The sequence below is a fragment of the Streptomyces sp. NPDC004732 genome (assembly GCF_040609235.1).
Taxonomy (GTDB): domain Bacteria; phylum Actinomycetota; class Actinomycetes; order Streptomycetales; family Streptomycetaceae; genus Streptomyces.
On record NZ_JBEXJR010000007.1, the window covers coordinates 1 to 56,070 of the forward strand.

Below are 56,070 nucleotides of genomic sequence, written 5' to 3' on the forward strand. Positions count from 1 at the left end.
CGGGCCGCTCCCCGGCCGAGCCCGCGGGCGGCGGCCCCGCGCTCCTCGACGCCGCCGGCGGGTACTGGGCCCGGCGCGGCCTGCCCGTGGAGCGCGGCCGGATCGTCGCCGCCCCCGGCGCCCCGCCCCTCCTGCTCGCCCTCACCGCGGCCCTCGGCGGCGACGTCCTGCTGCCCCGCCCCTGCCCCGCCTGGTGGGCGCCCCAGGCACGGCTGCTCGGCCGTGGTGTCTACCACGTGCCGACACCCGCCGAGTGCGGCGGCGTCCCCGACCCGTACGCCCTCCTGGAGACCGCCCGCCGGGTCCGCGCCGAGGGCGGCAGGCCCCGCCTCCTCGTGCTCTCCGTCGCCGACGATCCGACCGCCACCGTGCCGCCGCCCGACGTGCTCCACGAGACGGTGGAGGCCGCCGCGGACGTAGGCCTGCACATCGTCAGCGACGAGACCTGGCGCGACACCCTGCACCACCCCCGCGACACCGTCCTGATCGGCCCCGCCGAGATGGACCACGAGCGGGTGACCGTCCTCTGCGACCTCGCCGGGCCCTTCCTGCCCCCGGCGCTGCCCGCCGCCGTCGCCCGCTTCCCCGCCACCACCGCGGGCGCCGCCCTGCGCGCCCGCACCCTCGACGTCCTCACCGCGCTCGGCGCGACCCTCGCGGCCCCCGCCGCGGCGGCGGCGTCGTACGCGCTCGGCGAACCGGACCCGGTGACCGAGCGGCTCGCCGCCGCGGTCCGGCTGCACGCGCGGGTGGCCGGTGCCGCGCAGCGCGCCCTGGTGGCCGCGGGCGCCCTCGTCAGGCCCCCGCAGGCGGGCCGCCACCTCTACGCCGACCTGGGCCCCCTGCGCTCCGTGCTCGCCGCCAGGGGCGTCGGCGACGCGCAGGACCTGGAGGACTTCCTCGGTGCACGCCTCGGCATGCCCGCGCCGGGCGGGCACCGCTTCGGCGACGACATCGACGCCCTGCGTGTACGGCTGTCCACCGGGCCGCTCCTCGGCTCGACCCCGGCGGAACGCCAGGTGACGCTCACCGCCGCGGACCCCCTGGAATTGCCGCACGTGGAGCGGGCGTTGAGCATGTTCGGCACGGCCTTCGAAGACCTCCGCGCAGCCGCGCAGCGAATGGAGCCGCCTCGATGACCCAGCAGGCGCAAGAACAGGCACAGGAGCAGACAGGGGAGCAGACCCGAGGGCGGGCGCGGGAGCAGGCGCCGCCCGACGCCCTCGCGCCGCCCCGGCCGCCCGGCGGCACCCGCCTGTGGCCGAAATCGTTCGCCGACCGGCTGACCGCCCCGCTGCCCGGCCTGCGCGGCATCGCCAGGCTGGCCCGCGAGAGCGCGCTGCGGCCGCGCGCCGACGGGCTCGCCGACATCCAGCGGCTGCCCTTCGAACCCGGCCCCCTGCCGCGCGTCGACGACCGTACCCTCGCCGTCACCTGGGTGGGCCACGCCAGCTGGGTCGTCCGCATCGGCGGCCTCACCGTCCTCACCGACCCCGTCTGGTCCCGCAAGATCCTCGGCACCCCGGCCCGCGTCACCCCCGCCGGGGTCGCCTGGAGCGCGCTGCCGCGCGTCGACGCGGTCGTCATCAGCCACAACCACTACGACCACCTGGACGCGCCCACCCTCGCGCGGCTGCCCAGGGACACCCCCGTCTTCGTGCCCGCGGGCCTCGGCCGCTGGTTCACCCGCCGGCGCTTCCGCAACGTCACCGAACTCGACTGGTGGGAGGCGTCGGAGCTGGGCGGGGTACGCCTCGACTTCGTACCGGCCCACCACTGGTCCAAACGGAGCCTCGTCGACACCTGCCGGACGCTGTGGGGCGGCTGGGTCCTCACCGACGCCCAGGGACAGCGCGTCTACTTCGCGGGCGACACCGGGTACGGCCACTGGTTCGAGCGGATCGGCGCCCGCTACCCCGGTATCGACCTCGCGCTCCTGCCGATCGGCGCCTACGAGCCGCGGTGGTGGCTGAGCGACGTCCACTGCGACCCGGAGGAGGCGGTCCGCGCGGCGACCGACCTGGGCGCGCGCCGCATGGCCCCCATGCACTGGGGCACGTTCCTGCTCTCCGCCGAGCCCGTCCTCGAACCGCTCACCCGGGTGCGTACGGCCTGGGAACGGGCGGGGCTGGCGCGCGAGGACCTCTGGGACCTGCCGGTGGGCGGGTCGCGGGTGCTCGGGGGTGACAGGGGGATGAGGCCGGGGCAGACAGGCCCTAGGCCAGGGCGTGCCTGACCTTGCGCCACACCGTCGGCGCCACACTGATCACCACCGTCAGCGCGACCGCCACCGCCACGCCCTCCCACGGCTCCTTGAAGAGCGACCCGCCGAGGATGCCGATGAGCTGGTACGTCACCGCCCACGCGAGACACGCGGGCACGTCCCCGCGGGCGAACTGGCGCAGCGGCATCTTCGCCATCAGACACGCCAGCATCACCGGAATCCTGCCCGCGGGCACGAGCCGCGACAGCACGAGGACCAGCACGCCGTGGTCCGCCAGCTTGGCCTGCGCCTGCGCGAGCCGCTCCTCCGGCGCCCGGTCCCTGATCGCCTCCAGCCAGCGCGACCCGTTCTTCGACTTCATGCCGCGCCGCCCCAGCCAGTACAGGGCCACGTCCCCGAGGAACGCGGCGAACGCCGCGACACCGAAGACGATGAGCAGCGCGAAGGGCGCCGTCTGGTGGAAGGCGACCACCGCCGCCGAACTGACCAGCGCACCCGTCGGCACCACCGGCACCAGCGCGCCGATCGCCACGAGCAGGAACAGCGACGGATAGCCGACGGCCTGCTGCGTACTCTCCGGCGTCACCTGAGCCACCGAGGCAAGCATCACCTGGACACCTCCGGCAGCACGCTCTCCCCGTGGGCGAGCCGGTGCACCGACACCTCGGGGGCGATCCTGGCCGCATGCCGGACGAACTCGTGGCCCGGCGCGTGGAACTCGTGCGGGCGCACGGCGTCCATGCCGATCGGCCAGTACGTTCCGTAGTGCACCGGGACCGCGCTGCGCGGCATGATCCTGGCGAGCGCCTGTGCGGCCCGGCCCGCGTCCAGATGGCCGTGGCCCAGGTACGGACCCCAGCCGCCGACCGGCAGCAGCGCCACGTCGACCTCTCCGACCTCGTCGGCCATTCCCTCGAACAGCCCGGTGTCCCCGGCGAAGTACGTGCGCGCCTCGCCGTCCACGACATAGCCGAGCGCGGGCGAGCGGTGCGGGCCGACGGGCAGCCGCCGCCCGTCGTGCAGCGCGGGCACCACTCGTATGACGAGATCGCCGACCGGCACCTCGTCACCCGGCACGACCTCGGTGAACCGCAGGTGCGGAAGCCTGCGGGCAAGACCCGGCAGCGACCGCGCCGTGCCGCGCGGCACCAGGGCACGGGTGCCCGGCGCGAGCCGGGCGAGCGAGGGCACGTGCAGATGGTCGGCGTGCAGATGCGACAGGAGCACGACGTCGGCGACCGCCGCCCGCGGCGGCGGCAGGACGCCCCTGCGGCGCCGCAGATGCGCGAGGCGGCGGGCGAAGAGGGGGTCGGTCAGTACGCGGACGCCCGAGTCCTCGACCGTGCAAGTGGCGTGACCCCACCATGTGACCTCGACGGGCACCCGTTCCTCCTTCGTGCGACTGTCTCCGAGCCTACGGCCAGGAGTAGGGTCAGCGGCTGAGACCGAAGGCCAAGGGGGACGCCGTGGGAGATGCCGTGGGCACCGCCGTCGTGCGCGTCGCGGCGATCGCCAGCCTGACGCCCCTGGAGGAGCTGGACGCCGACCCCTTCCTGGTGGACTCGCGCAGCCAGCACGCGATGTGCGCGCGCTGGGCGGCCGCGCGGGGGTACGTGATCACTCGCGAGTTCGTCGTACGAGGGTTGCGCGCCGACCACGTGATGCTGTGGGGCGACGTCGACGCGGGCCTCGTGGACCTCTTCGTCGTGCCCAGCCGCAGGGTCCTGGAACGCGCGCTGCGGTCCGCGGACGAGTTCACCGCGGAGTGTGTGCGGCGGGGGGTGCGGGTCGAGACGGCGGGGCTCGCGGAGCCTGCGTACGACTCCCGGATGAAGGCGAGCGTGCATCGGCGGCTTTCCATGCCTACTGCGGGGTACGACGGCTGCTGAGGTTGCGGCTGCGCTTGGGCGGGGTTCTCTCCGCCGCTCCGCGGCGTGGTTCTCCGGAGCTCCGCTCCGTGTTGCTCCGGCGCTCCGCGCCGTACCTCTCCGCCGCTCCGCGGCGGGCCTTCCCACCCGCCCGCCCGTGCCCCGCACCCCAGCGTCCGGTAACGCTCCGGCGCTCCGCGCCGTGCCCCGCACCTCAGCGCCCGGTAACGCTCCGGCGCTCCGCGTCGGGGTTGTGACACGCTGGTGTCCAGTTCGGGTGGGTACGTGAAAGGGCAGGTCGTGGGGCGAGGGCGATGGCGGAGGGTTGGGAGCGCGCTGTGGCGTGTGGTCGCGGTGTGGGCCGTCAGCACGCTGACGATGCTCGTGCTCGCCGGGATCCTGCCGGACTTCAAGCTCCAGTCCGCCGACGGTGACAGCGCCACCCGCATCGCCGTCACCGCCGCCCTCGGCGCAGGCGCCTTCGGTCTGCTCTCGGCGCTCGTGTGGCCCCTGCTGGTGCGCGCCCTGCTGCTCGTGCCCGCGCTCGTGCTCGGGCTGCTCGCGTTCTTCCTCAACGGGTCCTTGCTGCTGCTCGCCCTGAACCTCATTCCCGAGGGGCGCGGCGAGGCGGGGGCGGAGACCGCCGTCGTCGTGGCCGCGGTGATGTCCGCCGTCGCCTCGGCCACCGGCGGTGCGCTCGCCGTGCGGGACGACGACGCGTACCGCCGCAGGCTGTACCGGCTCGCCGACCGGCGCAGGCGCCGTCGCCCCGACGGGACTCCCGGGCCCGCCGCACCCGGCACCGTCTTCATCCAGCTCGACGGCGTCGGCCACGACGTGCTCACCGGCGCCGTCGGCGCGGGCCTCATGCCCACCCTCGGGCGCTGGCTGGGCGACGACGGCGCCGCCACCCACCGGCTCACCCCCTGGCGCACCGACTGGTCCAGCCAGACGGGCGCCAGCCAGCTCGGCATCCTGCACGGCTCCAACCACGACGTGCCCGCGTTCCGGTGGTACGAGAAGGACACGGGCGAGGTCATGGTCAGCAACCGGCCCGCCTCCGCCGTGGAGCTGCAGCGACGGGCCGTCGAGCGCACCGGCGACGGCGGACTCCTCACCGTCGACGGCGCCAGCCGCGGCAACCTCTTCAGCGGCGGCGCCGAGCAGCTCGCCCTCGTGCTCTCCGTGGCGGCGCGGCGCGGGAAGGAGAACCGGTCACGTGCCGGGTACTTCGCGTACTTCTCCGATCCCGCCAACGCCGTCCGAACCGCTCTCTCCTTCGTCGCCGAGGTCTTCCGCGAGATCGGCGAGTCCACCGCGGCCCGGTTCCGGCGGCGCCGCCCGCGGGTGGGCCGCGGTGGCCTCTATCCGTTCATCCGCGCCTTCGCGACCGTCGTGGAACGCGACGTCGTGGTCGCCGCCGTCATCGGGGACATGCTCGCCGGACGCAGCGCGGTCTACGCGGACCTCGTCGCGTACGACGAAGTGGCGCACCACTCGGGACCTTCCGGCAAGGACGTCGAGAAGGTCCTGCGGCGCCTGGACCGGTCGCTCGCGCTGCTCGACCAGGTCGCCGAGCACGCGCCGCGCGCCTACCGGATCGTGGTGCTCTCCGACCACGGGCAGAGCCCCGGCGAGACGTTCCGCGCCCGCTACGGCCTGACCCTCGGCGATCTGGTCCGGGCCGGTTGCGGGCTGCCCGTGCCGCGCAAGGCACAGCGCACCCACAGCGGCGCTGAGGCCCGGGCGGCCGTGCGGGCCGCGCTGCGCAGGCCCGTCGAGGAGGGCGCCGAGCAGCGCAGGCCGGTGCGCCGCGCCGAGCCGATCGTGCTCGCTTCCGGCAACCTCGGGCTCGTGTCGTTCCCCGACGTGCGGCACCGCATGACGCGCGAGGAGATCGACCACCGTCATCCGGCGCTGCTGCCCACGCTCGCCAACCATCCGGGCATCGGCTTCCTCCTCGTGCGCAGCGCGGAGCGGGGTCCTGTGGTGCTCGGGGCGCGCGGTGCCGAGGTGTACCTGGACGAGGAACCGGCCGATCTCGGGCCGCTCGCCGACTTCGGGCCGGGCGCCCTGGAGGCCGTCCGGCGCACCGACGGCTTCCCGCACACCGCGGACATCATGGTCAACTCCTGGTACGACCCGGCCGAGGGCGAGGTGCTCGCCTTCGAGGAGCAGATCGGCTCGCACGGCGGGCTCGGCGGAGCGCAGTCCCGGCCCTTCCTGCTGTCGCCGCTCGCGCTCTCCGACCCGGTGGCGGACGGCGGGGAGCTGGTCGGTGCGGAGCAGGTCCACCAGGTCCTGCGGGGCTGGCTGGGGGAGGACCTGGGGCCGGAGGTGCCGGTCCTGCCGGTCGCCCCCGACGTGCACGATTCGTCGTCAGGCAACCCGGACAGCACAGCTTTTGCGGTTCCCGACCGCGCGGCGCAGGACAAAACACACTGATTTGGAGCAGGCTCCGCCGTGTCCGACCATGTTTTCCGCCCGGCGATCCCGGGCGCCGGGCACGACGAGAGGCGCACCACCCCATGCACGACACCGGAACCGTGGAACCGTCGGATCCGGCCCCCGACCAGGTGGATGCGCAGAGCAAGCACGCCCGGCGCTTCGGGCTTCCGATCGCCACGTGTCTCGTCATGGGGAACATCATCGGCGGCGGCATCTTCCTGCTCCCGGCCTCCGTCGCCCCGTTCGGCACCATCAGCCTCGTCGCCTTCGCCGTCCTGACCGCGGGCGCCATCGCCCTCGCGCTCGTCTTCGGCAGGCTCGCGGAGCGCGATCCGCGGACCGGCGGCCCGTATGTCTACGCCCGTGCCGCCTTCGGTGACTTCGCGGGGTTCCTGGCCGCCTGGTCGTACTGGATCACCACCTGGGTGTCCAACGCCGCCCTGGCCGTCGCCGCCGTCGGCTACCTCGACGTCCTGATCCCGGTCAACGAACACAAGTGGTCCGCCTGTCTGGCCGCGCTGGTCCTGCAACTCCTGCCCGCGCTCGCGAACTTCGCGGGCACGCGGTACGTGGGCGCCGTCCAACTCGTCGCCACCGTACTGAAGTTCCTGCCGCTGCTGCTCGTCGCGGTCGGCGGTCTCTTCTTCTTCGACAGCGCCAACCTCGGGCCGTTCCGGGCGAGCGACGACAGCCCGGTCGGTGCCGTCTCGGCCGCCGCCGCGATCCTGCTCTTCTCCTACCTGGGCGTCGAGTCCGCCGCCGTCAGCGCCGGTGAGGTGCGCGACCCGCGCCGCAACGTCGGGCGCGCCACGATCTTCGGTACCCTCGGCGCCGCCGTCGTCTATCTGCTGGGCACGCTCGCCGTCTTCGGGACGGTCGCGCACGACAAGCTGGTGGCCTCCACCGCGCCGTTCTCGGACGCCGTCGACGTGATGTTCGGCGGCTCCTGGGGCGGCACCGCGGTCGCCTGCGCCGCGCTGGTCTCGATGGTCGGCGCGCTGAACGGCTGGACGCTGCTGAGCGCGCAGACGCCGTACGCGGCCGCCCAGGACGGGTTGTTCCCGAGTGCGTTCGGGAAGAAGAAGCGCGGCGTGCCGACCGTCGGCGTCCTCGTCACGGTCGTCCTCGCCTCGCTCCTCACCGTCTACAACTACACGGCGGGCTCCGGCGGCGTCTTCGAGTCCCTCGTCCTGATCACCACGTTCACGGCGACCGTGCCCTATCTCCTCGCCACCGTCGCGCAGATCTACTTCCTGGTGTCCGGGCAGCGCGAGCGCGTGCACCGCGGGCGTCTGGTGCGGGACGGGATCCTCGCGGGCGTCGCGTTCGCGTTCTCCATGTGGCTGGTCGCCGGGTCCGGGTACGCGGCCGTCTACCAGGGCGTGCTGTTCCTCTTCGTGGGCGTGCTGGTCTACGCGTGGATGGCGGCCCGCAAGCAGCGGACCGCCACCGAACATCACTGATCCGAGTCCCGCAACGGGATCGTGGAGCGGGCCGCTCCTGCCGCCCCCAACGGCGGGAGCGGCCCGCGGTCGCGCCTACCTCGCCAGCGGCGCGACGACCCAGCGGCGTGTCTTGAACATGCTGTCCTGCGCGCCGATCTCGATCAGCTTGCGGGCCGCCGGATAGGCCTCGTCGCCCTCCATCTCATAGCCGACCTCGAACGTGCCGGGCACGTCCCTGACCTCGGGCCTGCGCTCCGCCGTCGCCCGCTGGCCGGGCTCGTCGGCGGTGACCGCCGCGATCTCGGCGAGCAGCTTCTTCTGCGCCGCGTCGAGCGCCTTGCGCGGGTCGCGCTCCAGCGGCGCCGCCGCGGCCTTGCCGCCCTTGGGCGGCGGAGGCGAGACCTCGGTGCTCGGCTCGCGCATGACGCCGGTGGCCTGGCGGGTGGCGATCTGCGCCTGGACGGCCGTGCCGTCGTTGTCGAGACCGACACGGATCAGGCCGTGTCCCGGCGTGATGACGGGCACGCCGTCGAAGACCTGCCGGAACGTCACGTGCGTCTGCAGCGACACGGGACGCCCGACCTCGGAGCCGTCCTTGGTGCCGGAGTTCTGCATCAGGTCGTGCACGCTGTCGACGACGAGCTCGGCGCCCTCTGCGTACCGCTCGGCGAACGCGCGCGCCGCCTCGATCGCACGCTCGGTGGGCAGTTGCTGGGTGTTGCGGTGGTTGGGCTCGGCGAGCCTGACCCAGCGGCTGCCCTCCAGGCCGCTGGAGATCACGCGGTCGCCGGAGGACGCGCTGAGCACGCCGAGCCGGTCGACCTGCACCTCTTGCAGCGCCGCCGACGGGAAGTCGGCCAGCTGCCCGAGCGCGCTGAGCTCCGCGCCCGGCTCGCGGGGCGCCAGCTGGACGATCTGCTGCTGCCCGGGGAGCTGGGAGAGCGGCTCCCTGATGCCTTCGCGGGCGTAGTACCAGCGCCACGCGTACCAGTTGTCCGGCACGTGGTCGCGGTAGAAGTTCCGCTCGGTGTTGAGGCGGTTGGTGGCCTCGGCCTGGGTGGAGCCGACGGCGCACACCGAGGGCGCCTGGCCGTGGTAGATGTCCCAGCTGGCGTTGAGCCAGGCGTCGCAGTACGTCTGCCCGGACCGCCACTTCTCCCAGAACTTCTTGCCGTAGTCCGGGCTGTCGATGCTGACCGTCTCGAACCCGAAGATCATCCGGAAGCCGATGTTGGGTCCGGCCCAGGTGCGGATGGGGGAGTGCCCGCCGAGGACGCGCAGCGAGGTGCACGTCGACCAGAAGACGTAGTTGACCTTCTCGTTGCCGAGCGCCATCCGGTTGGAGATGGCGTCGCTGCGGCCGTCCCAGACGGCGCCGAGCGGCGCGAAGAAGACGCCGTTGTTGTCCATGCCGCCGTGGCCCGAGTGGTAGACGGCGACGACCGCGTCCATGCCGTAGCGGTCCTGCCAGTTGTCGTACGTCTCCTCGTACGCCCACACCTGCGCGCCGCCGTCGGCGAACCAGAAGTTCCGGTCGTAGAACTGCTGGAGGTACGCCAGCCAGCCGGTGGCGTCGCCGTGGGTGTGCGAGAGCGACGACTGGTTGACGAACTTCTGGATGCTGAAGGCACCCCACCAGCCGAAGGTCGAGTCCCGGTCACCCGCTGCTCCGGGCTTCTCGGGTTCGAGCGGGGACGGACCGTGGTCCGAGTAGTTGATGCGCATGGCCATACCCCCTGAGAGGATCCCTCGTTCCGTCGCGAGGCGGCCTCAAAGTGTCACCGCGGACGCCCCTTGCCCAGTTGCCTTTCCGGCCATAGGCCCCCTGCCACGCACCTGTTCCCGCACCTCAGAGGCCCCTTTGGTCCGGCATCCCACACGGTGTGTTCGTATCGGCCGACGCGTACCTGCGCACCCCGCTCGAACACCTCCGCCGACGCACCGGACCCCGCCCGGCCCGATTTCACCCGGAGGCTCCCGGTGCCGGGAACGCGGGAGGTGGGAGAGGGCGCTGAGGGGGCAGGTATGCCGGTGTAGCGTCGGGATCCCTTTGTCAGTTGTCAGTTGTTCAGTTGTTCAGTGGTGAAGAGTGGAGCGGCCATGCACGGTGCGGGTGATCGGATCGATACGTCGACGGCACATTCGGCGCGGGTGTACGACTACATCCTCGGCGGCAAGGATCACTACCTTGTCGATGCCGCCGCCGGTGATGCCATGTGTCAGCACTGGCCTGCGCTGCCCGTGCACATGCTGGAGAACAGGCGGTTCATGCACCGTGCGGGGCGGTACCTCGCCGAGGAGCAGGGGATCCGTCAGTTCCTCGACATCGGCACCGGCCTGCCCACCGCGCCCAATCTGCACGAGGTGGCGCAGGAGGTGACGCCGGAGTCGCGTGTGGTCTATGTCGACAACGACCCGATCGTGCTGGCCCACGCCCGTGCGCTCCTGCAGAGCTCGCCGGAGGGTGCGACCGCGTACATCGATGCGGACATGCACGATCCGGACGCCATCCTGGACAGCCCTCAGTTCCGTGCCCTGATAGACCTGGGCGAGCCGGTCGGGCTGATGATCATCGGGATCCTCCACTTCATCCTGCCGCCGGACGACCGGCGCCTGGTGCAGCGTCTGCTGGAACCGCTGCCGTCGGGCAGCTTCGTGGCGCTGACCATCGGCACCGGTGATTTCGCGCCAGAAGAGGTGGGCCGGGTGGCCGAAGAGTACGGGCGGCAGGGGATGCCGATGGCGCTCCGCGACCTGGCGACCGCCTCGTCCTTCTTCGAGGGCCTGGAGCTGGTGGAGCCCGGGGTGACGCAGGTGCACAGGTGGCGGCCAGGGCCCGAGCAGCAGGGCGTGGACGACAGCGCCATCGCGATGTACGGGGCGGTGGCCCGCAAGCCCTGAGGGGCACGTGGGTCGACAGATCCCCGCGGGGCGGCTGTTGCGCCCCGCGCGCCCCGTTTTCGTCCGGAGTGTGATCGGATGGGGCAACGGAACTTCCGATCACGGATCCGCACTGAAGGGAACTGCATCGTGGCAACCACGCGCTCCGCGCACACGGTCTGGGAAGGCTCTCTGGCAGAGGGCTCGGGCACCGTCACCTTCGATTCCTCCGGAATCGGGGCGCAGGCGGTGTCCTGGCCGTCGCGCGCCGAGGAGGCGAACGGCAAGACCAGCCCGGAGGAGCTGATCGCCGCCGCGCACTCCAGCTGCTTCTCCATGGCGCTGTCGCACACCCTCACCGGCAAGGGCAACCCGCCCACCCGGCTCACCGCCTCCGCCGACGTGACCCTGACGCCCGGCACGGGCATCACCGGCATCCACCTCACCGTCGAGGGCGTCGTGCCCGGCATCGACGAGGCCGCCTTCGTCGAGGCGGCCGAGGCCGCCAAGGCGGGCTGCCCGGTGAGCCAGGCCCTGTCCGGCACGGACATCACCCTCTCGGCCAAGCTGGCCTGAACCAGCGCCTGTTGACAGTGCCGTCACCCCTGTCGGGGTGGCGGCATTGTCATGTGCGGCATTGACAACAGCCCGCTCAAGTTTTGTGATGGAGAACGGAGTAGACCGGGAAACGGGGGACGTGAGCTCGCGGCGGAAGGGACTGGACCATGGCACGTGCGGTCGGGATCGATCTCGGGACGACGAACTCAGTGGTGGCCGTGCTGGAGGGCGGTGAACCCACCGTCGTCGCCAACTCGGAGGGCGCGCGCACCACACCCTCCGTCGTCGCCTTCGCGAAGAGCGGCGACGTCCTGGTGGGCGAGGTCGCCAAGCGGCAGGCGGTCACCAACGTGGAGCGCACCGCGCGCTCCGTCAAACGCCATATGGGCGACGGGGTGTGGCGCTTCCCGGAGAGCGGCTCGGTGGACGGCACCCGCTACACCGCGCAGGAGCTCTCCGCGCGCGTCCTGCAGAAGCTCAAGCGCGACGCCGAGTCCTATCTGGGCGAGGACGTCACCGACGCGGTGGTCACCGTGCCCGCGTACTTCGACGACACCCAGCGCCAGGCCACCAAGGAGGCCGGTGAGATCGCGGGGCTCAACGTCCTGCGCATCGTCAACGAGCCGACGGCGGCGGCCCTGGCGTACGGCCTGGACAAGGGCGACGACCAGACCGTCCTCGTCTTCGACCTCGGCGGCGGCACCTTCGACGTCTCGCTCCTGGAGATGGGCGAGGGCGTCATCGAGGTGAAGGCCACCAACGGCGATACGCAACTGGGCGGCGACGACTGGGACCAGCGGATCGTCGAGCACCTGGTGCGGCAGTTCAAGAACGGGCACGGCGTGGACCTCGGCAAGGACAAGATGGCGCTCCAGCGCCTGCGCGAGGGCGCCGAGAAGGCGAAGATCGAGCTGTCCTCGTCGAGCGAGACGGACGTCAACCTGCCCTACATCACGGCGTCGGCGGAGGGCCCCCTGCACCTCGCAGAGAAGCTGACGCGCGCCCAGTTCCAGGAGCTGACCGCGGACCTGCTCGACCGCTGCAAGGAGCCCTTCCACCAGGCAGTGAAGGACGCGGGAGTCAAACTCTCCGCCGTGGACCACGTGATCCTCGTGGGCGGCTCCACCCGGATGCCCGCGGTGACGGAGCTGGTCAGGGAGCTCACCGGCAAGGACCCGCACAAGGGCGTCAACCCCGACGAAGTGGTGGCGCTCGGCGCGGCGCTGCAGGCCGGGGTGATCCGCGGCGACGTGAAGGACGTGCTCCTGCTCGACGTGACACCGCTCTCCCTCGGCATCGAGACCAAGGGCGGCATCATGACCAAGCTCATCGAGCGCAACACCACGATTCCCACCCGGCGTTCGGAGACCTTCTCCACCGCCGAGGACAACCAGCCCTCGGTCGGCATCCAGGTCTTCCAGGGCGAGCGGGAGATCGCCGCGTACAACAAGAAGCTCGGCGTCTTCGACCTGACGGGGCTGCCGCCCGCCCCGCGCGGCGTGCCCAAGATCGAGGTCACCTTCGACATCGACGCCAACGGGATCATGCACGTCTCGGCGAAGGACGAGGCCACAGGACGCGAGCAGCGGATGACGGTGACCGGCGGCTCCGCGCTGCCCAAGGACGACATCAACCGCATGGTGCGGGAGGCCGAGGAGCACGCGGAGGAGGACCGCAGGCGACGCGAGGCGGCGGAGACTCGCAACCAGGCCGAGCAACTCGTCTACCAGACGGAGCGGTTCCTCCAGGAGAACGCCGGGAACGGCGAGAACGCCGCGCGGATCCCGGCGGACAAGAGGGCCGAAGTGGAGTCGGCCGCGGCCGAGTTGAAGGACGTCCTCAAGAACCGGGCCGACGACGCGGCCGCTGTGCGCGCCGCCGCGGAGAAGCTGTCCGCGGTGAGCCAGAAGATGGGCCAGGCGATGTACGCGAACTCCGACGGGGGTGCCTCGGACGGCCAGCAGCCCCAGGAGGGCGCCGCCGAGGAGGGAGTGGTGGACGCGGAGATCGTGGACGAGGACGACAAGCGCGCCGGAGAGAAGGGCGAAGGCGGCAAGGGCGGTCCCCAGTAGGAGTCACGGGAGCGGGCGGGGTCACGAGCCCGTCCGCTCCCAGCCCCGCCGGTCCGGCCGCGCACCCACGCGCTTCGGGTCCCGGCTGCGGTAGACCACGTACGGCCGGAACAGGTACTGCACCGGCGCGCTGAACATGTGGATCAGCCGGGTGAAGGGCAGCAGCGCGAAGAGCAGCAGGCCGATCACCGCGTGGATCTGGAAGGTGAGCGGGACACCCACCATCCGGTCCACGTCCGGCTGGAGCGTGAACAGGCTGCGGGCCCAAGGGGCGATCGACTCGCGGTAGTTGTAGCCCTCCTCCAGGCCGGAGTTGGTGAGCTTGGCCCACATGCCCATCACGATCGCCCCGAGCAGCACGACGTACATCACCTTGTCGTTGACGGTGGTTGCCCGGAACACCGGCGCGTTGGTGCGGCGGCGGTAGAGCAGCATCAGGATGCCGAGCACCGCGAGCGCGCCCGCCGCCGTGCCGCCCCACAGCGACAGCTTGTGGTACGCACTTTCGGTGAGGCCGACCTTGTCCGTCCACGACTCCGGCACGAACAGGCCCATCAGATGGCCGACGAGCACGAAGAGGATGCCGTAGTGGAACATCGGCGACGCGATGTTGAGGAGCTTGGACTCGTAGACCTGCGAGGAGCGGGTCGTCCAGCCGAACTTGTCGTAGCGGTAGCGCCAGACGATGCCCGCGACGAGCAGGACGAACGCGAGGTAGGGGAGCACGCCCCACAGCAGTGTCTTCATGAGGAGCGCTCCCCGATGAGTGCGAAGGGCTGGAGTCCGACGTCCTCGCGCGGCGGCCCGGACCGGGCGAGGGCCTGCGCCTCGGCGCGGTCCTTGGGCGAGGGTCCTGGCAGCGTCGCGCACACCGCCTCCATGACCGCCGCGTACGGCGTGCCGAAGTCGGCCAGCGCGATCCGCAGCAGCTCAAGGCCGCTGCGGTGCTCCTTCAGGAGCACCGGGCCCGCCTGGGCGGAGAACTCCAGGACCGCGGGCAGGAAGTCCGGCAGTTCCTCGCCGGTGAACTCCAGGCCGTGCTCCCGGTAGGTCTCCTTGAAGCGGACCAGGGCCATGCCGCGGCGCCGGGTGTCGCCCTCCCGCCACCAGCTCAGATACAGGCTGTGGCGGTTCTTGAAGTCGAAGACCCGGACGTAGTGCGCGGCGAGCTCGCGCGGGTCGGTCGTCTCCGCGTGGGTGAGGAAGCCGTCGAGACCGGCGGGGGCGGCCGCCCGCAGCAGCGGCAGCCGCTCGTGGAACTCGTCGTCCGGATAGGCCAGGCAGAGCGCCGCCGCCTGGTACAGCACCGCGTGCCGCGTCACTTGTCGTCCTCCTTGGCCGCGTGGGCCTTGTCGACCGCGCTCGGCTCTTCGTCGGCGGTCTGCCGGGCCCGCAGCGCGTGGAAGTTCTCGATGGTGACCAGCGGCAGCTGTTTGCGGCCGGAGTCCTGCCCGAAGGGGCCGTCGTCGCCCATCCCCGGGCCGCCCTCGTAGTCGAGGCTGCACGAGTCGGGGAGCGCCGACTCCTCCAGGCGCTGGGCGTCGGCGACGGCGGCGGTCGGGATGACGTAGCGGTCCTCGTACTTCGCGATGGCGAGCAGCCGGTACATCTCCTCGATCTCCTGCCCCGACATGCCCACCGAGTCGGCGGTCGAACTGTCGGGCGTGTCACCGAGGTTGATGGCCCGCATGTGGGCCCGCATCGCCGCCAGCTTCTCCAGCGAGGACCGCACGGGACCGACGTCCCCGGCGGTGAAGATCTCCGCGAGGTATTCGAGGGGGATGCGCAGTGTGTCGATGGCGCCGAAGAGGTTGTCGAGGTCCTCGCCGTCGTGGCCGGTCTCCGTCAGCGCGTCCACCACGGGCGAGAGCGGCGGGATGTACCAGACCATCGGCATGGTGCGGTATTCCGGGTGCAGCGGAAGCGCCACCTTGTACTTGCTGATCAGCGCATGCACGGGGGAGCGGCGTGCCGCCTCGATCCAGTCGTACGAGATCCCGTCCCGCTCGGCGGCGCGCCGCACGTCAGGGTCCTCGGGGTCGAGGAAGACGCCCAACTGGGCCTCGTACAGCTTGTGTTCGTCGGGCTCGGAGGCCGCGGCCGTCACCTTGTCGGCGTCGTACAGGATCACGCCGAGGTAGCGCAGGCGTCCCACGCACGTCTCCGAGCAGACGGTCGGCAGGCCCACCTCGACGCGTGGGTAGCACATCGTGCACTTCTCGGCCTTGCCGGTGCGGTGGTTGAAGTACACCTTCTTGTACGGGCAGCCCGTCACGCACTTGCGCCAGCCCCGGCACTGGTCCTGGTCGACGAGGACGATGCCGTCCTCCGACCGCTTGTACATCGCGCCGGACGGGCAGGACGCCACGCACGCCGGGTTGAGGCAGTGCTCACAGATCCGCGGCAGATAGAACATGAAGGTCTGCTCGAAGGCGAACTTGACCTTGTCCGCGGCCTGTTGCCGGGTCTTGGCGACCATCGGGTCGAGGTCGCCGTGCTCCGTGGCGCCGCCCAGGTTGTCGTCCCAGTTCGACGACCACTCGATCTTCATGGGCTTGCCGCTGATCAGCGAGCGGGGCTCGGCGACCGGGAAGTCGTCGCCGAGCGGGGCGTCGGTGAGGTTCTTGTACTCGTACGTCCAGGGCTCGTAGTAGTCCTTGATCTCCGGCAGCTTGGGGTTGGAGAAGATCTCCAGGAGCGACTTGATGCGGCCGCCGTTCTTCAGCTTCAGGGCGCCCCGCTTGTTCAGCTCCCAGCCGCCGCGCCACTTCTCCTGGTCCTCGTAACGACGCGGATAGCCCTGCCCTGGGCGGGTCTCCACGTTGTTGAACCAGACGTACTCCATGCCGTCGCGGTTGGTCCACGCCTGCTTGCAGGTGACCGAGCAGGTGTGGCACCCGATGCACTTGTCGAGGTTCATCACCATCGCGATCTGCGCCATGACCCTCATCAGTACGTGACCTCCTGGCTGCGGCGGCGGATGACCGTGACCTCGTCGCGCTGATTGCCCGTCGGGCCGAGGTAGTTGAACGCCCACGACAACTGGGCGTAGCCGCCGATGAGATGGGACGGCTTGAGGATGAGGCGGGTCAGCGAGTTGTGAATGCCGCCGCGCTTGCCGGTGGTCTCCGTCTTGGGGACGTTCACCGTGCGTTCCTGCGCGTGGTGCATGAAGACCGTCCCGGCAGGCATCCGGTGCGAGACGATCGCCCGCGCCACGACCACGCCGTTCCGGTTGACCGCCTCGATCCAGTCGTTGTCCTTCACGCCGATCGCGTCCGCGTCCTGCGGCGCCATCCAGATGCACTGGCCGCCGCGCGAGAGGGACAGCATGAAGAGGTTGTCCTGGTACTCGGAGTGGATCGACCACTTGTTGTGCGGCGTGAGGTAGCGGACCGTCACCTCACGCTCGCCGTCGGGGCCGAGCCGTGGCTCTCCGAAGAGGCGGTTCATGTCCAGCGGCGGCCGGTAGACGGGCATCGCCTCGCCCAGCTCGTGCATCCAGTCGTGGTCGATGAAGAAGTGCTGGCGCCCGGTGAGCGTGTGCCACGGCTTGAGGTGCTCGGTGTTGAGCGTGAACGCCGTGTACCTGCGCCCGCCGGACTCGCTGCCGCTCCACTCCGGCGAGGTGATCACCGGGACGGGCGCGGCCTGGGTGTCGGCGTACGTGATGCGCTTGCCCTCGTGCTCGGCGGCCAGGTGCGCCATCTCCTGGCCGGTGCGCGCCTCCAGGGTGTGGAAGCCCTGGGTGGCCAGGCGGCCGTTCGTCGTGCCGGACAGCGCGAGGATGGTGTTGGCGGCCTTCACCGCCGTGTCCAGGGCGGGGCGCCCGTCCGCGGGCCCGCCGCGCACGACGCCGTTGCGTTCGCGCAGCTCGTCGACCTCCTGGTCGGGGTGGAGGGCGATGCCCTTCGCCGGGAGCCCCAGTTGTTCCACGAGCGGGCCGAGCGCGGCGAACTTCGCGCCGATCGCGGTGTAGTCGCGCTCCACGACCGTCAGGTTCGGCATCGTCCTGCCCGGTACCGCCTCGCACTCGCCCTTGCGCCAGTCGAGGACGACGCCGCCGGGCTGCGCGATCTCGCCGGGGGTGTCGTGCTGGAGCGCGGTGGCGACGACGTCCTTGCGCACGCCGAGGTGGTCCACGGCCAGCTCGCTGAGCCGGTCGGCGATGGCGCGGAAGGTGTCGAAGTCGGTGCGGGCCTGCCAGGGCGGGTCGACGGCCGGGGTGAAGGAGTGCACGTAGGGGTGCATGTCGGTGGTCGACAGGTCGTGCTTCTCGTACCAGGTGGCAGCGGGCAGCACCACGTCGGACAGCAGCGTCGACGACGTCTGCCGGAAGTCGAGGGAGACGAGCAGGTCGAGCTTGCCCTCGGGGGCCTCGTCGCGCCAGGTGACGGTGGACGGCCGCTCGTCCGGCGCCGCCTCCTCCGCCCGCAGCGACGAGTGCGTGCCGAGCAGGTGCTTGGTGAAGTACTCGGCGCCCTTCGCGGACGAGCCGAGGAGGTTGGCTCGCCACAGGGTGAGGACGCGCGGCCAGTTCTCCGGTGCGTCGGGGTCCTCGCACGCGAACTTGAGGGTGCCCGCCTTGAGTTCGTCGACGACGTTGGCCACCGGGTCGCCCGCTGCCTCCCCCAGGGCGAGGGAGCTGCGGTCGAAGGTCGGATACGAAGGCATCCAGCCGGTGCGGGCCGACAGCGCAAGACAGTCCGCGCCCGTCATCCCCGCGAAGCGGCCCTCGCCCAACGGTGAGGAGAGCACGTCCGCCGCGAACTTGTCGTAGCGCCACTGGTCGGTGTTGAGGAACCAGTAGGCGGCCCCGATCATCTGCCGCGGCGGCCTGCTCCAGTCGTTGGCGCTCGCGAGCGTCGCCCAGCCGGTGGCCGGGCGGCACTTCTCCTGGCCGACGTAGTGCGCCCAGCCGCCGCCGTTGCGGCCCTGGCAGCCGGTGAGCTGGAGCAGTGCGAGGAAGGAGCGGTAGATCGTCTCGGAGTGGAACCAGTGATTGGTCCCCGCCCCCATGAGGATCATGCAGCGGCCCTGCGACTTCTCCGCCGTCCGCGCGAACTCCCGGGCGATCTTCACGCACTTGGCAGCGGGGACGGAGGTGTGCGCCTCCTGCCAGGCCGGGGTCCCGGGCGCGTCCGCGTCGTCGTACGAAGCGGGCCACGCCCCCGGCAGTCCCTCGCGCCCGACGCCGTACTGCGCGAGCAGCAGATCGAAGACCGTCGTGACCAGCGGCCCGTCCTGCCCGCCCAGCCGGGTGGCGGGCACCCCGCTCCGCACGACCTCGCCACGGCCCTGGCCGTGCGTGCCGCCCTCGGTGTCGAACCGGGGCAGCAGCACCTCCACGCCCGCCGCGACCTCGGCGCCCTGCAGCGTCAGGAGCGGCTTGATGTCGCCGAGCTCAAGATTCCACTTGCCCTTGCCGGACTCGGTCCAGCGGAAGCCCAGCGAGCCGTTCGGGACGGCGGGCCGCCCGGTGTTCTCGTCGAGCACCGCCGTCTTCCAGTCACCGCCCTCGCCGTCCTCGCCGAGGTCCGAGGCGCGCAGGAACTTCGAGGGCACGTACGCGCCGTCCCGCTCGGTGAGCGTCACCAGGAAGGGCAGATCGGTGAACTTGCGTACGTAATCGCTGAAGAACTCCGTCTGCCGGTCGACGAAGAACTCCTTCAGAATCACATGCCCCATGGCGATGGCCAGCGCGCCGTCCGTGCCCGGATGCGGGTGCAGCCATTCGTCGGCGAACTTGGCGTTGTCGGCGTAGTCGGGCGCCACGACCACGACCTTCTGGCCGCGGTAGCGGGCCTCCGCCATCCAGTGCGCGTCCGGGGTCCGGGTCACCGGCACGTTGGAGCCCCACATCATCAGATACGCGGCGTCCCACCAGTCACCCGACTCCGGGACGTCGGTCTGGTCACCGAACACCTGCGGGGAGGCCACCGGGAGGTCCGCGTACCAGTCGTAGAAGGAGAGCATCGGCGCGCCGATGAGGCTCATGAAGCGGGCGCCCGCGGCGTGCGACACCATCGACATCGCGGGGATCGGGGAGAAGCCCGCGACCCGGTCGGGGCCGACGGTCTTGATGGTGTGGACGTGCGCGGCCGCGATGATCTCGACGGCCTCGTCCCAGCTCGCCCGCACCAACCCACCCTTGCCGCGGGCCTGTTGGTACGTCCGACGGCGTTCCGGATCCCCCTGGATGTCGGCCCAGGCGAGCACCGGGTCCTTCAGCCGCGCCTTCGCCTCCCGGTACATCTCCAGGAGGACGCCGCGCAGGTACGGGTAGCGGACGCGCGTGGGGGAGTACGTGTACCAGGAGAACGCGGCGCCGCGGGGGCAGCCGCGCGGCTCGTACTCGGGACGGTCGGGGCCGACGCTCGGATAGTCCGTCGCCTGCGTCTCCCACGTGATGATGCCGTCCTTGACGTACACCTTCCAGCGGCACGATCCCGTGCAGTTCACGCCGTGTGTGGAGTGCACGACCTTGTCGTGGCTCCACCGGTCCCGGTAGAACGCGTCGGCGTCCCGCCCGCCGGTCAGCCGGACGCTGTGCAGGTCCGGGGCGGCGGCGCCGCGCCGGAAGAACTTCCCCGCCCGCAGCAGGGCCGCGGCGGGCTCGGTCGTCTCTGTCACGGTGGAGCTCCCTAGGTCTGCCTCCTTTCGAACCTAGGGGCGTAAACGCCCGCGCACCCGCCGAAATCGGCCGTACGGGTGCGCGATGGCTGGCGGACGCCCTTCGCACAGGCCGTCCGCCGTGATCACACCGCCCTGAGCCAGAGGGAGTCGGCACGGTCGTAGAAGGGGTAAAGACCGTTGGCGCCCGCCAGGGTGTCCCACGTCGGTGGCTCGAATGTCTTCTGCGCTCCGTCATAGGACGGGTTCTCGAAGAGCTGGACGCTGTTGCAGGTGCCGAAGGTACGGAACGAGGACACCCGGTTGTTGAAGGCGCCCATGTCGGGAACGCCGTATCCAGCGGCGTCGCACCCGCCGTCGCGGCCGCGGATCTCGTCGCTGTCCCCGTCGAAGTAATGGCCGTCCCAGTACTTCACCAGCAGCTCGCGGGGGGCCATCCGGCCCCGCAGCTGCGCCATGGACTCGCCTTCACGGGTGCACTGGCGCTCCACGACGCGCGAGGTGCGTTCCCCGGGCCCGAGCTTGTCCAGCACGGTGATGCAGTGCCGGGCACCCGCGGAGGCCCCTCCTTGTGACGCGGAGGTGGCACCGGCGGCTCCCGGTGGCACGGCCGCAAACACCGCGAGGCAGGCCAGCCCCGCCGACAGCAGGTTCTTGTTCTTGCGCAGGGTGGTTCGTACGGACATGACGTACTCCTTCGTGGGATGCCGGACAGCTGCCGCGCTGCCGCGCTGCCGGTTCCCAGCGTGGGGCGCGGGTGGCCCGTTGCCCAGCAGGTGCCTGTTGCCCATTCCTCCGGGAATCGGGAAACACCCGCTAAGGTGCGTCGATGTCAGCGATCAAGAAGTTCCAGGTCACCTTCGACTGCGCCGAACCAGAGCGTCTGGCCCGCTTCTGGTGCGAGGTGCTGGGGTACGTCGCACCGTCGCCTCCTCCCGAGGAGCAGGATTCCTGGTTCGCCTGCAGCGATCCTTCGGGCGTCGGCCCGCGCCTGTACTTCCAGCGCGTCCCCGAGGGCAAGACCGCCAAGAACCGCGTACATCTCGACGTCAGGGTCGGCACCGGTCTCGTCGGCGACGAGCGCCTCGCCACGCTCGAAGCGGAGTGCGCACGGCTGGTCGCGCTGGGGGCGACCCATGTGCAGACGCTGTACGCCGACGGGGAGAACGAGTCGTGCATCCCGATGCTGGACATCGAGGGCAACGAGTTCTGCATCGACTGACGGGGTGCCGTGCCCGGCTGACGGGGTGCCTGGCCCGGCTCAGGCCTCCCGGACACGGGCATGGAGATGCATGTCGTGTCGGCCGTCGTCGTGCACGGCGGCGCTGCGCTTGGTGCCTTCCAGGAGGTAGCCGGTCTTGGTGGCGACCCGGCAGGACGCGCTGTTGAGCGTCGAGTGGTCCAGGTGCAGACGGTGGAACCCGATCTCCTCCATGGCCCAGACCGTGAGCGATTCGACGGCGCAGGTCGCCACCCCTGCGCCGCGGGCCGGGGGGAGCACCCAGTACGCGACGTCGGCGACGCCGTCGTCGAGGTCCCAGCCGCGCATGGCCATCCGGCCGACGACTGCCCCGTCGTCCCGGACGACCGCCCAATGACCGGCCCTCTCGGCCGCCCAGTCCCGCCGGTAGGCACGGAACCACTCCAGGACGTGGGCCTCGGACGACGGGCGGCGTCGACAGATCGCGGACCATGGCCCATGGTCAACCGACTTCTCCTGCATCCGTCAAGACGATCCACGGCTCTGCCCGCCGTTGCGGACCGCGTAGGGGATCTTGAGGCCATCAGCGGCTCATGGCAGGCTCATGCCGCATGATCGACGAATTCGCGAAGGACAACCTGCACGGGAGACTGCGGCGGGACCGCCAAGCGCTGCTCTGGAAGCTCGACGGCTTGTCAGAGTACGACGCCCGCCGACCTTTGACGCCGACCGGGACCAACCTCCTCGGCCTGGTCAAGCACATGGCCACCGTCGAGGCCAGATACTTCGGCGAGGTCTTCGACCGCCCCTCCCCGGAAGCGCTGTGCCAGTGGCAGGACCACGTCGCCGCCGATCAGTGGGCGGCCGAGGACGAGACCCGCGATCAGATCATCGGGTTCTACCGGCGCACGTGGGAACACGCGGACGCGACGATCGACGCGCTTCCCCTCGACGGCCCCGGCTACGTGCCGTGGTGGCCGGAGCCCGGCCCCAACACGAACCTGTTCGCCATCCTGGTCCACGTCCTCGGCGAGGCCAACCGGCATGCCGGGCACGCCGACATCCTGCGCGAGAGCCTCGACGGACGGACCGGGGTGCGCGCCGAATACGAGGAGCAGATCGACGAGGAAGCCCGCGCGGCCCACTTCGCGAAGGTCGAGCAGGCGGCCAGGTCGGCCGCACGGCACGGGACGACCAGCTAGGTCGTACGACAAGTGACATACCGATCGAAGACCGCCTGGCTGTCAGGGGTGAAGGTCCACTGCCGCAGAGTCCGCCGCAGCTCGGACTCGGTCAGCCAGCCGTGCCAGGCCACCTCTCCCGGATCGGGGACGACGAGCTCCGGAAGCACGGCGTCGCACACCCCCATCCAATGAGGGCTGAGCCCGCTCCGGTTGAGGAACGTGAACCGGAGGCTCACGGTCGCCCGCACGCCCAGCTCCTCACCGAGCTCGCGGGCGGCCGCCTGCTCATAGGACTCGCCGACTCCCGCGGCGCCTCCGACCCCAAGTTCATAGTGCCCGGGGAAACGCGACAGGTGCTCGGCGCGCCGATGGACGAGAAAGCGGCCTCGCCCATCACGGCACACCACCGAGCCAACCCGGTGCAGCCACCCCTTCCGAACGGCCTCCCACCGACCGACCACCTCCAGCACACGGTCCTGAGCGTCGACGCGTTCCACGAGTTCATCCACGGCGCCCACGATCGCAGGCCCCACTGACATGTCAGGGAGCGCGGCATTACCCGGGACGTAATCGACCGCTTGGCGCAGCCCCGGCAGAGTGATGTCAACGGATCCGGTCCGGCGCACTCCGGACCGGATCCGGGACTCGCACCGTTCGCCGAAGCCGCTTGGAGGCAGATCGTCATGGCCACGTCCACGTCCACGTCCGTGTCCGCGTATCCGCTCACCGCACTGGCCCGCACCACCGACCCCAAGACGATGCTGCGCCGCTTCCTCGGTCTGGACGCGGTCGTGACCGCGGGCAACGGGGTGGCGTACGCCGCCGCCTCGGGGGCCCTGGGGGACTTCCTCGGGGTCGACTCCGGGCTGCTGCTCGGGCTCGGTGTCGGGCTCGTTCTGTACGCCGTGGGCGTCGGGTTCCTCGCCGCCCGCAAGAGTCCGCCCGCGCTCGCCGTGCAGGCGGTCGTCGAGGTGAACGTCGTCTGGGCGGTGCTCAGCGTCGTCGCGCTCGTCGCCTGGCTCTCGCCCAGTACGGCCGGAGCGGTGTGGATTCCGCTCCAGGCCGTGGTCGTCGGCGGCTTCGCCGTGGTGCAGTACGCGGCCCTGCGGGAGCTGAAGGCCCGCGGTTAGGAGACGTGCGTCTGGAGGTACTTCGACGTCGCCGGGTCGGCCGGGAGCAGTGTCTCGATGGCCAGCTCGGCGACCGTCACGTCCATCGGGGTGTTGAACGTCGAGATCGACGAGATGAAGGACAGCACGTGTCCGTCGTGTTCGAATCGCAGGGGCAGCGCGAAATAGGGGACCTCCGCGTCCGCCTCGAAGGCGTCCTCCCCGGGGTCCGCCACCGGGTACGCCGCCACCTCCTCGTACACCGCCCGCAGCGCGTCCGAGCGCTGCAGCGCGATCTGCCGCTCCATCTGGTGCAGCAGATGCCCCCGCCACTCCCGGAGATTGCGGATCCGGGGGGCCAGGCCCTCGGGGTGGAGCGTCAGCCGCATTGCGTTCAGGGGCTCCGTGAAGACGTGCTCGGGGATGCCGTCGAGCATCATCATGATGCCGCGGTTCGCCGCGATCACGTCGTACTTCGCGTCGACGACCAGGGCCGGGTAGGGCTCGTAACCGGCCAGGAGCTGTTCGAGGCCCTCGCGCAGCGTGCCCATGGCGGGGTCGTCCAGCGGGGTCTCGCGGAAGCGGGGCGCGTAACCGGCCGCCAGGAGCAGGGAGTTGCGGTCCCGCACCGGCACGTCGAGATGGTCGGCGAGGTGCAGCAGGAACTCCTCGCTCGGCCGTGACCTGCCCGTCTCGACGAAGCTGATGTGCCGTGCGGAGGAGTCGGCGCGCAGGGCCAGCTCCAGCTGGCTCACCCGGCGCCGCTCGCGCCAGCCCCGCAGCAGCGGCCCCACTCCGGTGGCGTTTGCGTTGGCCTTGCCTCTGGTGCTCGCCTTGGCGGGCTGGGCGGTTGTCATACGTAGACGGTAATCGAAACAATTTGTGGCAGGGTGAGCCGAAGACCGACTCTGTGTAAGGAGCGTGGCCCGTGACTCCCGAACCGCTCTCTCAGAAAGAGATCGAGGACCGTCTCGCCGAGCTGCCCGGCTGGTCCCTGGACGGCGACAAGCTCACCCGTTCCTACCGGCTCGCGTCGCACTTCGCCGCGACCGGCCTGGTCGTCCACATCGCGCGGACCCAGGAGGAGCTCGGCCACCACAGCGAGCTGACCCTCGGATACAACACCGTCACACTCGCCGTGAACACACACAGCGCGGGCGGCGCACTCACCGGCCTCGACTTCGAACTGGCCCACAAGGTGGCGCAGTTGGCCCCCTCGCACGGCGCGGAATGACGGTCGATGCTGGACTACGGCAAGGAAGCCGACCGGTACGACGCCTCGCGCGGCGGCGAGCCCCGCGCGGCCGCCGCCGCTGACGCGATCCTCGGCCTGGTCCCCGCCGCCGCGGCCACGCTCCTCGACGTCGCCTGCGGGACCGGCCTGGTCACCCGGTGCCTGACCGCGCGCCAAGGGCTGCGGGTGACCGGCATGGATGCCGCGCACCGCATGGCCCGGATGGCCGCGGACCGGGTGCCGGGCGCCGTCGTCCTCGGTGACAGCCGCCAACTCCCTTTTCCCGACGGCTCGTTCGACGCCGTGACCACCGTCTGGCTGCTGCATCTGCTGTCAGGACCCGAGGAGACGTCGGCGGTCGTCGCCGAGTGCGCGCGGGTGCTCAGGCCCGGCGGGGTGTACGTCACCACCGTGGACAAGGCCGCCTCGCACGACGTGCGCAGCGACATCGACGCCGTGCTCGCGCCGCGCCCGGTGCTGCCCGCGGCCGATCGGGTCGAGGCCGTCGACGCGTACGCCGCCGAGCACGGGCTCGTGCCGACGGGGCGGGCCCGGTTCCGCGGCCACGGGCAGGGCCGCTCGCCCCGCTCCACCGTCGACGACCTGCGGCGCGGCTGGTTCACCCAGATCGCGCCCGACGGGCCGCTGGCCGCGCGGCTCGCGGAGGAGCTCGCGGCCCTCCCGGACCAGGACGCCCCGCGGCCCGATCCGCGGTTCAGCCTGCGGGGGTACCGGAAGCCGGACCGTTTTTTGCGGTAGCGGCAATTTGATTCGCCGGAAACCGGAAATCGGGAGCAGGCTGGTTCCGTCCACATGGGTAGGCGGAACCGGAAGGCGGAACAGGGCTATGGGGCATCACCACGGGCACGGGCAGGGCCAGGGGCATGGGCAGGGCCAGGGGCACGGGCATGGGCATGGGCACGACGGAGACATGGACTGGTCCGCCATGGGCGCCATGCTGGAGCGCTACGCCCGTGTCGCCGCGCCGATGTACGCAGAGGTGGCCGCCTGGCTCGGCCGCTGGGTGCCGGAACCCGGCGTCGTCGTCGACGTCGGCAGCGGTCCGGGCGCCGTCTCCTTCTCGCTGGCCGAGTCGTTCCCCAAGGCGCGGATCGTCGCCGCGGACCCCGAGGAGGCCCTTCTGGAGCGCGCCCGGGACCGGGCGGCGCAGGAAGGCCTGACCGACCGGTTCGACACGGTGCGCGCGGCACTGCCCGACGACATCGCGGACGTGCCCGAGGCGGACCTCCTCTGGCTGTGCAGGTCGCTGCACCACGTCGGTGACCAGGGAGCCGCCCTCTCGGCCCTCGCCGACCGACTGGCCCCCGGTGGCGCCGTCGCCCTCCTGGAGGGTGGCCTGAGCGCCCGCTACCTGCCGCGCGACATCGGCTTCGGCCGCCCCGGCCTGCTGTCCCGCCTGGAGGCGGCCGACGAGGAGTGGTTCGCCGGGATGCGTGACGGGCTCGACGGCTCGAAGAGCGCCACGGAGGACTGGCCCGCCCTGCTCGCGGGCGCCGGTCTGCGCCACGTGGCCACCCGCAGCTTCCTCCTCGACCTGCCCGCGCCGCTCTCGGAGGACGCCCGCGCCCATGTGGTCACGGAGTTCACCCGCCGCCGCGAGATGCAGGCGGAACGCCTCGCCCCGGACGACGTCGCCACCTTCGACCGTCTCCTGGACCCGGCCGACCCGCAGAGCCTGCACCGGCGCCCCGACCTGTTCCTGCTGACGGCGCAGACCGTGTACGTGGCGGTCAAGGACGCGTAGGGATGATGTTCCGTCAACTCGACTTGGTGGCAAGTCGGGTTGACGTACGTTCGGGGGAGCGTGGGGCCGCCGGGCCCGGCCGGTCGAGCGAGGGGGACGCCCGTGAACGAGCTGGTGCGGTGGGAGTCGGACGAGGGGCCCGTCGTCGTCGAGGTGGACTCCAGGGACCCCGGCTTCAGATCGGTGTCGCGGCGCGGCGAGGCGGGCGGCATCCACGAGGTCGAGGGCCGCTTCGAGTCGGCGTTGAACAATGTGCGCGGCGCCGCGATGTCGGCGCTGCGGACCTTCCGTGACCGGGCGCTTGACCCCGAGACGATCGAGCTCGAGTTCGGCGTCAAGCTCAGCGCGGAGGCGGGAGCGGTGATCGCCAAGACGGCGACGGAGGGGCATCTGACGGTCAAGCTGACGTGGTCGCGGCAGGAAGAAGTGCAGGGCGACGAGCGGCGGCCGTGAGCGGCCATGAAACGGGCGAGCCGCCTCCGCCGACCTCGAAGGGTCGGGGGAGGCGGCTCACCGGCCTGACGCGGTCTCGCGGGGCGAGGCTCAGTTCACGTCGAAGGTCGCCGGGTCGGGACCGATCCGCCGGTCCTCGTTCAGCGCCGAGATCGCCGCCATGTCCTCGGGGTCGAGCTCGAAGCCGAAGACGTCGATGTTCTCCTTGATCCGCGACGGCGTCACGGACTTCGGGATCACGATGTTGCCCAGCTGGATGTGCCAGCGCAGGACGATCTGCGCGGGGGAGCGGCCGTGCTTCTGGGCGATGGCGATCAGCGCCGGGACCTCCAGGAGGCCCCTGCCCGAGCCGAGCGGCGACCACGCCTCCGTGGCGATGCCCTGCTCGGCGTGGAGCTCGCGCGAGGCGTGCTGCTGCAGATGGGGGTGCAGCTCGATCTGGTTGACGGCCGGGACGATCGACGTCTCGCCGAGCAGCCGCGCCAGGTGGTCGGGCAGGAAGTTCGAGACGCCGATGGACTTCGCGCGGCCGTCGGCGTGGATCTTCTCGAGGGCCTTGTACGTGTCGACGTAGGCATCCTTGGAGGGCACGGGCCAGTGGATCAGGTACAGATCCACATAGTCGAGGCCCAGCTTCTCCAGCGAGGTGTCGAAGCCGCGCAGGGTCGCGTCGTAGCCCTGGTCGCTGTTCCAGAGCTTCGTCGTGACGAACAGGTCCGCACGGGCGACGCCGGAAGAGGCGATCGCCCTGCCCGTGCCTTCTTCGTTGCCGTAGAGGGCAGCGGTGTCGATGCTGCGGTACCCGGCCTCCAGCGCCGTCGCGACGGCCGTCTGGGCCTCGTCGTCCGGAACCTGCCAGACACCGAAACCGAGCTGGGGCATCTCGACGCCGTTGTTGAGGATGATCGGGGGAACCTTGCTCACGAGCTCTCGGTCCTTAAGTCGTCGGGTGTCTATGCCCATGGTCAACGATCAGTGGCCGTGCTGCATTCCTGAATGGCCGGATTTCGGAGCGGTGTGGACGCGGGATCGGTCCGGACCATTGACGGTGTCCCGTCATGCCGGGACTCTATTGCACGTCACTGAACCCGGAACACCTATGTGAACACTACAAGCGCATGGGTTGCCCCGTGTCCCTGTGATTTGTTCCTGAAACCCCACCTCTTCAGGAAAGGCGGCGCCACGCACATGCACGGGCACAGCACCGATCAGGAGAAGGCCCCCCGCGAAGTGGCGCGCCGCGCCGACGACAGCGCCACGGGCTGGCAGACCCCCGAGTACGCGATCGTCGACACCGCGCTCGAAGTCACCGCCTACCGTCTCGCCGACCGGTAGACGCGTCGTCATGCTGCTGCAGGTGCTCGGCACCGCCGCGGGCGGCGGGCTGCCCCAGTGGAACTGCGCGTGCCCCGGGTGCACCGGCGCACGCGCCCACCCGGAGCGCCGCCGTCGGCACGCCGCGCTCGCCGTCCACGCGGGTGGGGGCGACTGGTACCTGGTCAACGCCACGCCCGACATCGGCGACCAGATCGAGGCCACCCCCGCGCTGCACCCCGGCGCGGGCCCGGACATGCGCCGCACCCCCGTCGCCGGGGTCGTCCTCACCGACGCCGAGCTCGACCACACCCTCGGCCTCGCGAGACTGCGCGAGGCCCGCGACGGCGTCGAGGTCCTGGCGACGGCTCCCGTGCGCGACGCCGTACGCGAAGGGCTGCGCCTCGACACGGTCCTGGAGCCCTATACACGGGTGCGGTGGCGGGAGCTGCCCCTCGGCCGCGGCGCGCCGCTGACCGACGGATCGGGAATCCACGCCGCCGCCGTACCGGTTTCGGCCAAGCGGCCGCGGTATGCCGTGGGGGTCGGTCACGGCGCCGGTGTCGTTGCGGGGGTCGGTCACGGTGCCCGTGCCGTCGCGGGCGTCGGTCGCTACGCGGATGCCGCCCCCGCACCTGCCCATGCCCCCGCCCCCGACCCCGACACCTGGTCCATCGCCCTCCACCTGACCGAACCCGCCACCGGTCGCACGCTCCTCTACGCCCCCTCCCTCGCCGTCTGGAGCGACGCCTTCGACGAGGCCGCCCGTGTCGCGGACTGCGTCATCGTCGACGGCACGTTCTGGGACGACGACGAGCCCGTGCGCGCCGGGTTCTCCACCCGTACCGCCACCGGCATGGGGCACCGCCCGATCGCGGGCCCCACCGGCACCGCGCACCGCCTGGCGCACCTGCCGGGCCGCGTCCTCTACACCCACCTCAACAACACCAACCCCCTCAACGACCCCCACGCCGAGCAGCACAAACTGCTCGCGGAGTGGGGCATCGAGGTCGCCGCCGACGGGATGGTGATCGAGCTGTGACCGCCATGACGTCCAGCGCCCCGGCGACGGCGCCGCCCTGGACCCCGGAGGAGCTCACCGACCGGCTGCGTGCCGTCTCCGCCGCGCGCTACCACGACCGGCACCCCTTCAACGTGCGCATGCACGAGGGCGACCTCACCCCAGAGGAGGTGCGCCGCTGGATCGCCAACCGGTTCCACTACCAGCGGCACATCCCCGTCAAGGACGCCCTGGTCCTCGCCAAGTTCGACGACCCCGCGCTGCGGCGCGGCTGGCTGCGCAGGATCCGCGACCACGACGGGGAACGGGACGGCGAGGGCGGCATCGAGCGCTGGCTGCGGCTCGGCGAGGCGGCCGGGCTCGGCAGGGGGCAACTCCTCGACTCCGCGCAGGTGTTGCCCGGCGTGCGGCTCGCCGTCGACGGATACGTCAACTTCTGCAGGCTCAGCCCCGCACTCGACGCCGTCGCCGCCTCCCTCACCGAACTCTCCGCGCCCGACCTGATGCGGACCAGGATCGCCGCCTTCGAGAAGCACTACCCGTGGATCGACGCCGCGGGGCTCGACTACTTCCGCACCCGCGTCGGGCAGGGCGGCCGCGACGGCAGGGAAGCGCTCGGCCTCGTCCTGACCTGGGCCCGCACCCGCGAGGAGCAGGAACGGGCCGTCGCCGCCCTCGCGTTCAAGTGCGACGTCCTGTGGTCGCTGCTCGACGCCGTCGACCGGGGGCCCGGAGGTATCGGATGACTACTGGTGATGTCGTACGTGAGACAGTGCGCGACGCATGGCGGCCCGCGCTGGTCCGCTCCGTGGTGCTCCGGCACGACCGGGTGCGCGACGTCGACCTGCTGGTGCTGCCCGAGCGCGTCGTCGTCCTGCGGGGGGCCGCGGGGAGCATCGTGGGCCTGTGCGACGGCGCGCGCGATGTCGAGGGCATCGTCGCCGAGCTGTCGGAGCGGCACCCGGACGCGCCCGTAGCCGAGGAAGTCCCCTGCTTTCTCGCGCAGTTGCGGGCGGAGGGGTGGCTTCGATGACGGCAGCCCGGCAACCCGACCCGCCCTGGGCGCTCCTCGCCGAACTCACCCACGGCTGCCCCCTGCGCTGCGTCTACTGCTCCAACCCAATCGAACTGACAGCACGGAACGCGGAGTTGACCTCAGACGAATGGGGGCGCGTGCTGCGGCAGGCCGCCGACCTCGGTGTCGTGCAGACCCATCTGTCCGGCGGCGAGCCCCTGCTGCGCCGCGACCTCCCCGAGATCGTGGCGGCCGCCGACGCCGTCGGCATCCACACGCAGCTCGTGACCAGCGGAGTCGGCCTGCACGGCGAGCGTCTCGACCGGCTCGTGGCCGCCGGGCTCCGCAGTGTCCAGCTGTCCGTGCAGCACGCCGACCCCGCCGAAGCGCAACTCATCGCCGGAGCGCGCGCGTTCACGGCCAAGGAGCGTGCCGCGCGGCTCGTCGGGCGGGCCGGGCTGCCGCTCGGGCTCAACGCCGTCCTGCACCGCGCCAACCTCGACGCGCTCGACTCCCTCGTGGAGCTGGGCCTGGTCTGGGGCGCCGACCGCGTCGAGCTGGCCAACACCCAGTTCTACGGGTGGGCGCTGCGCAATCGTGACGCCCTGCTGCCGGACCGCGCCCAGGTGGCGCGGGCCCGTGAGCGGGTGGAGGTCTGGCGGGAGCGGCTCGCCGGGCGCATGGAGCTGGTGTGGGTCGCGCCCGACTACGTCGATGGCACCGCGAAGCCCTGCATGGGCGGCTGGGGCGCCCTCTCGCTGACCGTCGCCCCCGACGGCACGGTGCTGCCCTGCCCGGCATCCGCCGAGCTCCTCGGCCCGGCCGCGCCGAACGTCAAGGACCATGAACTGGCATGGATCTGGCGGGAGTCGGACGCCTTCAACCGCTACCGCGGCGAGGCTTGGATGAGTGATCCCTGCCGCGGCTGCGAGCTGCGCACCGTCGACTTCGGGGGCTGCCGCTGCCAGGCGTACGCGCTGACCGGCGACGCCGCCCGCACGGACCCCGCCTGCCACCGCTCGCCCGACCACGCGGCCGTCCGGGCCCTGGTCGACGGGGCGGCCGACCCCGCGAAGGCCCTGGCCCACTCCACGTACCGCACGCACACCGGCGCGGATCCGGCGTCCCCGGCCCGCACCAGGATCCAGGCCCACTCCCAGTAGTTCCCCGCCCCCGCAAGGGCCTTGAGGCCCTTGCGCCCATCGACTGTCAGGAAAGCTTCCTGACATTGCGGATGTCATGGCAGATGACATCGCAGAGAGGATCCCCCGATGTCGAACACGTCCCCCCAGTCCCGTCGCAGAATCACCGTCGCCCTGGCCGCCGCGGGCGCGCTGACCGGCTCCGCGGCGCTGACCCTGGCCGCCGAGCCGTCCGCGCAGGCCTCGCCCGCCCCCGCCGCGCAGGCGTCCGGCACCATTCACGCGGCCCCCTACGAGTACCTCGGCTGGGGCAACCCGCAGAAGCCCACCGACGTGATGGCCGCGACCGGCGTCAAGTGGTTCACGCTGGCCTTCATCCTGTCCGACGGCGGGTGCAACCCGGCCTGGGACGGCAACCGCCCGCTGAAGGGCGGCTCCGACGAGACCGCCATCAAGTCCATACGCGGCGCAGGCGGCGACATAGTCGTCTCCGTCGGCGGCTGGAGCGGCGCCAAGCTGGGCGAGAAGTGCGGGAGCGCCACCGCGCTCGCCGGTGCGTACCAAAAGGTCATCGACGCCTACAAGTTGAAGGCCTTCGACATCGACATCGAGGACACCGAGTTCAGCAATCCCACGGTGCGGCAGCGCGTCGTGGACGCCCTGAAGATCGTCAAGTCGAAGAACCCGGGCATCGTCACCTACGTGACCATGGGCACCACCCCGAGCGGCCCCGACGCCACCGGCAAGGACCTCATCAAGCGCGGCGCCGCCGCCGGGCTCGCCAACGACGCCTGGGTGATCATGCCGTTCGACTTCGGCGGGCACAGCGGCACCATGGGCGACGCGTCCGTCAGCGCCATGGAGGGCCTCAAGAACGCGGTCAAGAGTGCCTACGGCTACAGCGACGCCGACGCGTACAAGCACACCGGGATCTCCTCCATGAACGGCAAGACCGACGTGGCGGGCGAGACGGTGACCACGGCCGACTTCAAGAAGATCCTCGCGTACGCCCAGCAGCGCCACATCGCGCGCTTCGCCTTCTGGGCCGTCAACCGCGACCGCGACTGCGGCTCCGGGGGCAGCGCGGGGGACTCCTGCAGCGGCATCGGCCAGTCCCCGTACGACTTCACCAAGATCGTCGCCCAGTACGGGGGGTGAGGCGTCCGGCGGCGGTCAGGGCGAGCCGCTCGCCGGAGTTCCCAGATAGGCGTCCCGCACCTTCGGGTCGGCGCGCACCTCGGCCGGTGTCCCGTGGGCCAGGACCCTGCCGAGGTCGAGGACGACCACGCGGGCGCAGAGCTCCATCACGAAGGCGACGTTGTGCTCGACGAGGAGCACCGCGCAGCCCTCGTCGTCCGCGAGGTGACGGACGACGGCCGCCAGTTGCTGTCGTTCGTCGGCCGTCATCCCGGAAGCGGGCTCGTCCAGGAGCAGCACCCCGGGCGGGTCCGCGACCGCGCGCGCCAGCTCCACCATGCGGGCCTGCCCGACCGGCAGCGCGCCCGCGTACTGCCCGGCCAGCGCGTCGAGGCCGCACGAACGCAGCACCGAAGCGGCCCGTTCGCGCCGTCCGGCCTCGTGCGCGCGCCGGGTCGGCGCGGCCAGCAGATCCGCGGCGAAGCCGCCGCCACCGCCCCGCCACTCCTGCGCGACGACGAGATTGTCGGCGACGGTGAGCTGGCCGAAGAGCTGCTGCCGCTGGAAGGTGCGCCGCATCCCGTGCCGGGCGCGCCACACGGGGGAGCGGCGCGTGACGTCCCGCCCGTCGAGCAGCACGCGCCCCCGGTCGGGCCCGCGGATGCCGGACAGGACGTCGAACAGGGTCGTCTTTCCGGCGCCGTTGGGGCCGATGAGCCCGCAGACCTCGCCGCGGCGGACACCGAGCCCCACCCCGTCGAGGGCACGGATCCCGCCGAAGCGCACGTCGATGCCCTCGGCCTCCAGGACGTGGTCCCGCTTCCTCATGGCTGCGTCACGCCCTTCGTGGTCGTCGGCCGTCCGTCGCCGGCGGCCATGCCCAGGTACGCCTCCGTGAGCCGGTCCGCCCGCACCTGCGAGCGCGGACCGCACCAGGAGACGCGGCCCTGCGCCAGATACGCCACCGTGTCCGCGACCCCGAGGATCTCGGCGGCCTTCTCCTCGACGAGCAGCAACCCGGCGCCCGCGTCCCGGAGTTCGACAAGGAGACGGAACACGTCGTCGACGATGCGCGGGGCAAGGCCGAGCGACGGCTCGTCCGCGATCAGTACCTTCGGCGGGCGCTGCAACAGCGGGGCGAGAGCGAGGAGTTGCTGCTCGCCGCCGGAGAGGGAGCCCGCGGGGACCTTGCGCCGCGCCGCGAGTCCCGCGAACCGCTCGTACACGGCGTCGCGTTCGTCCCGGTCCCGCAGGTACAGGGCGAGGTTCTCGTCGATGGTGAGCGAGGGGAAGATGCCGCGGCCCTCGGGGGCGAGGACGACGCCCGCACGGGAGCGGCGGGCGGCGCCTTCGCGGGTGGCGTCGCGCCCGGCGACGTACACCTGGCCCTGCGTGGGTGTGAGGAGCCCGGCCGCGGCGAGGCAAGTGGTGGATTTTCCGGCGCCGTTGGGTCCGAGCAGAGCGACGATCTCGCCGGGGTGGACGGTGAGGTCCACTCCGTGGAGCACGGGGGCGCCGTCGTAGCCTGCGTGAAGCCCGCGGAGGACGAGGGCGGGGGGTGCCTTTCCTTCCGGCGGCCGAGGCGTGGGCTCACCCTCGGGCTCAGGAGGCGATGAGCGGGTCACCACCGGGACCACCGCTCCCCGCGTCCGCCTCCGGTGCATCCGCACCGACACCGCCGCGCAGTACCCGTCCGGGTCGTTGGCCAGCGCAAGACCTGCAAGACCGAAGAGGATGACCGGGAGGTGCACGGACTCGGTGACGTAGTCCGCCACCAGGTGCGGCACGATCGCGAAGACCAGCCCCGCCACCACCGCGAACTGCGGCCTGCGCACGCCCGCCGCGACCGCGACCGCCAGCCAGATCAGCCCCGTCATCGCGGTGAAGTCGGTCGCGGTGATGCGGGTGTTGAAGGACGCGTACATCACGCCGCCGAACCCCGCGAGCCCCGCCGAGAGCGTGAAGAGCAGCAGCTTCGTGCGGACCACCGAGACGCCGGACGCCATCGCCGCCGCCGGGGCGGACCGCACCGCCAGCATGGCCCGCCCCGACGGCGAGTTCCGCAGCGCGCCGAGCGAGGCCACGGCCGCCGTGACGAGGACGACCATCGCGACGCCCATGGCACGGTCGTCCGAGAGGTCGACGGGGCCGAGGACGGGGCGGGGGATCTCCCAGCCCGTGTCGCCGTTGCGCAGCCACCCCATCTGGAAGAGCACTTGGTCGGCGAGGAAGGCGAGCGCCAGCGTGGCGAGGGCCAGGGAGCGCCCGCCGAGCCGCAGCGCGGGCAGCGCCACGAGCGCGCCGAGGGCTGCCGCCGCGCACGTGCCCACCAGCGCGGCCCCGGCGAACGGCCAGCCGTGGCTCATCAGGAGCCCGGCGACCAGCGCGGCGCCCGTGACGAAGGTGGCCTGCGCGAGCGACACCATCGCGCCGAGCCCCGTCACCACGGTGAAGGAGATGAAGACCAGCGAGATCGCGAGCCCCTGCGCGAGGATGCCGCTCCAGAAGGGAGTGGTGACCGTGTAGAAGGAGAGGGCGAGGGCGAGCGCGGCCACCGCCCACGGCCCCCACCGGTGGACCCACGGCCGTCCGGCGAGGTAGTCGACGGGCGGCGCGTCCACCGCCGCCGTGCCCGTGGTGCGCTGCCGCCGGGTGAGCAGGAGCAGCCCGGCGAACAGGATCAGGAAGGGCACGGCCGTACGGAAGCCGGTGATCTTCTCGGCGAAGTCGGCGTAGCCCGCGACGAGGTTCTGCAGCACGCCGAGTCCGAGCCCGCCCGCGAAGGCCAGCGGGATCGACAGGAAGCGGCCGAGCACGGCGGCCGTCGCGGAGACGAAGAGGAACAGGGTGAAGTCGTGCGAGGAGAGCCCCAGAAGGGGTGTCGCAAGCACGCCCGCAAGGCCCGCGAGACCGGACGACAGCATCCACGCCACCGACGACAGCCGGTCCGCGCTCATGCCGCGCAGCTCCACGAGGGCACGGTTGTCGACCGCGGCGCGCAGCCTGAGGCCGAGCGGCGTGTGGCGCATCAGGATCCACAGGCCGACGGCCACGACCGCCGTGGCCACCCACGTGATCAGCTGGTCGGAGTCGATGCCGACGCCGTCCATGAGCTGCCAGCTGCGGGCCGGGCTCGGTCCCACGCCCGGCAGCCCGAACTGGTTCTCCGCGGGTTTCACGGGGGCGCCCGCGTCCTCGAGCAGCTCCACCACCCACAGGCCGAGCGCGGGCAGCGCGACGAGCAGCCCGATCGTCGCGACGATCTGCGCGGTCTCGCCGACCCGCGCCAGTTTGCGGAACATCAGCCGGTCCAGGCCCCAGCCGAGGGCGGGTGCCACGACCAGGACGAGGAGCAGCGCCGTCGGCACGGCGGGCCAGCCGAAGCCGGAGTGCAGTTCGTGGAAGGTGAGTGCGCAGAGGTAGGCGGTCGCGCCGTGGGCGAAGTTGAAGAGGCCCGAAGCGGAGTAGGACAGGACGAGGCCCGTGGCGAGCAGCGCGTACAGGGCGCCCGAGACGAGGCCGCTCAGCACGAATCCGAGGAGGTCCGACATGGCGGCCCGCCCCTACTTGAAGGGGATCGGTTCGTAGCACTTGAAGGGCGACGACACCGCGTACTTCCCGTTCTTGAGCTGGACGAGGGCGCCGCAGCCGAACGACTCCTTCTGCCCCTCGCGCAGCCTGCGGTCGCCGACCATGGTGCCGGTGTCGGAGTAGCCGTCCGCCGCCTTCTGGAAGGAGTCGACGGTGAGGTCCTTGCCCGCCTTCTCGGCGAGGGCGAGGAAGAGGTCGGCGGACATGTAGCCGGTCATCATGTGCATGTTGAGCGGCACGTCCTTGCCCGCCGCCTTCGCGATGTCCTTCTTGAACTGCCGCATGTCCGCGGTGTTCTGCTCGAACGGCTGGAAGGACAGGAGCACGTGCACGCCGTCCAGGGCCTGCTTCGTGGCGCTCTTGGCGAGCAGGCCGGGGTCGTAGTCGGTGGGGTCGGTGATGATGCCCTTGAACCCTGCTCGCTTGACGGCCGTGAACAGGCCGATGTTGTACGGGGTCTGCATGACGGAGACGACGGCGTCCGGCGCCTTGCCGCCGTCGGAACGCAGGATTTCCTTGGTGTACGCCGACCAGTCGCTCGGCACGGAGGTGGCGGGGACGGTCGGCTTGGCGTACGTCACCTTGTACCCGGCGGCCGTGAAGGACTGCTTGTAGGTGCGGATGGCGAAGGTGCCCGCGTCGTTGTCGTTGGCGAGGATCGCCACGGACTTGCCCTTGGCGCCGCCCATCACCTTCTTGAGCCCCTCGGGCCAGCTCTGCGTGATCGTGCCGCCGGGCATCGGCACCATGCAGCCGCCGAAGCCGTACATATAGCTCGGGCCGCAGAAGGGCGGGATGGTGCCCCAGCCGAACGTGGGCACCTGCTGCTTCTGCAGGAAGTCCGCTCCGGAGAAGGTGACCGAGCTCATCGGCGAGATCGCGAAGACCTTCTCCTGCTGGACCAGTTTGCGGGCCGCGGCGAGGTTCTTCCCCGGGTCCTGCCCGTCGTCCTCGGCGCCCAGGTAGTCGATCTTCCGGCCGTGCACGCCGCCCTCCGCGTTGGCGCGCTCGAAGCGGGCCTTCGCACCGAGGTCGGTGTCCTTCTTGCTGTATCCGCTGGCGGTCGTCATGGAGACGATCCCGCCGACCTTGATGGAGTCGTCGGTCACTCCGCGCACGGAGCTGCCGCCCCCGGCGCCGCCCGAGCCGCCCGAACCCCCGCTGTCGGAGGCGGAGTTGCAGGCGGTGGCGAGCAGCAGGGCCGCAGCGGCGGCGGTGATGGTGCGGATCGATCGCGACACGGTCGAGCCCCCTGAAGTCGAAGTGGGGCTGATTCTGTGCGTGACCTGATGAACCGTCAATAAGTGTCGCGACGGTATTTGATGGTCCGTCAGAAACCCTTGCCGTGACCGGCCGAGGGGTGATGGGGCCCTGCCTAGCTGCGGTACAGCGCCTCGACCTCCGCCGAGTACACCGTTTCGATCGCCTTCCGCTTCAGCTTCAGCGACGGCGTCAGCAGGCCGTGCTCCTCGGTGAACTGGTGCGCCAGTATGCGGAACGTACGGATCGATTCGGCCTGTGAGACCAGGGTGTTGGCGGCGACCACGGCCCGCCGCACCTCGGTCTCCAGATCCGGGTCGCGCACCAGGTCGCCGGGGGGCAGCAGCGGCTTGCGGCGCATGGTCAGCCAGTGCTCCACGGCCTCCGAGTCCAGGGTGACGAGCGCGGCGATGTAGGGGCGGTCGTTGCCGACGAGGATGCACTGGGCGACCAGGGGGTGGTCCCGCACCCGCTCCTCCAGCTGGGCGGGCGAGACGCTCTTGCCGCCGGACGTCACCAGGATCTCCTTCTTGCGCCCGGTGATCGTCAGATAGCCGTCCTCGTCGAGCGCGCCGATGTCACCGGTGGCGAGCCAGCCGTCGTGCAGGGTCGCGTCGGTGGCCTTGGGGTTGTTGAGATAGCCCTGGAACACGTTGCCGCCGTGCAGCCAGATCTCGCCGTCCTCCGCGATGTGCACGGTGGTGCCGGGGATGGCCTGGCCGACCGTGCCGTAGCGGGTGCGCTCGGGCGGGTTGGCGGTCGCCGCCGCCGTCGACTCGGTGAGTCCGTACCCCTCGTAGATCGTCACTCCGGCGCCCGCGAAGAACAGCCCGAGCCGCCGGTCCATGCCGGAGCCGCCCGACATCGCGTGCCGCACGCGGCCGCCCATCGCCTCGCGCACCTTGGAGTAGACGAGCTTGTCGAAGAGCTGGTGCTGCATGCGCAGCCCGGCCGAGGGCCCGGGGCCCGTGCCGAAGGCCCTGGCCTCCATCGCGTCGGCGTATCGCACGGCGCACTCGACGGCCTTGTCGAACGCGCCCGCCTTGCCGTCCTTCTCCGCCTTGCGCCGCGCCGCGTTGAAGACCTTCTCGAAGATGTACGGCACGGCCAGGATGAACGTGGGCCGGAACGCCGCGAGGTCGGGCAGCAGCGCCGCCGCGTTGAGGTTCGGCTGGTGGCCCATCTTGACCCGGCCGCGCACCGCGGCGATCTGCACCATGCGGCCGAAGACGTGGGCGAGGGGCAGGAAGAGCAGCGTGGTCGCCTCGTCGCCGCGCTTGGAGTGGAAGACCGGCTCCCAGCGTCCGACCATCACATCCGACTCGAACATGAAGTTCTCGTGCGAGATGAGGCAGCCCTTCGGCCGCCCCGTGGTGCCCGACGTGTAGATGATCGTGGCGATCGAGTCGGGGGTGACCGCGCGGCGGTGGCGGTGCACCACGTCGTCGTCGATGTCGCGCCCCGCGGCGTTCAGCTCCTCCACGGCGTCGGCGTCGAGCTGCCAGAGCCTGCGCAGCTGCGGCAGCCGGTCGACGACGGAGCCGATCGTCATCGCGTGGTCCTCGTGCTCGACCATCGCGGCCGACACCTGCGCGTCGTGCAGCATCCACAGGACCTGCTCGGCCGATGAGGTCGGATAGATCGGCACGACCTGCGCGCCGATGGCCCACAGGGAGAAGTCGAAGAGCGTCCACTCGTACCGGGTGCGGCACATGATGGCGACGCGGTCGCCGAACCGGACGCCCTGGGCGATCAGGCCCTTGGCGAGGGCGAGCACCTCGTCACGGAACTCGGCCGAGGTGACGTCGTGCCACTGCCCGTCGGTCTTGCGGCCGAACGCGATGCGCAGCGGGTCCTCGAGGGCATGGTCGAACACGGCGTCGGCAAGGCCGCCCACCAGCGGCACCGACGCCATCGGAGGATTCGTGAACTCGCGCAATGATGCTCCTTGTGGCGCTCCGCACAGCGCCGTGACCGTACCCCAAGGCGCGCGCGTGCGGGAGGGGGTCCAGGGGCGGGCGGCGTGCACTATCAGCACAGGTCAGCCAGTCAAAATACGGCCACAAGGGGAAGGGTCGGACAACTTACTTACGCTGGAGTAAGTTTCGGTGGCGTAATCTCCACGGAATCTGTACGCGGTATGCAGAGTGTCGGCGCCGGACCGCCGCCCCCGACCGTCCGCACCCCACGGCCGGGCGTCGAGCGCCCCTCCGCGCCACCCCGTGGGTGGGGTCGGTGGGGAACTTGTATAGGTCTTCTGACGTTGTACTTCGCATTCCACTATGTGGGCAGGTCCGGGGTGTTTGAGGGGGTTTCGCCGCCACGACGCTGAACGAGCCGCCGCGCCGCCGAAGGAGCCTCCGTGTCCATGTCCGCCGACCCGCCCCGCTCGCCCCTGGTCCTGCCCCGCGCCCCCGAGACCCCCCGGGCCGTCGTCCTCCTCCTGCACGGAGGCCGCGAGCACGGCACGTCGACGCCCCCTCCGTGGAACCTGCCGAGCCTGCGGATGCGGCCCTTCGCCCGCGCCATCAGGAGGGCCTACGGGGCACGGGACGTCGCGGTGGGACGGGTCCGCTACCGCTGCCGCGGCTGGAACGGCGAGCGGGCGGACGCCGCCAGGGACGCCCGCCGCGCGCTCGACGAGCTGGCCCCGCGCATCGGGGACGCGCCCGTCGTCCTGGTCGGCCACTCGATGGGCGCCCGGGCCGCCCTGAGCGCAGCGGGCCACCCCTCGGTCCTGGCCGTGGTGGGCCTCGCCCCGTGGTGCCCGACGGGGGAGCCGGTGGCCCAGCTGCGCGGCCGCGGTGTCGTCCTGCTGCACGGCGACCGGGACGGGACGACCGACCCCGCCCAGTCCGTGGACTACGTGGCACGGGCGGCGGCAGCCGGGGCGACCGCGGGCCTGGTCCCGATGAGCGGCAGCGGCCACGCGATGCTGCGCAACGCACCCGCCTGGCACGCCCTCACCACGGCAACGGTGGGCGGCCTCCTGGACCTGGGCCCGCTCCCCGACGCGGTGACACGGAGCCTGGACACGCGTCCGGCGGTGTAGCGCGCGGCTGCCGGGGGCGGTCCCGGGTCCCGTTCCGGTCGGCTCCCGTCAGGCCGTCGACCCGGTTGCGTACGCCCGGGTCGCGTAGGCGCGGATGTCCGCGTCGGGGTCCTTCGTCGCGGTGGCGAGGGCCGCTCGGGCCCCGGGGGCGGTGGCGTGGTCGAGGAGGGAGAGGACGGCGGCCTTGCGGACGTCCGCCTCGGGGTCGGCCGACGCCTTGGCGAGGGCGGGGACCGCCGGGCCCGGCGGCGCCGCTCGCAGGGCGGCCGCGGCCCCGGCCCTGACCTGCCAGGCGGGGTCGCCGAGCGCCGCCACGGCCCGTCCGGCATAGGGCGGCGGGCAGCCCGTGACCGCGAGCGCCGTCAGGGCGGCCGCCCTGACCAGCGGATCGGAGTCGTCGAGGAGGGGTGCGAGCCGCGACGGCGACGGATCGCGCACCGCCGCGAGAGCGCGGGCCACCGCGACCCTGACCTCGCGGGCCGGGTCGTCCACGGCGGCCGCGAGGTCGTCGGCCGCGTCCACCGACACCAGCGCCCGGACGGCGTGGATGCGGACGTCGATGTCGGTGTCGGCCAGCGCGGCGGCGTACAGCGGGGCGTCCCCGAGCCGCAGCGCCCGCAGGACGTCCACCGCGGCACCCCGCACGGCCGGGTCCGCCACACCGAGCGCCGCCCGCAGACCGGACCCCAACTCCGGCTCTGCCGGCAGTACTTCGACCAGCTCACGCAGGGCACCCGCCGAGGCCGCCCGGACCTGAGGGGCGGTGTCCTGGAGCGCCGCGGCGAGCGCGGGCCCCGCACCCGCGGGCACCGTCTCGGCGAGAACCGCGACGGCCGCCGCCCGCACCGATGGTGCGGTATCCGTGAGGTAGGGGGAGAGGGCGTCCAGGTCGGGGGATTCCTCGGCGAGGGCGAGGAGGGTCAGGAGGGCGGGGTCGGCCGCCGGGGCGCCGGGCGCCGCGGCGGGAGGTACGGCCGCGGCCCGTCCCGACGGCTCGGCGGGCGCCGTCGGGCGTGCGGCAGGCGCGGCGTTCCGCGGCCCCGCCGTCGCCACCGGCACCAGGGCGACCTCGCCGAGGTCCCGCTCCGCCCCGGCCACCGGATCGAACTCCGGCACCGGCACCACGTACGGCTCGACCGGCCGGGCCCTGAACTCCATCGCCCCCGAAGGGGACTTGTACACGTCGAGGTGGTGCAGCCAGCCCGCGTCGTCACGCTCCGGATGGTCGAGACGCTCGTGGTAGAGGCCCCAGCGGGACTCGGTCCTCGCCAGCGAGGAGCGCGCCGCCATCTCCGCGCAGTCCCGGATGAACGACACCTCCGCGCACCGCATCAGCTCATGGGCGGTGCGCGCCCCCATCCCGGCGATCTCGCCCGTCATCCGCTCGAACGCCTCGACGGCCAGGGAGAGTTTCGCCCCGGACTTCGGAGGCGCCACGTAGTCGTTCACGAACCGGCGCAGCTTGTACTCGACCTGAGGCTGCGGCGGGCCGTCGGGATGACGCAGCGGCCGGTAGACGAGCTCGTGCGCCGCGGCGAGCTGATCGCCGGGCAACTCACCTTCGTACGCCTGGTATTGAGAGGCGTCCGCACCGGCCAGGTCGCCGAAGACGAACGCGCCGATCATGTAGTTGTGCGGCACGCAGGCCAGGTCACCGGCCGCGTACAGGCGGGGCACGGTGGTGCGCGCCTGCGCGTCGACCCGCACCCCGGACGCCGAGTGCCCGCCGCACAGACCGATCTCCGAGATGTGCATCTCGACGTCGTGCGTGCGGTAGTCGTGGCCGCGGCCCTCGTGGAAGGCGGCGCGCGTGGGCCGCTCCGTCGAGTGCAGGATCGACTCGACGGTGCTGATGGTCTCCTCCGGCAGATGGCTGAGCTTCAGGTACACCGGGGCCCGGTCGGAGGCGAGTTCGGCCGCGAACTCGGCCATCATCTGCCCCGACCAGTAGTCCGACTCCACGAAGCGTTCGCCGTGCCGGTTGACCTGATAGCCGCCGAAGGGGTTGGCGACGTACGCGCACGCCGGACCGTTGTAGTCCTTGATGAGCGGATTGACCTGGAAGCACTCGATCCCGGTGAGCGCGGCCCCCGCGTGGTACGCCATCGCGTAGCCGTCGCCCGCGTTCGTCGGGTTCTCGTACGTCCCGTAGAGGTAGCCGGACGCGGGCAGGCCGAGACGCCCGCAGGCGCCGGTGGCGAGGATCACCGCGCCCGCCCGTACGGTCACGAACTCGCCGGTGCGGGTGTTGAACCCCGCCGCGCCCACCGCACGCCCCGCCACCGTGAGCACCCGCACCGGCATCACCCGGTTCTCGATGCGGATCCGCTCCCGCATCTCGCGGCGCCGCAGCTGCCGGTAGAGGACCTTCTTCACGTCCTTGCCCTCGGGCATCGGCAGCACGTACGAACCGGAGCGGTGCACCTGGCGGACCGCGTACTCGCCGTGCTCGTCCTTCTCGAACTTCACTCCGTACGACTCCAGGCGCTGGACCATGGCGAAGCCGCGGGTGGCGGTCTGCCGGACCGTGGACTGGTCGACGATGCCGTCGTTGGCGCGGGTGATCTCCGCGACGTAGTCGTCTGGCTCGGCACGACCGGGGATGACCGCGTTGTTGACGCCGTCCATGCCCATCGCGAGGGCGCCGGAGTGCCGCACGTGTGCCTTCTCCATGAGCAGCACGTCCGCGCCGTGTTCGGCGGCGGTCAGCGCGGCCATGGTGCCCGCGGTGCCGCCGCCGATGACGAGGACGTCGCAGGAGAGTTCGGTCGCGTCGGCGAGGTCGGGGATGGCCAGGGGGGTGTCCACGGGTGCGCCTTTCACGGAGCTGCGGGGTACGGGGAGGTGGGGGTGGTGCGAGGGTCAGAGGGAGGCCAGTACGCGGCGGCGGAGTTCGGCGGTGCCGGGTGCGTTGCGTGCGTCCCGCTGCCGGGGGTGCGGGACGGCCAGGAGCTCGCCGGAGGAGAGCAGGGCGATCCGGTCGCCGAGGTGCAGCGCCTCGTCCACGTCGTGGGTGACGAAGACGACGGTCGCGCCGGTGCCGCGCAGGATCTCCACGAGCAGGTCCTGCATCCCGGCGCGGGTGTGCGGGTCGAGCGCGCCGAACGGCTCGTCCATGAGGACCGCGCGGGGCCGCGCGGCAAGGGCGCGGGCCAGCTGCACACGCTGGCGCTGCCCGCCGGAGAGCTGACGCGGCAGCTTCCGGGCGTGCCCGGCGAGACCGACCCGCGCCAGCCAGTCGTCGGCGGCCCGTCGCCGTTCGGCCCTCGGCACCCGGCGGATGGCGAGGGGGAGTTCGACGTTGGCGCGGACGCTGCGCCACGGCAGCAGGGCGTCCTCCTGGAAGACGAGGGCCCGGTCCGCGGCGGGTCCGACGACGGGCACCCCGTCCTGGGTGACGTGCCCGCCCAGCGGGGGCAGCAGCCCGGCGAGGGTGCGCAGCAGCGTGGACTTGCCGCAGCCGGACGGGCCGAGCACGGCGACGAGTTCGCCCGGCGCGATCCGCAGCCGCACGGTGCCGGGCAGCGCCTGGCCCTCGCGGTGGCCCAGCCGCACGTCGTCCAGGGCGAGTTCGGCGCCCTGCCGGGGGAGGGTGCCCACGGGCGGTACGGGGCTCATGCGACGGGCTCCTTGTCGAGGGCAGGGGCGGGAGCGGGGGACGGGGCGGCGGCCGGGGGAGCGGCGGCACGGTGGGCGCGGCGGGCCGCGCGGGCCGGGATCCGCTCGGGCGGGCGGGGCAGCCAGGCGGTGGCGCGGCGGCCGAGGAACTCCACCGCCGTGGAGGTGAGCCAGCCCAGGGCGCCGATGGTGGCCATGCCGACGAAGACGCCGGGATAGTCGACCACCGTGTACTCCTGCCAGGTGCGGTAGCCGACCCCGTACTCGCCGGAGATCATCTCCGCGGAGATCACACAGATCCATCCGACGCCGATGCCCACGGAGAGCCCGCCGAAGATGCCGGGCAGCGCGCCGGGCAGCACCACCGAGAACAGCACCCGCAGCCGTCCGCCGCCCATGGTGAGCACGGCCTCCTCCCACACCGGCGCGAGCGCGCGCACCGCATGCCGGGTCGAGACCAGGACCGGGAAGAACGCCGCGGTGAAGGTGATGAAGACGATGCCCTGTTCGTTGGTGGGCAGGAGCAGGATCGCCACGGGGACGAGGGCGATCGCCGGGACCGGCCGGGCCACCTCCACCAGCGGACCGAGCAGGTCGGCCGCCCACCGCGAGCGGGCGACCGCCGTGCCCGCCGCCACCCCGAGGACCGCCGCGAGCACGAAGCCGATCACGATGCGGCGCAGGCTGTGGACGAGGTCCTGCCAGTAAGGGGCGGTGCCGAGCCGGTCGCCGAAGGCGGCCGCCACCTCCCCGACCGTGGGGAACTGGCCGAAGCGCAGCCACAGTTCGACGTCCAGGGTGGTCAGGAGCTGCCAGAGGCCGAGGGCCGCGGCGAGCGAGGCCACCCGGACCAGTCGGCGGGTGATGCTCATGACGCCAGCTCCACGGCGTCCGCGTAGCCCACGACGCGGGCGCCCGGGTGCTGTCCGACGTACGTCTTCGCATGGCTCGGGGTGACGAAGGCCCGCAGGTCGGAACCGTCGGCGACCCACACCGCCCGGTCGGCGAACCAGAGGGTGCCGGTCAGCGCGTCCGGCACGTACGCGGCCCGCACCTCGGAGCTCTTCGCCGACGCGGCGGCCTTGAGGAGGGCCTTCGGGCTGTCGAAGGTACGGGTCGTGTCGCGCCCCTTCAGCCACAGCTCGGACTTGGCGGTACCCGCCTTCGAATGAGTGTCCGTCTTCGGATAGGCGGGCGCCTGAGCGGCACGCTTCAGCGGGGCCCGGTCGACGAAGGCGTCCACGTCCACGTCGCCCACCAGGTCCGCGTTCTTGAGGATCGGCACGTCCTTCTTCAGCGCGGCGATCAACTCCGGGCGCAGCGCCGGGTCGAACGTCGCGATGCCGTGGGCGCCGTTGTAGAGGTAGACCGCCTCGGCGGGCAGCCCGGTCTCCTCGGCCACCGACTCGGCCGCGGCGACCGGCCGCTCGCGCAGGTAGTCGGTGGCACGCCGCTGCGCCGCGAGGAAGTCGTCGAGGACTCCGGCGCGCTCCTCGGCGAACTCCTCCCGGACGGTGACGCCGTGGAAGGTCGGCAGGTTCAGGTCGGCACCGTCGTAGAGGGCCTTCGCCTTGCCCTGGAATGCCAACTGTCCTGGCCAGGCGACGAATTGGGACAGTGCGTCGACGCTGCCCGCGGTCAGGGCGGACGCCCCCACACTGGGCTGCTGGTTGAGCTTGCGGATGCCCTGCTCCGGGTCGATGCCCGCCTTGTCCAAGGCGCGGATCAGGGTGCCGTCGGCGGCCGATCCGATACTGGTGGACACCTTCTTGCCCCGCAGGTCGGCCAGTGACCGCAGGTCCGAACCGGGCTTGGTGACCACGGTGTTGAGGCCGCCGCGCAGGTTGTAGCCGGTGACCGAGACGAGCCGCGTCGGCTGCCGCAGCTGCTTGCCCCGGGCCGCGTTGATCAGCAGCGGGAAGTCGCCCATCGACCCGATATCGATCTTCCCCGTGGTCATCTGGGCGGTGATCGGCGCACCCGTGGCGTAGTCCTGCCACTTCACCTTGTAGGTCTTGCCGTCCTTCTTGCCGCGGGCCGCGAGCTCCTCCTCGAAGTAGCCGAGGGAGCGCAGCAGCGTGCCCGCGGTGGCGGTGTTGATGGTCTTCGACTGGTAGCCGACGGTCACCGTCACGGTCCTGGAGTCCTCGGCCCCCGCCGCGCCGCCGCACGCCGTGGCCAGGGGCAGCAGCAGGGCGAGCGGCAGCAGCCGGGCGAGTGGGGCGAGTGGGACGAGCGGGACGACGGATTTGCCTGTCATGCCTGTCATGGAAGCCGGGCCTTTCACCTGAGCAGGTAGGGCATGTTGACGGTGACCGCGCCGGTGGGGCACCGGGCCGCGCAGGGGCCGCAGTACCAGCACTCGTCCACGTGCATGTACGCCTTGCCGTTGTCCTCGCGGATCGCGAGCGAGTCGAGCGGGCACATGTCGACGCAGAGGGTGCAGCCGTCGATACAGCGGGACTCGTCGATGGTCACGGGCACGTCGGCGCGCTGCGGGACAACAGGCATGGCTGTCTCCAGGGAGGGTGGTGAAGGGAGGAGGAAAGGAAGAGGAAAGGAAGAGGAAAGGAAGAGGGGGATGTCAGGCGGATCGGCGCAGGACGCCGCTCATCGTGATCCGGTCGCCGCGGAAGCGGATGAATTCCAGGTCCACGGGCCGCCCGTCGGGCAGATGGGTGAGCCGCTCCAGCATCAGAACGGCGCTCCCGCGCGGTGCCTCCAGGACCGCCGCGGAGTGCGCGTCGGCGTTCACGGCCTCCAGCGTCATGTCGGCATGCCCCAGCGGGCCGCCGGTCATCGTCTCCAGGAGGCGGAACACGTCCGTGTTCTCCAGGTCGCAGCCGAGGAGCTCACCGCCCACGTCCATGGGCAGGTACGACAGGTCCAGGGAGAGCGGCAGTCCGTTCAGGCGGCGCAGCCGCTCGATACAGAGCACGTCGGTGTGGTCGGGCACCCCGAGCCTGCGCGCCACCGGGCCGGGAGCGCCGACCGGCCCGACGGTGCGGACCTCGTTGGTGACCCGGCCGTGCTCGTGCAGGGTCTCGGCGAGGCCCTGCAGCCGGTCGAGGGCGTGCGGGTACTTCTCGCACACCACGACGGTGCCGACGCCGGACCTCCGGTCCACGAGCTGCTCGCCGCGCAGCAGGTCGAGGGCCTGCCGTACGGTGTTGCGGCTGGCCCGGTAGTCGGCGGCGATGGCGTCCTCCAACGGCAGGACGCCGCCCGGGAAGCCGCCCGTGAGGATCTGGTGGCGCAGCAGATCGGCGAGTTGCCGGGCCTGGTCCGCACGCAGCCGCCGACGCCGCGCGGCGGCGACCGGAAGCGAGGCGGGGCTGTGTTCGGCTGGCATGGCAGGGAACGTACCGGCGTGGTGGCCGCGGTGGTGTTGCGGCAGCATTGCGCCACCTGACACGGCCGGGCACACCGCTCTGAGCTGCTGATTTGCCGGGTGATGGGCAAGACCCGCCACCCGGATGCCCACAACGTGGACAGTCCGGGTGGCGGATCCGAGACTCAGCAGCGACGTACCGTCAGCGCGTTGCCTCCTGAACGTGGGGCCGCCGCTCCGGAGCTCCCGCGGAACGTTCGGCCGACGGAGCTCCCGGTCCGCCCGCGCTCCCCGCCCGGCCCCCTGGCGTACGCACCATCACGAGCACCAGGACACCGGCGACCAGACCCGCCACGCCCGCGGCCAGCGACGCTCCGTTGAGTCCGGACGCGAAGGCCGCGCGCACCGCGTGCTCGGGCACCGTGCCGTGCAGGGCCGCCGCGCCGCCGCCCGCGGCGGTGTGCGCCGCCTCGTGGCCGAGCGAGTCCTGCATGCGTGTGGTCAGCACCGTCCCGAACAGGGCGACCCCGATCGCGTACCCGAGCTGACGGAAGGTGTTGACCGCGCCGCCCGCCATCCCGGCGTTCGCGGGCGGCACCGCGGCCAGCGCCGCCCCCGCCAGGCCCGGCGCGACCAGACCGGCGCCGACCCCCGTGAGCGTGAGCCCCGGCGCGAGCGTCCCCCAGGACGACCCGGCGTCGAGCACCGCCATGCACAGCCCGCCCGCCCCGATCAGCAGCAGCCCGACGCCGATGACCAGCCGCGGCGCCACCCCGTGCAGCAGCCGCCCGGCGAGCAGCGCCACCACGAACGACGTCGTGGCGAGCGGCAGCAGCACCAGGCTGCCGCGCACCGGACTCATGCCGAGCACGGTCTGCAGCCAGATGGAGAGGTAGGGGACGACGCCGAACGCCGCCCCGTTGTAGCCCACCGCGCCGATCAGCACGCCGGTGAAGGCGGGCTTGCGCAGCAGCCGCAGGTCGAGGAGCGGCTGTGCCACGCGCCGCTCGACCAGGACGAAGCAGAGCAGCGCCAGCGCCGACACCGCGAACGACGTGCCCGCGGCCGCCGACGCCCAGCCGTCCGCCCCGCCGCGCAGCACCCCGTACGTTCCCGCGCCCGCGAAGCACGCGAACGCCGCCGTGCCCGCCCAGTCGACCCGGCGCCCGGCGGGCCCCCGCGACTCCGGCACCAGACGCAGCGTCAGCCAGATCGACACGACGCTCACCGGCAGGTTCACGAAGAAGATCCAGCGCCAGCCGGGCCCCTCCGTCAGGAGTCCGCCCACGATCGGGCCGAGCGCGGCAGACGCCCCGCTCACCGCGCCCCACACGCCGAGCGCGGCCGACCGGTCGCGCCCTTGGTAGGCGGCGCCGAGCAGCGGCAGCGTCGTCGCGAGCATGGCCGCCGCGCCGAGCCCCTGCACGGCGCGCGCCGCCACCAGCAGGCCCGCGTCCGAGGCGAGCCCGCAGCCCAGCGAGGCGAGGGCGAACAGCGCGGTGCCGATGACGTTCAGCCGCCGCCTGCCGAACACGTCGGCCGCGGCGCCGACGCCGAGCAGCAGCGCGGCCAGCGCGAGCGCGTATCCGTCGATGACCCACTGCAGGTCGCTCAGCGAGGCGTCGAGCGCCCCCGCCATGTCGGGCAGCGCCACGATCACGATCGTCACGTCCAGCAGCAGCATGAACGTCCCCAATGACACCGCTGCGAGCGGCCCCCATGTACGCATTTCCCTGTTCCTCCGGCTGCTCGTCACACGCGTCTGCGTGTCCTCGTACGATGAGCCGACGGCGAACGAACCCGGTGCCGAGTCGTAGCTGAGCGCACTGATCCGACATGGAAGGGCGTCTGGGCGATGGAATCCGAAGTCTTCGACGAGCTGGACCTCAAGCTGCTGCATGCCCTGGAGGTCGACGGCAGGGCGCCCTTCAGCCGCATCGCGGGTGTCCTCGGAGTCTCCGACCAGACCGTCGCCCGCCGCTTCCGCCGCCTGCGGGCGGAGGCGGGCCTGCGCATCGTCGGCGTGCGCGACACCCGCAGGCTCGGGCACGACGAGTGGATGCTGCGGCTGCGCTGTGCGCCCGACGGCGCCGAGGCCATCGCGACCGCCTTGGCCCGCCGCCCCGACACCGCGTGGGTCCACCTCACGTCGGCGGGCACCGAAGTGGTCTGTATGACGGTGCCGCGCACCCAGGGCGACTACGACGACCTGCTCTTCGGCAAGCTCCTGCGCACCCGGAAGCTCGTCGAGATCACCGCTCACCAGCTGATGCACCGCTTCTACGGCGGCCGCACCGGGTGGATCGGCAAGCACCGCCCGCTCTCCGAAGAGCAGGCGGCCGCGCTCGCCCCCGCCCACGCTGCCGCCTCTGTTCACACCGCCCCGGCCCGTATCGCCCCCGCGGACGAGCCCCTGGTCGCCGCCCTCAAGGCGGACGGCCGCGTCACCTACCCCGAACTGCAGCGGCTGACGGGCCGGTCGGAGTCCTCGGTCAAGCGCCGCGTCGCCGCGCTGCTCGGCTCGGGCGCGCTGTACATCGACACGGAGTACGACGCCGCGCGCTTCGGCTTCACCACGGCCGCGATGCTCTGGGTCACCGTCGCCCCGGGCGCGCTCGACGCGGTGGGCCGGGCGATGGGCGAGCACCCGGAGATCGCCCACGTCTCCGCGATCACGGGCTCCGCCAACCTGATGGCGAGCGTCCTGACCCGCGACACCGCGGAGCTCTATGCCTATCTGAGCGGCAGGCTCGGCGCCCTCGACGGAGTGCGGCACGTCGAATCGGCGCCGTACGTGCGCCGGTTCAAGGAGCTCACCTACCCGCGGCCGCTGCGCTAGCCCGCCGCACCCGCCCCCTCACCGCCCACCCCGATGCAGCCGGTCCCCGCCCGCCAGGATCGCCCCCGCCAGCGCGTCCGCCGCGTCCTGGGCCGATGCCCGCCGCTCGCCGTGGAGCAGGACGAAGTCGACAGGACCCAGCTCGGGCAGGCCCGCCCGGTCGGGGACGCGGACCAGGCCCGGCGGGATCAGGCCCCGTGAGTGCGCCATCACGCCGAGGCCAGCGCGGGCCGCCGCCACCAGACCGTTGAGGCTGCCGCTCGTGCAGGCCACGCGCCAGGCGCGGCCCCGGCGCTCCAGGGCCTCGAAGGCGAGGGCGCGGGTGATGCCGGGCGGGGGATAGACGATCAGCGGCACCGGGCGCTCGGGATCGAGGCGGAGCCGCTCGGCACCGATCCACACCAGGTCGTCCTGCCACACCAGCTCCCCGCGCGGGTCCTCCGGGCGGCGCTTGGCGAGCACCAGGTCGAGCTTGCCCGCGTCCAGCTGCTTGTGCAGCGTGCCGGAGAGCTCGACCGTCAGCTCCAGGTCGACGTCGGGGTGGTCGTGCCGGAACGACTCCAGGATGTCGGTGAGCCGCGTCAGGACGAAGTCCTCCGAGGCCCCGAACCGCAGCCGTCCGCCGAGGCGCTGCCCGGCGAAGAACGCCGCGGCCTGTTCGTGCGCCGCCAGGATCCTGCGGGCGAAGCCGAGCATCGCCTCGCCGTCCTCGGTGAGCTCCACGCTGTGGGTGTCGCGCGTGAACAGCTGCCGCCCGGCCGCGTCCTCCAGGCGGCGCACGTGCTGGCTGACGGTCGACTGGCGCAGGCCGAGGCGGCGGGCGGCCCGCGTGAAGCTCAGCGTCTGGGCCACCGCGAGGAACGTACGGAGCTGCGAAGGGTCGTACACGCACACCAGCCTAATGCCGCTCATCGCGGAACGTGATGACAGTCAGAGCTGTGTACGGGATTCCCGATCACCCTGATCGGGAGGATCATGGAGAGGGCACGCCCCGCACCGAGAGCAGGGTCTCTCGCACCGAGAGCGAGGCCAGACGCACCGAGAGCATGGAGCACCGTGAAACGCCTGAAGTGGCCGTCCTGGTTGCCGGTCGACCCGTACATCGTGGCGTTGCTCGCGACCGTGGGCCTCGCGGCCCTGCTGCCCGCCCGCGGCACGTCCGCCGATGTCGCGTCCGGTGCCTCCACCGCCGCCGTCTCGCTGCTCTTCTTCCTCTACGGGTCCCGGCTCTCCACCCGTGAGGCGCTCGACGGGCTCAAGCACTGGCGGCTCCACGTCACGGTCATGGCCAGCACGTTCGTCGTGTTCCCGCTGCTCGGGCTCGCCGCGAAGGGCCTCGTCCCGTACGTCCTGACGCCCGCGCTCTTCAGCGGTTTCCTCTTCCTCACCCTGGTGCCCTCGACGATCCAGTCGTCCATCGCCTTCACCTCGATGGCCCGCGGCAACGTCCCCGCGGCGATCTGCGCGGGCTCCTTCTCCTCGCTGGCGGGCATCGTGCTGACGCCGCTGCTCGCGGCCGCGCTGCTCGGCGACAGCGGGGGCGGGTTCTCCGCCGACTCGCTCCTGAAGATCGTGCTGCAGCTGCTTGTGCCGTTCCTCGCCGGGCAACTCCTGCGCCGGTGGGTGGGCGGCTTCATCGCCCGCCACAAGAAGATCCTCGGCTATGTCGACCGCGGCTCGATCCTGCTCGTCGTCTACACCGCGTTCAGCGAGGGCATGGTGCAGGGCATCTGGGGCCAGGTGCACCCGGTGCGGCTGCTCGCGCTGCTCGGCGTCGAGGCGGTGCTGCTCGCGGCCATGCTGTCGCTGACCTGGTACGGCGCGAAGCGGCTCGGCTTCGGCCGGGCGGACCGCGTCGCGATCCAGTTCGCCGGGTCGAAGAAGTCCCTGGCCGCCGGGCTGCCCATGGCGAGCGTCCTGTTCGGGGCGGACGCCTCGCTTGCCGTGCTGCCGCTGATGCTCTTCCATCAGATGCAGCTGATGGTCTGCGCGGTCATCGCCAAGCGCCGCTCGCGGGACCCGGAGGAGTTCGTCAGCGAGCCGCCGCGAGCCGCAGCGACACGAACCGCGGTCGGTACAGCGACACGTTCCGCGTGACGTTCGCCTGCGCGTTCGCGGGCGTCGCGTCCAGCCAGTTGACGTCGTAGCTCAGCACGACGCGGCCGTCGCCCGCCCCGCCCCCGGCGAGCGCCGGGTGGGCCTGCGGGTTGTAGGCGGCGGTGTCCTGGCGGGCCGCGCTGTCCTCGGGCAGGGAGGCCTCGAAGGCCTTGGCGGGGCCGTGCCAGGGTCCGGTGGGGGAGCAGGACCAGTACGAGGCGACGGTGGTCAGGCCCTCGGTGCCCGCCGCCATCGTGAACAGCACATACGTCCCCTCGTCCCGCACCACCGTGAACGCGCTGCCCACCCCCTTGCGCTTGCCGTCCCCGAGCACGGCCCGGGGCGTGACGTCGGGCCCCCACGCCTTGCCGTCCCAGTACTCCCACGCCGAGCCGTCACCAAGGCTGCCGTGCGGGACCCGTGCGACGTACGCGTCCGATGCGGGACGTGAGGTCGCCTGGGCGTCCGTGCCGCCGAAGACGTACGTCCAGTCGCCGTCGTCGACCGTCGTCGTGCCGTACAGGACGCGCTTCTCCGGGTCGCCGACCGACTGCTGGTCGGAGACCTTCGTGATGCCCTCGACGCGCAGGTCGGGCAGCGAGAGCGTGGCGACCTCGGTGGCGACGGGCACGCCGTAGATCCAGGGGCCCTGGCTCGCCATGCGGTTCCACAGCAGGACGCGCACGACCCGTTCGTCCGAGCCGGGGGTGCGCGGCTCCACGCGCGCCGCCACCGGCCAACGCCACTGCTGGGGCGCCGGGTCGGTGAAGAGCGGCGCGGCGAGGGTGCGCTGCAGCGTGCCCGAACGGGACATCACCACGGCCGAGTTGCGGACCATGGGCGTGTTCGTGTCGCGCCAGGTGTGCGGCTGTCCCGCCGGGTTCGGGGGCGCGTGGATCTGACCGAGGAAGGTGTCGGAGAACAGCCACAGCACGCGCCCGTCCGGCAGCCGCACGGAGTGGGTGCCGTCGCCGCCGGTCCAGTCGTCGGTGCGCGTCATGTCGTCGCCGTAGCGCGCGAACTCCTCGGTGGGCCCGGCCTCGGCGGACGAGGCGGCGACGGTGCGGGGGCGGCATGCCGCATCGCCCTCCCGGTCGTCGTCCGGGAGGGCGATGAGCAGTACGGCCGCGCAGGCCAGGACCAGCAGCAGGACCAGCCAGATCCTGCGCGGCCCCGACGCGGCACGTTCGCGGGCAGGCACGTCCGGGACGTTAGTTGCTGTCGCGCACGCGGTCCATGGGGAGCCGGACGACGGTGTCCCGTGTCACAGGAGCATCACCGGTGCGCAGGGCTTCCACCTCGGCGTCGCTCAACGCCCGGTCGTGCAACCGTACTTCGTCGATCGCTCCGGTGAAGTACGCGCGGCTGTCCATCCGTTGACCGACGTGCACGCCGAACGGCGAGTTGCGGCTGACCGAGCCCGGCACGTCGGCGGCGGAGGTCTGCGTACCGTCGAGGAAGAGCGTCAGGCGGCCGTCGCCGCGGCGCAGCGCGATGTGGTGCCACTCGCCGTCGTTGTACGCGCTCGTCGTGCGCACCGAGGCGGACCTCGGGGGCGCCGCGCCGTCGCGCGTGGTGATGAGGCCGGTGACGCGGTTGCTCGCGGGCTCGCCGCGCAGCCACACCTGCGGCTGGTTGGTGCCTATGCCGCCCATCCACAGCAGGGGCTGCTCACCGGTCGTCGCGGTGTAGCGGAACCACAGGGAGGCGGTGAAGTCCTTGGCGCCGAGCGGGAGTCGCTCGCTGAAGGGGAGTCGCACCGCGTCGTCCGTGCCGTCGAGGGCGAGCGCGCCGCCGAAGCGGCCCGGGGTCACGTCCGCCCCGCCGAGCACCGCGGCGGGACGTGCGCCCGGCGCGTGGTCGCGGGTAGTCGGGTCGGGGCCCCTGCGCGGCGTGAGCCAGTCCTCGGTGAAGCGGGCGAAGCGGATCTCGTCGCGCGCGTCGACCGCGCCGCCCTCGTACAGCAGGCCGACGTGCGCGCCGTCGGCCCGGACCAGGTCCGAGTAGCCGGACCAGTCCGTGGTCACCGTGGTGCCGCGGTCGACGCTGTCCCAGGTGCGCCCGCCGTCGTAGGACGAGCGGATCTGCATCGTGCGGCGGCGGTCCGGGTCGCCGGGGCAGGCCAGCAGCATCCGCTTGCCGAACTGGAGTGTGGAGCCCTGCACTTGGGGCGTGTAGAGGTCGGGGATCGCGCGGAAGGGGGCGGTGAAGGTGTTGCCGCCGTCCCGGCTGATCGTGTGGGTGCGGTGGCCCAGGTCCGTGCCGTCCTGCTCGCGGCCGCTGATGTAGACCGCTCCGTCGGGCCGCTCGGTGACGGTCATCTCGGACGGCTTCTGACGGAACGTGCCGTCCTGCGGTATCGGGTACGAGTCCGTCGCGCCGATCTTCCAGTGGTCGCCGCCGTCGTCGCTGACGATCAGTGCGGCGTGGTTGGCGGTGACCCGACTGCCGTCCCACGTCTCGGTGTTGGCGGTGAAGACGAGGCGTCCCGCGTGGCGGCCGCGGGTCAGCTGGATGCCGTGCACGGGTCCTGTCGCGTACCAGGAGTTCCAGTTCTCCGGCAGGATTTCCTCGCTCAGGTCGCGCGGTGCGGACCAGCTGAGGCCGTCGTCGTCGCTGTACTGCAGGTGCGGGGTCCGGTCGCACGGCACGTCGCAGTTCTTGCCGTCCGTGCGTCCGGTGTTGTACGTCTCCGCCAGCAGGACGCGGCCGGTCTCGCGGTCCACGACGGGCGCCGGGTTGCCGTGGGTGTCGCCCTCGCCCTCGTTGATCACCTGGAGCGGCCCCCAGGTGCGGCCGCCGTCGTGCGACCGCTTGAGCACCAGGTCTATGTCGCCCGCGTCGCTGCAGTCGTTGACCCGGCCCTCCGCGAAGGCGAGCAGGGTGCCCTTCGTCGTCCGCACCACGGCGGGGATGCGGTAGCAGGCGTAGCCGGGATCCTGGGAGGCCTTGAACAGCACCTGCTGCTCGAACGGCGCAGTCCGCGCGGGCGCCGCCCGCAGCGCCTGCGCCGCGGGCGCGGGCAGCAGGGCGCCGACGGCGACCAGGGTCAGGGCGGCGGTGGCGGTACGGAGCGATCTGAGGCGTACGCGGAGGCTCGATGGCATGGTGCGGTCCGCCTTTCGTGGCGACGGCGACTCATGGCGCGTCCTGAAGATGGCGTGCGGGATGTGGAGTCCTGAGTACGTGGTGTCCTTCGTGCGAGGCGTCCTTCGTGCGTGGCGTCCTGACATCCTGACATCCCATGTCCACGTTCCGACGCAGACGCTACTTGGGGTCACCCGCACCCCACAAGAAGTGCGCATCAAGGGATCAGGACGACCTTGCCCCGATTGCTCCGCCCCTCGATCACCGCGTGCGCCTTCGCCGCGTCCTCCAGGGCGAACTCCGCATGCACGGCCGCGCGCAGGGCGCCCGCCGAGTGCAGCTCCCACAGCTCCCGCCGCCACGCCTCGTACAGCTCCGGCCGCCCCCGCGCGATCAGCGCCATCTGGAAGCCGATGACGGCCTTGGCGCCGACGAGCAGGTCGTACGCCGCCACCGTGCCGCCGCCCGAGCTGTAGGCCACCAGCCGTCCGT

51 protein-coding genes (1 of these 51 only partly in view) are annotated in these 56,070 nt (G+C 71.9%); 24 read left to right on the plus strand and 27 right to left on the minus strand.

The features are described from left to right. Window positions 1–1,139: aminotransferase class I/II-fold pyridoxal phosphate-dependent enzyme (locus ABZV77_RS21450; RefSeq protein WP_356259059.1), on the plus strand; the 1,139-nt coding region annotated here is incomplete at its 5' end. Next, window positions 1,136–2,236 (plus strand): MBL fold metallo-hydrolase, encoded by a 1,101-nt coding sequence (locus tag ABZV77_RS21455; RefSeq protein WP_356259062.1) that lies wholly within the window; start codon window positions 1,136–1,138, stop codon window positions 2,234–2,236. The genes ABZV77_RS21450 and ABZV77_RS21455, both read left to right, overlap by 4 nt. Here the strand turns inward: ABZV77_RS21455 and ABZV77_RS21460 are convergent. Further along, window positions 2,217–2,831, minus strand: coding sequence for a VTT domain-containing protein (locus ABZV77_RS21460; RefSeq protein WP_356259065.1), 615 nt, complete (start codon window positions 2,829–2,831; stop codon window positions 2,217–2,219). The two genes, ABZV77_RS21455 and ABZV77_RS21460, sit on opposite strands and share 20 nt — an antisense overlap. Beyond that, window positions 2,831–3,607, minus strand: coding sequence for an MBL fold metallo-hydrolase (locus tag ABZV77_RS21465; protein ID WP_356259067.1), 777 nt, complete (start codon window positions 3,605–3,607; stop codon window positions 2,831–2,833). The genes ABZV77_RS21460 and ABZV77_RS21465 overlap by 1 nt, the downstream gene beginning before the upstream one ends. Before the next feature lie 95 nt (window positions 3,608–3,702). Between ABZV77_RS21465 and ABZV77_RS21470 the strand changes: the two genes are divergently transcribed. From ABZV77_RS21470 to ABZV77_RS21480, 3 genes are all read left to right on the plus strand, one after another. Further along, complete coding sequence (locus ABZV77_RS21470; RefSeq protein ID WP_356260157.1) at window positions 3,703–4,113, plus strand: hypothetical protein; 411 nt, start codon at window positions 3,703–3,705, stop codon at window positions 4,111–4,113. 279 nt (window positions 4,114–4,392) lie between these two features. Next, window positions 4,393–6,537: a phage holin family protein gene (locus ABZV77_RS21475; protein ID WP_356259069.1), complete on the plus strand. Its 2,145-nt coding sequence runs from the start codon at window positions 4,393–4,395 to the stop codon at window positions 6,535–6,537. Window positions 6,538–6,620: 83 nt separating this feature from the next. After that, a complete protein-coding gene (locus tag ABZV77_RS21480) occupies window positions 6,621–8,003 on the plus strand; it encodes an amino acid permease (RefSeq protein WP_356259072.1) in 1,383 nt (460 codons plus the stop codon). A 75-nt stretch (window positions 8,004–8,078) separates the two neighbouring features. On the opposite strand, the gene ABZV77_RS21485 is transcribed toward ABZV77_RS21480, so the two are convergent. Next, window positions 8,079–9,710 (minus strand): DUF6345 domain-containing protein, encoded by a 1,632-nt coding sequence (locus ABZV77_RS21485; RefSeq protein WP_356259075.1) that lies wholly within the window; start codon window positions 9,708–9,710, stop codon window positions 8,079–8,081. A gap of 375 nt (window positions 9,711–10,085) precedes the next feature. On the opposite strand from ABZV77_RS21485, the gene ABZV77_RS21490 reads away from it, so the two are divergent. From ABZV77_RS21490 to dnaK, 3 genes are all read left to right on the plus strand, one after another. Then, window positions 10,086–10,886 carry an SAM-dependent methyltransferase gene (locus tag ABZV77_RS21490; protein ID WP_356259078.1) on the plus strand — a complete coding sequence of 267 codons (801 nt, stop codon included), beginning with the start codon at window positions 10,086–10,088 and terminating at the stop codon, window positions 10,884–10,886. Window positions 10,887–11,015: 129 nt separating this feature from the next. Then, window positions 11,016–11,441: an OsmC family peroxiredoxin gene (locus tag ABZV77_RS21495; protein WP_356259080.1), complete on the plus strand. Its 426-nt coding sequence runs from the start codon at window positions 11,016–11,018 to the stop codon at window positions 11,439–11,441. A gap of 149 nt (window positions 11,442–11,590) precedes the next feature. Next, window positions 11,591–13,495, plus strand: coding sequence for a molecular chaperone DnaK (gene dnaK / locus ABZV77_RS21500; RefSeq protein ID WP_356259083.1), 1,905 nt, complete (start codon window positions 11,591–11,593; stop codon window positions 13,493–13,495). 21 nt (window positions 13,496–13,516) lie between these two features. On the opposite strand, the gene narI is transcribed toward dnaK, so the two are convergent. The 5 genes from narI to ABZV77_RS21525 all read right to left on the minus strand — a co-directional run bounded on the left by narI (window position 13,517) and on the right by ABZV77_RS21525 (window position 20,814). Then, a complete protein-coding gene (gene narI / locus ABZV77_RS21505) occupies window positions 13,517–14,242 on the minus strand; it encodes a respiratory nitrate reductase subunit gamma (RefSeq protein WP_356259085.1) in 726 nt (241 codons plus the stop codon). Further along, window positions 14,239–14,817, minus strand: a complete 579-nt coding sequence (gene narJ, locus ABZV77_RS21510) for a nitrate reductase molybdenum cofactor assembly chaperone (protein ID WP_356259088.1) — start codon at window positions 14,815–14,817, stop codon at window positions 14,239–14,241. Before narJ ends, narI begins: the two co-directional genes overlap by 4 nt. Further along, window positions 14,814–16,445, minus strand: coding sequence for a nitrate reductase subunit beta (gene narH, locus ABZV77_RS21515; RefSeq protein WP_356259091.1), 1,632 nt, complete (start codon window positions 16,443–16,445; stop codon window positions 14,814–14,816). The genes narJ and narH overlap by 4 nt, the downstream gene beginning before the upstream one ends. Then, on the minus strand, window positions 16,445–20,128 hold the full coding sequence (locus ABZV77_RS21520; RefSeq protein WP_356259093.1) for a nitrate reductase subunit alpha: 3,684 nt from the start codon (window positions 20,126–20,128) through the stop codon (window positions 16,445–16,447). Before ABZV77_RS21520 ends, narH begins: the two co-directional genes overlap by 1 nt. Window positions 20,129–20,253: 125 nt before the next feature. Next, entirely contained in the window at window positions 20,254–20,814 is a 561-nt protein-coding gene (locus tag ABZV77_RS21525) for a hypothetical protein (RefSeq protein WP_356259095.1), read from the minus strand. 143 nt (window positions 20,815–20,957) lie between these two features. On the opposite strand from ABZV77_RS21525, the gene ABZV77_RS21530 reads away from it, so the two are divergent. Beyond that, window positions 20,958–21,350 (plus strand): VOC family protein, encoded by a 393-nt coding sequence (locus ABZV77_RS21530; RefSeq protein ID WP_356259098.1) that lies wholly within the window; start codon window positions 20,958–20,960, stop codon window positions 21,348–21,350. A gap of 39 nt (window positions 21,351–21,389) precedes the next feature. Here ABZV77_RS21530 and ABZV77_RS21535 read toward each other — a convergent pair whose 3' ends face one another. After that, a complete protein-coding gene (locus tag ABZV77_RS21535; RefSeq protein WP_356259101.1) occupies window positions 21,390–21,851 on the minus strand; it encodes a GNAT family N-acetyltransferase in 462 nt (153 codons plus the stop codon). Window positions 21,852–21,940: 89 nt separating this feature from the next. Here ABZV77_RS21535 and ABZV77_RS21540 point away from each other — a divergent pair, with 89 nt between their 5' ends. Next, complete coding sequence (locus ABZV77_RS21540; RefSeq protein ID WP_356259103.1) at window positions 21,941–22,531, plus strand: DinB family protein; 591 nt, start codon at window positions 21,941–21,943, stop codon at window positions 22,529–22,531. Here the strand turns inward: ABZV77_RS21540 and ABZV77_RS21545 are convergent. Next, the gene (locus ABZV77_RS21545) at window positions 22,528–23,052 is read right to left on the minus strand and encodes an NUDIX domain-containing protein (RefSeq protein ID WP_356259106.1); all 525 of its coding nucleotides are present in this window, start codon (window positions 23,050–23,052) and stop codon (window positions 22,528–22,530) included. The genes ABZV77_RS21540 and ABZV77_RS21545 overlap by 4 nt on opposite strands. Before the next feature lie 168 nt (window positions 23,053–23,220). Between ABZV77_RS21545 and ABZV77_RS21550 the strand changes: the two genes are divergently transcribed. Next, window positions 23,221–23,643: a hypothetical protein gene (locus ABZV77_RS21550; protein ID WP_356260159.1), complete on the plus strand. Its 423-nt coding sequence runs from the start codon at window positions 23,221–23,223 to the stop codon at window positions 23,641–23,643. Here ABZV77_RS21550 and ABZV77_RS21555 read toward each other — a convergent pair. Next, window positions 23,640–24,479, minus strand: coding sequence for a helix-turn-helix transcriptional regulator (locus ABZV77_RS21555; RefSeq protein ID WP_356259109.1), 840 nt, complete (start codon window positions 24,477–24,479; stop codon window positions 23,640–23,642). The two genes, ABZV77_RS21550 and ABZV77_RS21555, sit on opposite strands and share 4 nt — an antisense overlap. A 71-nt stretch (window positions 24,480–24,550) precedes the next feature. On the opposite strand from ABZV77_RS21555, the gene ABZV77_RS21560 reads away from it, so the two are divergent. The 4 genes from ABZV77_RS21560 (at window position 24,551) to ABZV77_RS21575 (ending at window position 27,074) form a co-directional block, all read left to right on the plus strand. Then, on the plus strand, window positions 24,551–24,856 hold the full coding sequence (locus ABZV77_RS21560) for a 4a-hydroxytetrahydrobiopterin dehydratase (protein ID WP_356259111.1): 306 nt from the start codon (window positions 24,551–24,553) through the stop codon (window positions 24,854–24,856). A 6-nt stretch (window positions 24,857–24,862) separates the two neighbouring features. After that, window positions 24,863–25,615 carry a class I SAM-dependent methyltransferase gene (locus tag ABZV77_RS21565; protein WP_356259114.1) on the plus strand — a complete coding sequence of 251 codons (753 nt, stop codon included), beginning with the start codon at window positions 24,863–24,865 and terminating at the stop codon, window positions 25,613–25,615. Between the two features lie 172 nt (window positions 25,616–25,787). After that, a complete protein-coding gene (locus ABZV77_RS21570) occupies window positions 25,788–26,621 on the plus strand; it encodes a class I SAM-dependent methyltransferase (protein ID WP_356259116.1) in 834 nt (277 codons plus the stop codon). A 102-nt stretch (window positions 26,622–26,723) separates the two neighbouring features. Continuing rightward, window positions 26,724–27,074 (plus strand): CU044_2847 family protein, encoded by a 351-nt coding sequence (locus ABZV77_RS21575; protein WP_356259119.1) that lies wholly within the window; start codon window positions 26,724–26,726, stop codon window positions 27,072–27,074. A gap of 90 nt (window positions 27,075–27,164) precedes the next feature. Here the strand turns inward: ABZV77_RS21575 and ABZV77_RS21580 are convergent, their stop codons facing one another. Further along, a complete protein-coding gene (locus ABZV77_RS21580; RefSeq protein WP_356259122.1) occupies window positions 27,165–28,037 on the minus strand; it encodes an aldo/keto reductase in 873 nt (290 codons plus the stop codon). A gap of 225 nt (window positions 28,038–28,262) precedes the next feature. Here ABZV77_RS21580 and pqqA point away from each other — a divergent pair, with 225 nt between their 5' ends. The 6 genes from pqqA (at window position 28,263) to ABZV77_RS21610 (ending at window position 32,724) form a co-directional block, all read left to right on the plus strand. After that, window positions 28,263–28,409, plus strand: coding sequence for a pyrroloquinoline quinone precursor peptide PqqA (gene pqqA / locus ABZV77_RS21585; RefSeq protein WP_356259125.1), 147 nt, complete (start codon window positions 28,263–28,265; stop codon window positions 28,407–28,409). 10 nt (window positions 28,410–28,419) lie between these two features. Next, window positions 28,420–29,430 (plus strand): MBL fold metallo-hydrolase, encoded by a 1,011-nt coding sequence (locus tag ABZV77_RS21590; RefSeq protein WP_356259128.1) that lies wholly within the window; start codon window positions 28,420–28,422, stop codon window positions 29,428–29,430. Between the two features lie 5 nt (window positions 29,431–29,435). Then, window positions 29,436–30,155: a pyrroloquinoline-quinone synthase PqqC gene (pqqC, locus tag ABZV77_RS21595; protein WP_356260161.1), complete on the plus strand. Its 720-nt coding sequence runs from the start codon at window positions 29,436–29,438 to the stop codon at window positions 30,153–30,155. Then, the gene (gene pqqD, locus ABZV77_RS21600) at window positions 30,152–30,442 is read left to right on the plus strand and encodes a pyrroloquinoline quinone biosynthesis peptide chaperone PqqD (protein WP_356259131.1); all 291 of its coding nucleotides are present in this window, start codon (window positions 30,152–30,154) and stop codon (window positions 30,440–30,442) included. The genes pqqC and pqqD overlap by 4 nt, the downstream gene beginning before the upstream one ends. Continuing rightward, a complete protein-coding gene (pqqE, locus tag ABZV77_RS21605; RefSeq protein ID WP_356259133.1) occupies window positions 30,439–31,587 on the plus strand; it encodes a pyrroloquinoline quinone biosynthesis protein PqqE in 1,149 nt (382 codons plus the stop codon). The genes pqqD and pqqE overlap by 4 nt, the downstream gene beginning before the upstream one ends. Window positions 31,588–31,695: 108 nt before the next feature. Further along, a complete protein-coding gene (locus tag ABZV77_RS21610; protein WP_356259135.1) occupies window positions 31,696–32,724 on the plus strand; it encodes a chitinase in 1,029 nt (342 codons plus the stop codon). Window positions 32,725–32,739: 15 nt separating this feature from the next. Here ABZV77_RS21610 and ABZV77_RS21615 read toward each other — a convergent pair whose 3' ends face one another. The 4 genes from ABZV77_RS21615 to ABZV77_RS21630 all read right to left on the minus strand — a co-directional run bounded on the left by ABZV77_RS21615 (window position 32,740) and on the right by ABZV77_RS21630 (window position 39,469). Further along, window positions 32,740–33,531 carry an ABC transporter ATP-binding protein gene (locus ABZV77_RS21615; protein WP_356259138.1) on the minus strand — a complete coding sequence of 264 codons (792 nt, stop codon included), beginning with the start codon at window positions 33,529–33,531 and terminating at the stop codon, window positions 32,740–32,742. Then, complete coding sequence (locus tag ABZV77_RS21620) at window positions 33,528–36,254, minus strand: ATP-binding cassette domain-containing protein (RefSeq protein ID WP_356259141.1); 2,727 nt, start codon at window positions 36,252–36,254, stop codon at window positions 33,528–33,530. Before ABZV77_RS21620 ends, ABZV77_RS21615 begins: the two co-directional genes overlap by 4 nt. Before the next feature lie 12 nt (window positions 36,255–36,266). Next, complete coding sequence (locus tag ABZV77_RS21625) at window positions 36,267–37,535, minus strand: ABC transporter substrate-binding protein (RefSeq protein WP_356259144.1); 1,269 nt, start codon at window positions 37,533–37,535, stop codon at window positions 36,267–36,269. A gap of 134 nt (window positions 37,536–37,669) precedes the next feature. Continuing rightward, window positions 37,670–39,469 carry an AMP-dependent synthetase/ligase gene (locus tag ABZV77_RS21630; RefSeq protein ID WP_356260163.1) on the minus strand — a complete coding sequence of 600 codons (1,800 nt, stop codon included), beginning with the start codon at window positions 39,467–39,469 and terminating at the stop codon, window positions 37,670–37,672. Between the two features lie 453 nt (window positions 39,470–39,922). Here ABZV77_RS21630 and ABZV77_RS21635 point away from each other — a divergent pair, with 453 nt between their 5' ends. Beyond that, a complete protein-coding gene (locus tag ABZV77_RS21635; RefSeq protein ID WP_356259146.1) occupies window positions 39,923–40,606 on the plus strand; it encodes an alpha/beta fold hydrolase in 684 nt (227 codons plus the stop codon). Between the two features lie 48 nt (window positions 40,607–40,654). On the opposite strand, the gene ABZV77_RS21640 is transcribed toward ABZV77_RS21635, so the two are convergent. The 7 genes from ABZV77_RS21640 to ABZV77_RS21670 all read right to left on the minus strand — a co-directional run bounded on the left by ABZV77_RS21640 (window position 40,655) and on the right by ABZV77_RS21670 (window position 49,284). Further along, window positions 40,655–43,396, minus strand: a complete 2,742-nt coding sequence (locus tag ABZV77_RS21640; protein WP_356260166.1) for a fumarate reductase/succinate dehydrogenase flavoprotein subunit — start codon at window positions 43,394–43,396, stop codon at window positions 40,655–40,657. A 72-nt stretch (window positions 43,397–43,468) separates the two neighbouring features. Further along, entirely contained in the window at window positions 43,469–44,224 is a 756-nt protein-coding gene (locus ABZV77_RS21645; protein WP_356259149.1) for an ABC transporter ATP-binding protein, read from the minus strand. Next, complete coding sequence (locus tag ABZV77_RS21650; RefSeq protein ID WP_356259151.1) at window positions 44,221–45,096, minus strand: ABC transporter permease; 876 nt, start codon at window positions 45,094–45,096, stop codon at window positions 44,221–44,223. The genes ABZV77_RS21645 and ABZV77_RS21650 overlap by 4 nt, the downstream gene beginning before the upstream one ends. Beyond that, window positions 45,093–46,484 (minus strand): ABC transporter substrate-binding protein, encoded by a 1,392-nt coding sequence (locus tag ABZV77_RS21655; protein WP_356259154.1) that lies wholly within the window; start codon window positions 46,482–46,484, stop codon window positions 45,093–45,095. The genes ABZV77_RS21650 and ABZV77_RS21655 overlap by 4 nt, the downstream gene beginning before the upstream one ends. Before the next feature lie 23 nt (window positions 46,485–46,507). Further along, the gene (locus tag ABZV77_RS21660; RefSeq protein ID WP_055563275.1) at window positions 46,508–46,735 is read right to left on the minus strand and encodes a ferredoxin family protein; all 228 of its coding nucleotides are present in this window, start codon (window positions 46,733–46,735) and stop codon (window positions 46,508–46,510) included. Between the two features lie 73 nt (window positions 46,736–46,808). Next, window positions 46,809–47,576 (minus strand): GntR family transcriptional regulator, encoded by a 768-nt coding sequence (locus tag ABZV77_RS21665; RefSeq protein ID WP_356259157.1) that lies wholly within the window; start codon window positions 47,574–47,576, stop codon window positions 46,809–46,811. A 181-nt stretch (window positions 47,577–47,757) separates the two neighbouring features. Continuing rightward, complete coding sequence (locus tag ABZV77_RS21670; RefSeq protein WP_356259160.1) at window positions 47,758–49,284, minus strand: MFS transporter; 1,527 nt, start codon at window positions 49,282–49,284, stop codon at window positions 47,758–47,760. A 126-nt stretch (window positions 49,285–49,410) separates the two neighbouring features. Between ABZV77_RS21670 and ABZV77_RS21675 the strand changes: the two genes are divergently transcribed. Further along, entirely contained in the window at window positions 49,411–50,394 is a 984-nt protein-coding gene (locus tag ABZV77_RS21675) for an Lrp/AsnC family transcriptional regulator (RefSeq protein WP_356259162.1), read from the plus strand. A gap of 18 nt (window positions 50,395–50,412) precedes the next feature. On the opposite strand, the gene ABZV77_RS21680 is transcribed toward ABZV77_RS21675, so the two are convergent. Further along, on the minus strand, window positions 50,413–51,282 hold the full coding sequence (locus tag ABZV77_RS21680) for a LysR substrate-binding domain-containing protein (protein ID WP_356259165.1): 870 nt from the start codon (window positions 51,280–51,282) through the stop codon (window positions 50,413–50,415). A gap of 168 nt (window positions 51,283–51,450) precedes the next feature. On the opposite strand from ABZV77_RS21680, the gene ABZV77_RS21685 reads away from it, so the two are divergent. Then, entirely contained in the window at window positions 51,451–52,491 is a 1,041-nt protein-coding gene (locus ABZV77_RS21685) for a bile acid:sodium symporter family protein (protein WP_356259168.1), read from the plus strand. Here ABZV77_RS21685 and ABZV77_RS21690 read toward each other — a convergent pair. From ABZV77_RS21690 to ABZV77_RS21700, 3 genes are all read right to left on the minus strand, one after another. Further along, window positions 52,427–53,692 (minus strand): hypothetical protein, encoded by a 1,266-nt coding sequence (locus ABZV77_RS21690; RefSeq protein ID WP_356259170.1) that lies wholly within the window; start codon window positions 53,690–53,692, stop codon window positions 52,427–52,429. The genes ABZV77_RS21685 and ABZV77_RS21690 overlap by 65 nt on opposite strands. Window positions 53,693–53,702: 10 nt before the next feature. Further along, window positions 53,703–55,598: a sialidase family protein gene (locus tag ABZV77_RS21695; protein WP_356259172.1), complete on the minus strand. Its 1,896-nt coding sequence runs from the start codon at window positions 55,596–55,598 to the stop codon at window positions 53,703–53,705. Between the two features lie 197 nt (window positions 55,599–55,795). Then, a protein-coding gene (locus ABZV77_RS21700; RefSeq protein WP_356259175.1) for a zinc-binding dehydrogenase crosses the window boundary here: on the minus strand, window positions 55,796–56,070 show its final stretch. Its footprint extends 649 nt past the window's final position; 275 of the gene's 924 nt are visible here — the last part of the coding sequence; its start codon lies off the right edge, out of view — the gene reads right to left on this strand; its stop codon occupies window positions 55,796–55,798.

What these genes read in the sequence shown, in the direction of transcription:
- ABZV77_RS21455 (WP_356259062.1), top strand. Translation starts at nt 1,136, where the DNA reads ATGACCCAGCAGGCGCAAGAACAGGCACAGGAGCAGACAGGGGAGCAG.
- ABZV77_RS21460 (WP_356259065.1), bottom strand. Translation starts at nt 2,831, where the DNA reads ATGCTTGCCTCGGTGGCTCAGGTGACGCCGGAGAGTACGCAGCAGGCC.
- ABZV77_RS21480 (WP_356259072.1), top strand. Translation starts at nt 6,621, where the DNA reads ATGCACGACACCGGAACCGTGGAACCGTCGGATCCGGCCCCCGACCAG.
- ABZV77_RS21485 (WP_356259075.1), bottom strand. Translation starts at nt 9,710, where the DNA reads ATGCGCATCAACTACTCGGACCACGGTCCGTCCCCGCTCGAACCCGAG.
- ABZV77_RS21490 (WP_356259078.1), top strand. Translation starts at nt 10,086, where the DNA reads ATGCACGGTGCGGGTGATCGGATCGATACGTCGACGGCACATTCGGCG.
- dnaK (WP_356259083.1), top strand. Translation starts at nt 11,591, where the DNA reads ATGGCACGTGCGGTCGGGATCGATCTCGGGACGACGAACTCAGTGGTG.
- narI (WP_356259085.1), bottom strand. Translation starts at nt 14,242, where the DNA reads ATGAAGACACTGCTGTGGGGCGTGCTCCCCTACCTCGCGTTCGTCCTG.
- narH (WP_356259091.1), bottom strand. Translation starts at nt 16,445, where the DNA reads ATGAGGGTCATGGCGCAGATCGCGATGGTGATGAACCTCGACAAGTGC.
- ABZV77_RS21525 (WP_356259095.1), bottom strand. Translation starts at nt 20,814, where the DNA reads ATGTCCGTACGAACCACCCTGCGCAAGAACAAGAACCTGCTGTCGGCG.
- ABZV77_RS21530 (WP_356259098.1), top strand. Translation starts at nt 20,958, where the DNA reads ATGTCAGCGATCAAGAAGTTCCAGGTCACCTTCGACTGCGCCGAACCA.
- ABZV77_RS21535 (WP_356259101.1), bottom strand. Translation starts at nt 21,851, where the DNA reads ATGCAGGAGAAGTCGGTTGACCATGGGCCATGGTCCGCGATCTGTCGA.
- ABZV77_RS21540 (WP_356259103.1), top strand. Translation starts at nt 21,941, where the DNA reads ATGATCGACGAATTCGCGAAGGACAACCTGCACGGGAGACTGCGGCGG.
- ABZV77_RS21545 (WP_356259106.1), bottom strand. Translation starts at nt 23,052, where the DNA reads ATGTCAGTGGGGCCTGCGATCGTGGGCGCCGTGGATGAACTCGTGGAA.
- ABZV77_RS21555 (WP_356259109.1), bottom strand. Translation starts at nt 24,479, where the DNA reads ATGACAACCGCCCAGCCCGCCAAGGCGAGCACCAGAGGCAAGGCCAAC.
- ABZV77_RS21565 (WP_356259114.1), top strand. Translation starts at nt 24,863, where the DNA reads ATGCTGGACTACGGCAAGGAAGCCGACCGGTACGACGCCTCGCGCGGC.
- ABZV77_RS21570 (WP_356259116.1), top strand. Translation starts at nt 25,788, where the DNA reads ATGGACTGGTCCGCCATGGGCGCCATGCTGGAGCGCTACGCCCGTGTC.
- ABZV77_RS21580 (WP_356259122.1), bottom strand. Translation starts at nt 28,037, where the DNA reads ATGGGCATAGACACCCGACGACTTAAGGACCGAGAGCTCGTGAGCAAG.
- pqqA (WP_356259125.1), top strand. Translation starts at nt 28,263, where the DNA reads ATGCACGGGCACAGCACCGATCAGGAGAAGGCCCCCCGCGAAGTGGCG.
- ABZV77_RS21590 (WP_356259128.1), top strand. Translation starts at nt 28,420, where the DNA reads ATGCTGCTGCAGGTGCTCGGCACCGCCGCGGGCGGCGGGCTGCCCCAG.
- pqqC (WP_356260161.1), top strand. Translation starts at nt 29,436, where the DNA reads ATGACGTCCAGCGCCCCGGCGACGGCGCCGCCCTGGACCCCGGAGGAG.
- pqqD (WP_356259131.1), top strand. Translation starts at nt 30,152, where the DNA reads ATGACTACTGGTGATGTCGTACGTGAGACAGTGCGCGACGCATGGCGG.
- pqqE (WP_356259133.1), top strand. Translation starts at nt 30,439, where the DNA reads ATGACGGCAGCCCGGCAACCCGACCCGCCCTGGGCGCTCCTCGCCGAA.
- ABZV77_RS21610 (WP_356259135.1), top strand. Translation starts at nt 31,696, where the DNA reads ATGTCGAACACGTCCCCCCAGTCCCGTCGCAGAATCACCGTCGCCCTG.
- ABZV77_RS21615 (WP_356259138.1), bottom strand. Translation starts at nt 33,531, where the DNA reads ATGAGGAAGCGGGACCACGTCCTGGAGGCCGAGGGCATCGACGTGCGC.
- ABZV77_RS21620 (WP_356259141.1), bottom strand. Translation starts at nt 36,254, where the DNA reads ATGTCGGACCTCCTCGGATTCGTGCTGAGCGGCCTCGTCTCGGGCGCC.
- ABZV77_RS21630 (WP_356260163.1), bottom strand. Translation starts at nt 39,469, where the DNA reads ATGGCGTCGGTGCCGCTGGTGGGCGGCCTTGCCGACGCCGTGTTCGAC.
- ABZV77_RS21635 (WP_356259146.1), top strand. Translation starts at nt 39,923, where the DNA reads ATGTCCGCCGACCCGCCCCGCTCGCCCCTGGTCCTGCCCCGCGCCCCC.
- ABZV77_RS21645 (WP_356259149.1), bottom strand. Translation starts at nt 44,224, where the DNA reads ATGAGCCCCGTACCGCCCGTGGGCACCCTCCCCCGGCAGGGCGCCGAA.
- ABZV77_RS21650 (WP_356259151.1), bottom strand. Translation starts at nt 45,096, where the DNA reads ATGAGCATCACCCGCCGACTGGTCCGGGTGGCCTCGCTCGCCGCGGCC.
- ABZV77_RS21655 (WP_356259154.1), bottom strand. Translation starts at nt 46,484, where the DNA reads ATGACAGGCAAATCCGTCGTCCCGCTCGTCCCACTCGCCCCACTCGCC.
- ABZV77_RS21660 (WP_055563275.1), bottom strand. Translation starts at nt 46,735, where the DNA reads ATGCCTGTTGTCCCGCAGCGCGCCGACGTGCCCGTGACCATCGACGAG.
- ABZV77_RS21665 (WP_356259157.1), bottom strand. Translation starts at nt 47,576, where the DNA reads ATGCCAGCCGAACACAGCCCCGCCTCGCTTCCGGTCGCCGCCGCGCGG.
- ABZV77_RS21670 (WP_356259160.1), bottom strand. Translation starts at nt 49,284, where the DNA reads ATGCGTACATGGGGGCCGCTCGCAGCGGTGTCATTGGGGACGTTCATG.
- ABZV77_RS21675 (WP_356259162.1), top strand. Translation starts at nt 49,411, where the DNA reads ATGGAATCCGAAGTCTTCGACGAGCTGGACCTCAAGCTGCTGCATGCC.
- ABZV77_RS21695 (WP_356259172.1), bottom strand. Translation starts at nt 55,598, where the DNA reads ATGCCATCGAGCCTCCGCGTACGCCTCAGATCGCTCCGTACCGCCACC.